Raw genomic sequence first — 57,671 nt, forward strand, 5'->3', positions numbered from 1 at the left:
TTTTAGTCGTTTTGTTACTGCCAAGTATTACGATCTCTATTTCTTCGTATCAGAGTTCGCAAAATAATTTGGATCAACAAATGATGGAGACGGCGCAAAAGGATGTAGGAATCATTAATCATTCAGTAGAGCAATTTATTCGTTCGCATATAGATAATGTCAATTATTTAGCGAATTCAGTTGTCGCTTCTAATATTGTCGAAGATGATGATGTTCAAATAAGAAGATTGCTAGATACAATACAGAGCGACAAAGCAGATGTTGAACAAACATTTATAGCAACAGAGAAAGGGCAATTTATTAATTCGCCGTCTACAGTAAAAAATCCACCTGGTTATGACCCAAGAGTGCGACCTTGGTATCAGGATGCGATGGCTAATAAGGGTCAGATACTTATTACAGATCCACGCGTATCGCTAGCGACTAAACAAGTCGTCATTACGATAGCCAAAGCAACAACCGATGGAAAAGGGGTTGTTGCGGTTGATCTTAAGTTGGAGAGTTTTATCAATTTAGTCAATCAAATCAAAATTGGCAAACAAGGTTATTTATATGTAATCGATAAGAATAATCATTATATTACCCACCCGACGATTGAGGTCGGCACAAAAGTAGAAGACGATTTGTCCAAAAAATTGCAAGCGGCCCAAACAGGCAAGTTTAATTATATAGCAAATGGGGAGCCGAGGAAATTAGCGTTTTCTACGAGTGAATTAACAGGTTGGAAAATTGTCGGCAGTATGAATCAAGGTGAAGTAGCTGATGCAGTTAAACCCATTTTAAAAACAACATTAATCGTCATAAGTATTTCGATTATACTTGGGGGCTTATTGATTTTATTCATCATTCGCTCAATGATTCGTCCAATTACGGAGCTAGTCGGGGCGGCGAATAATTTGAGTCAAGGTGATCTAAGTGTTCGTGTTAATTTAACAAGTAAAGATGAGCTTGGTCAGTTGGCCCAAGCATTTGATCAAATGCGAAAAAGTCTTAGTGAGATTATTCTCGAAGTTCGGGAAAAGTCGAGTAGCTTAGCAGCATCTTCTGAGCAATTAAATGCAAGTACAGAGCAGAACACGTCTGCAACAGAACAAATTTCTTCATCGATTCAGGAAGTGGCTGCAGGTATGGAGAGTCAGTCTACTCAGATTGAACAAAGCTCAAGAATGGCTGGGGAAATGTCAGCATCGATTCAATATATTGCAAAAAGTTCACAAGAAGTTTCGCAAACGGCAACCAATGCATCATCAGCTGTAGAAGTAGGAAATAAAGCGATCGAAACAACGGTTGGACAAATGGAATACATTAAGAAAACGGTGAATGAAATATCAAGCAGCATCCAAGTTTTAAATAGTCACTCACAAGAAATTAGTAAGATTGTAGACGTGATTACAAATATAGCCGACCAAACAAATTTACTTGCACTTAATGCAGCGATTGAAGCGGCTAGAGCAGGTGAGCATGGCAAAGGCTTTGCTGTTGTTGCAGATGAAGTACGTAAGCTTGCCGAACAATCGGCACAATCAACCGATCAAATTAGACAAATGATTGGATCGATTCAGAGTGAAACATCCAATGCAGTGAAATCTATGGAATCAGGAACAACAGAAGTAGACAAAGGAATTGAAGTAGTCAGTGATGCAGGTGCATCCTTTGCGGCTATTACAGGTTACTTTACGACAATAACCGAACAAATTGAACAAGTAACATCCAAAGTCCAAGATATTTCCATTGGAACAAAACAGTTTGCTAACACTTTTGAAGAAGTTGCAAAAGTAGCAGACTCTACAGCAGGTGGCGCTCAAAATGTTTCTGCTTCTACACAGGAACAATTAGCTTCTATGGAAGAAATCAGAAGTTCGGCAACTTCTTTATCACAAATCGCCGAGGAATTGCAGGATATCGTGGAGCAATTTAAACTGTAACATTGGGAAACACATAACAAGTCTTTAAAAAGGTAGCTCTAAAAAGGTCTGACCTCACGTTCTATACACCGTTTATTACGAAATTATACTAATAAACGATATATAGCAGATGTGAGGTTCTAGACCTTTTTGTTATGGGGTTGCCTCTTTATGTATAAACTAATAACACCATGTCGTTTCCCTACTTTTTAGCCGTTTTGTCCGAATAATATTGATGGTTAAAAAAAGTAATTAAAACAGATTGCCTTAAATGAAAAAAGACTACGTGATTCAAGCAGAAACGATTCAAAATGTAATCTCAAATAAGGACAGTACCTTCTCAACGAAAGGCACTTAAAAAGAAATAGAAAAAGAAATTATCCAAATGGTTTGAAAGGAAGAGAACAATAATCAAATAAAAGCGGCTGAAAGTTTAGGAATAAATAGGGAAACTTTCTGCTTTTTTACGATGATTAGTTGCAAAATTAAACAATTTAATAACATTAGGGAAATGTAAACGAAAACTGTTGCAATTGGAAACGTTTTATCTTAATATAATGAATGCAACCGATATTTTCATATAAATGATTTTTCTAATAGGGTATTAAAGTTGGAAATTAAAGCAACGTTAGTTCGTATTCCAGGAGGAATGATGGTAGTTCCACTTCTTCTGGCAGCATTAATTAACACATTCGCACCCGGCTTTCTAGGGATTGGGAATTTCATACAAGCATTATTTGTTGATGGTGCTAGTACTTTAATTGCGTTATTCTTATATTTCTGTATTATTACCGATTGTCATTGGTATGGTATTAGGGAATTTGGATCCTGAAATGGAGAAGTTCCTTCCAAAAGGTAGTGATATGTTAATTCCGTTCTTCGCATTTGCTTTAGGTATGGGAATTGACCTTGAAAAAATTAATGAAGGCGGATTATCAGGTATTTTACTTGGCGTGTTAACAGTGGTATTAACAGGCGGAGCTGGTTATTTAACATTCAAATTCCTAAAGTGGAATCCAATTGTGGGTGCTACTGAAGGTTCAACAGCAGGAAATGAAGTTGCAACTCCTGCAGCAAGCGTTGTTACAACCGCTATTTCGTTTCCGATTTTTGTATGATTCCTAGCTGGACAACTTACGAAAAAAGGAAAACAAAAGAAATAAACCTTCTATAATTTATGTTCAAAAGAGGTGTAAGTATGAAATTAGCTATTATAGCCGATGATTTGACTGGTGCCAATGATAGTGGAGTTCAATTAGCTCGTCACGGTTTAAAAACGACTGTTTTATTTGATATGGATGAAACAAGCGTTAAACAATATGAAGCTGTTGTTTTTGATACGGATAGCCGTTCTATCGATCGAAAAGAAGCTTATGAAAAAGTAAAACAAATAGCAGAATATCTCAAAGATGCAGGATTTAAAAATATTTTCAAAAAACTCGATTCAACAATGAGGGGAAATATTGGAGCAGAAATCGATGCGGTATATGATGTTGTAAAACCGGATTTTGTTATGATCGCACCTGGCTATCCTAAAAACAATCGAACGATTCTCCAATCTACACACTATTTAAAGGGTGTTCCGTTAGGAGAAACAGAGATTGCAAAAGACCCTAAAACACCTATAACACAATCATATTTACCCGAACTTTTAAAAGAACAAACGAAACATACAATTGGTACGATTACAGTTGATGACTTAGAACATGGGGAACAATTTGTTCAAGAAAAAATTAAGGGTTATTTCCAAAAAGAGATAACATACCTTATCATTGATTCAACAGAAGAGTATCACCTTAAACAAATTTTGGACTACACCCAAAAATTAACCTATCAATTTACTTGGGTTGGGTCTGCTGGGATTGCCAATTATCTTCCTGACTACTATGCCATTCCAAAAGGAAATAGCGTATTGGCTATTCCTAAAAATACAAATCCAACACTTACGGTTATTGGGAGTGTGAATAAAAATTCTAGAGCACAGATGAAGGTGCTGTTAGAAAAAACAAATGTCTACGCAATCCCATTTGAATCTTACAAAGCCGTCGCCGATAATATGGAAAGAACAAGTGAAATCAGAAGAGTCTATCATGAAGCTATGCAAAAAGCAGAAGAGGGCTTAGATGTTTTGATCTATTCCACAGGGGAAAAAGAAGATATTGAAAAAGCATGGAGTACAGGTGAAGCAAAAGGGCTTAGCCATACTGAAATTAGTAATGAAATTGTAAAAGCAATTGGTGCGGTTTGCTCTGTACTCTTAGAATCAGGAATTTTCACAGGTGTTTCCATGACTGGTGGAGATACGGCTAAACAAATTTGTACTTTATGGGATGTTAAAGGTTTTGAATTACTAGACGAACTAGAAATCGGTGTACCTATTTCTAAGTTTTTAGGAAATGATAACATTTATGTGGTCACTAAAGCTGGTGGCTTTGGTGCAGAAGATGTTTTCATACATGCAATAACAAAATTAAAGGGGGAAAAATGAATTATGAAACCAATTATCGGAATTACTATGGGAGATGCTGCAGGTATTGGACCTGAAATCATCGTTAAATCTCTTAATCACAAAGAAGTATATGAAAAATGTAACCCATTGGTTATTGGGGATGCAAAAATTTTAGAAAAGGTAAGTCCAATTGTCCAATCAACAGCAACAATCAATATGATTAAAGACCCTTCTGAAGCTAAATATGAATATGGAACAATTGATGTAATCGATTTAGATCTTTTACCTGCTGACTTACCTTTCGGAGAAGTTTCAGCTGCTGCAGGAGACGCAGCGTTCCAATATTTAGCTAAATCGATTGAATTAGCTAAAGAAAAGAAAATTGACTCGATCTGTACAGCTCCTTTGAATAAAGAAGCATTGCATAAAGGTGGTCATATCTATCCAGGGCACACTGAAATTCTTGCTGATTTAACAGATACAGAAGACTTTTCAATGATGTTAACGACTCCTAACTTAAGAGTGATTCATTTAACGACTCACATGGGATTAATAGAAGCGATTGCAAGTATTAACCCAGAAAGAACGTATACAGTTGTCAAATTAGCACATGATACCCTTGCAAAAGCGGGCTTTGACAACCCTAGAATCGCCGTTTGTGGAATTAATCCACATGCTGGAGAAAATGGTTTGTTTGGTAATGGAGAAGAAGAAGAAAAATTAATGCCTGGTATTGAGAAAGCGAAATCCGAAGGCATCGATGTAACAGGTCCACTACCAGCTGATACATTATTCTTCAGAGCTGGCAGAGGCGATTTTGATGTTGTCGTTGCATGTTATCATGACCAAGGACATGCGCCTGTAAAAGTAATGGGTATTGAAGAAGGTGTTAATATAACAGTTGGCTTAAAAGGCGGCATCATTAGAACGTCTGTCGATCACGGTACAGCATTTGATATCGCTGGTAAAAATATCGCTGATGACAAAAGTATGTTAGCGGCTATAAATTCAGCGATTGAATTAGCACCTAAAAGATAAGATCAACTTCAAACGGTGGAGCCTCATCTTCCACTGATTGTGATTAAATGTATTGTAAACTCTAAAACGTGTAGGTATTCTACTCGTTTTAGAGTTTTTTTGTTTTTGACAGATTACTTCATTCGTCTGTCGTTATCTAGCAAAAGCGGTTTACCTATTAAAGATGAGTTAGGGTGATATGGTAGTTTGGGGTGATATGAGGAAAGGGGAAACAGAAATGCCGTGATCGGATCACACAAATCCCCAAAAAAGAACCTCACTAGTAAGTAAGGTCGAATGATAACTAAAGAGATTATAACAAGGTGGATAGAAGAGATACTTTTTTATATAACGTTAATATCTCTTTACTGTACGGTTCCCCAGCCTCATTGATTTGCCCTTCCATATCGGTCAGGAGATCAGCTAATTTTAGTGCTTTTTGTCTGTCTGAAATATAACTGTTGCGAAGGATCGATTCGTACTTTTCGTTGTACTCAGCAAGCGTCATTTTATAAGTCCTCCTTAAAGTGCAAAGTAATTTAAGTCGTCTATTATTTCTTCATCCGTTATTTCGATGTATGTTAACGTTACTCCTGTACGGCTACCGTTGTTTCTTTTTTACGATGCTACTTGTCATGACAGTACCCGTGTTTTCAACTAGTGAAATCAACGGATTGAACGAACTATATTTAACCTAAGTATAGCATGATTCCCCAGTATGTTCAGTAATTAGGAAAAATGAATGGAACGAATCATACCAATTCAAATAATTGAAAAATCCGATTAGTTATTACAAAAACGATTATAATGATAGTGTTAGGGATTGTATAAAAGGAGATTTGACATGCCTGTTATCCGTTATCAACAATTGATTAAAGCACCAATTGAAGTATGTTTTGACTTAGCGAGGAACGTGGATATTCATACTCAAACAACATTGCAATCAAAGGAAGGAATCAAAGATGACGTTACAACAATTAAAATATGTGATTGAAGTGGCAAGAAGTCGTTCGATTAGCAAAGCAGCACAGAATTTGTTTATTAGTCAGCCAAGCTTATCAAACGCACTAAAAGAGCTGGAGAAAGAAATGGGGATTACGATTTTTTCGCGAACCAATAAGGGAATTATGATTACTCCTGAAGGCTCGGAGTTTTTAGGTTACGCAAGGCAGGTGGTTGAACAGGCAGAGCTTCTTGAAAATCGCTATTCCAATACGCAAGCACCTCAACAGAATTTTTCTGTATCAGCTCAACACTATGCATTTGCGGTGAGTGCCTTTGTACAACTACTAAAAGATTATGATCGAAAGGAATATGAGTTCACTTTACGAGAAACGAAGACATATGAAATCATTGATGATGTGAAAAACCTACGTAGTGAAATTGGCGTTTTATATGTAAATGAGTTCAACAAAAAGGTGATTTATAAATTTCTTAGAGAAGGAAATTTAATATTTCATGAGCTATTTGAAGCGAAACCACATGTCTTTATTAGTTCAAAGAACCCACTTGTGAAGCAGGAATATGTGACATTATCTGATTTACGCCCGTTTCCATATCTCTCTTTTGAACAAGGAGATTATAATTCCTTTTATTTTTCTGAGGAGATTTTAAGCACTCTTTCTAGACCAAAAAATATTCGGGTTAGTGACCGGGCCACTTTATTTAACTTACTGATTGGATTAAATGGCTATACGATTTCGACAGGTGTCATTAGTCATGAATTAAACGATGAAGACATTATTGCGGTTCCCTTGAAGGTGGATGAACGGATTACCGTTGGATATATTACTCACAAAAATGTAACGAACAGTACACTGGCCAATATCTATATTCAATATTTACAAGAAGCAATCGCAAAAGAACAATCATAGCTATAGTTAAAAGCTATGGCAAGAGATAGATTTTACGTGTTACGTTATACTGATTTTTCCGTGCTATACTTACCTCATATCAAATAAGAAGACAACTAGTTACGGTAATTACCCCTCTTCCTATTTATGAGAAGAAGGTTTTTTTATATTAAAGAAAGAAGGGCATCATGTATGATAAACACAACAGTTAAAGCGCCATTTAGGGCCGATCATGTAGGTAGTTTTCTAAGAACAGAACCGATTAAAGAAGCAAGAAAGGCTTATGTGAATGGGGAAATTGATAAAGATGCTTTAAAGGCTATAGAGGATCAAGAGATCGAGAAACTTGTACAAAACCAAATTAAGGTAGGGCTTAAAGCAATAACGGATGGTGAGTTTAGACGTTCTTGGTGGCACTTAGATTTCCTATCAGGTTTAGAAGGGGTAGAACTGTTTGAAACGGAATATGTAAGTAACTTCAAAGGTGCTAGAACAAGAAATAATGCTATTAAAGTGGTTGATAAAGTAGGCTTTGATAATCATTATATGGTAGAACACTTTAAGTTCTTACAAGAGGCAGTGGACAAATATGGTGATGGAAGTCAAGTTGCTAAGTTTGCCATTCCAAGTCCCAATATGTTATTCACTAGGATTCAGGGTGATGAGTATTATAACGGGAATAGAGAGCAATTCTATAACGATACCGTAACAGCGTACCAAACAGCCATTCAAGCTTTCTATGATGCAGGCTGTCGCTATTTACAATTAGATGATACTTCTTGGATTGATTTTGTTTCGGAAGAACGCATAAAAGCAGTCGTTGAAAGACTGAACATGGAAGTTAGTGACATCATCGATACTAGAGTAAGTTGTTTAAATGATGCTATTGCTAAGAAACCTGATGATATGGTCATTACCATGCATATTTGTCGTGGAAACTTCAAGTCTACCTATATTACAAGTGGTGGATACGATAATATATCTGATGCGATATTTGCTAACTTAAATGTAGATGGACTCTTCCTAGAATATGATGATAACCGTTCAGGCGATTTTGAACCATTAAAAAACTTTAAACGTGATGACCAAACAGTCGTACTAGGATTGATAACATCTAAATTCCCAGAACTAGAAGATCCAGAAAGTATCAAAGGTAGAATAAAAGAAGCAAGTCAATATATTCCTTTAGAAAACCTAGCATTAAGCCCGCAATGCGGATTCTCTAGCACGGAAGAAGGAAATATATTAACAGAAGAAGAACAGTGGAATAAAATAAGTCACATGATTAAAATTGCTGAGAGTGTGTGGGTAACAACTGAAAGTGTTTCGAACTAAATAATAGATTTGTAGAACCTCTCCCTCCTATTAGTAGGTAGGGGAGAGGTTTACTTAAAAAACGTATCATGCCAAATTTAATGTTGGATTATATATATCTTGTTATAGTTTAAAGCTATAACAAGATATAGTTTTAAACTATATGGTTTGCTCCGCGCTACACTTACTTGCATAACAAGCGATCATGCTGGCATCATCATATAGTCATTTTATTGGGGGTATATTATGAATCCTATTTCTTTCTTTGAGCAAAGTAAATTAAAACCGTTCCACATTCTGTTAGTTTTTTGGTTATTTATCATTCTGATGTTTGAAGGATATGATGTCGTAATCTACGGCGCTACCATTCCCTTCTTAAAAGAATCATGGGGGATTTCAAATATGGTAGCCGGTTCCATCGGTAGCTATACAACCATAGGCACAGCTGCTGGTGCGGTACTGTTCGGTCTCTATTCGGATCGATTTGGTCGTAGGCGTATTATTATTTTAACGACACTGCTGTTTAGTATTTTTACCATGCTTTCAGGTTTTGCACCGAATGCCATCATCTTTACGATTTGTCGCGTGATTGCCGGCTTTGGGTTTGGTGGGGTTATGCCGAATATCGCTTCACTTATTTCTGAATATGCACCATTAAAATATCGTGCTGCTATCATTTCTTTTATTTTTTGTGGCTATTCAGTTGGTGCGATGGGTGCGTCCTTCATCGGTCAAGCGTTACTGGCTGATTTCGGATGGCAACCAGTTTACTGGATTGGCGCTATTCCTTTAATTTTTATTCCATTCATGTTAAAAGCGATTCCAGAATCACTTGACTACTTGCTTAATAACAAACAACATGACCGCATTGCGATGATTGTCGATAAAATTCAACCAAGCGCTGCTACAACACTCGATTTTACGTATAAAAAGGTAGTACAAACACAAAAATCACCCGTTAGTGCTCTTTTCACCAAAAAGTTCGCTGTTACAACGATGATGTTTTGGTTAGCCTGCTTCTGTACATTCATTTTAATGTATTCACTTAATACTTGGTTACCTACATTAATGCTGCAGGCTGGTTATAACTTATCTTCAAGTTTAATGTTTGTTGCTGTATTACAAATCGGTTCCATTGTTGGCACATTAATACTTGGTAATGTCATTCAAAAAATAGGATTTAAAAATGTGTTAATTCCGCTTTATTTGGTTGGTGCTATTTCTTTAACACTAATTGGCTTTTCTACGAATCTATATGTCGCGTACTTTTTAATTTTTCTCATCGGTGCTGCAACAGTTGGTCTGCAAAATATGTCAAATGCATTTGTTGCTTCGTATTATCCTGTCAACATTCGATCGGCAGCACTTGGAAGTACAATGGCCTTTGGTCGCATCGGCTCCATTGTGGCTCCGACTTATGTGGCGGTGTTACTGACCATGAACCTACAGCCACAATTTAACTTTATCGCCATTGGAATTGCTGCTATATTCGGTATGATTGCATTGTTATTTGTTAATGACAAACACGCCGATTATCAAACTGTCCATGAATCAGAGGTAAACAACACGAAAATAGTTCAGTCATTATAAAGCGAAAGGAGGTCGGGGGAAATTCGGACCTCCTTTTTGCATTCGATTTTATCCCGCATTAACGGAAAGTCAAAACCCCCACTGATTGAAGTTTCACTTTATATGTATGCGCCAAATAACAGACTTAAAGAATTTACCAAACCTCCTGTTAAAATCATATCTAGTCACTAAGCTCAATATATGAGATTTTGTTACTTATACAATAGGTGGAGACGCTTTTTGACCTAACCAGCTAATAGAGACTCCTCTGTTATTCAACCGAAGGGCGCTTTAATGAAGTAGCTAAAGTCTAATTTCTCACTTGCAACACCGAGAAATTAGGCTTTTTTATTTGGATTTCCTTAACATTAACATTTTAAATCCGCATTATCCTGACCCTACTCCTAAATCGCTTTTTACTTATTTTGATCTTACCTCGATCGTCATTTTTCTATTTATGTAGGATTTTTAAAGTGTTATAGAACAATCGATTGTTTTTTATCGATATATCGATTATAATTACCGATATAATTAGAGATGGAGGGATATGATGAAAAAGCGGAGAGGGTTTGTACAATTAGCCATCTTACATTTACTCAGAGATGATTCGATGCATGGTTATCAAATCATGAAGGAATTGGAGGATCGTTCGGATGGCCATTATTTGGCTAGTGCGGGTACAGTTTATCCTGCACTTCAAGAATTACAAAATCAGGAAATGATCGATCTTGAGCCTGAAACAGACAAAAAAGTCTATTTTATTAATCAAAAAGGAAAAGATCGTTTGGAGGAGTTTGCGAAGAGTGGAAAAGGAGATTTCTGGGTGGATTGGAAAGAGTGGTCGATTTGGCGGAATTCAACAGAGTCCGTTCAGCTAAAGGAGGCTATCGATCTGTGGGAAGTCGAGATGCGAAAAGCAATGAAGGGAGCAAGAATGAATGCAGAAAAATCTGTAGAATTAATCGCCTTTTTAAAAGAAATAACCGAGCGTCTAAAGAAAGAAAACAGGTAGGGAGGGGGAACTTAAATGAAGTCCTTGAGGAAATTACTTCAATATGTAAAACCCTATACACTTTTCGCCATTTTGGGGCCGTTCTTGATGTGCATTGAAGTAGCGATGGATTTGCTACAGCCGACTATCATGCAGCATATCATTGATGTGGGAATCGCTAATCAAGACAATGCTTATGTCATAAAGCTCGGGCTGCTCATGTTATTGACAGCTTTTGTAGGGTTAATAGGAGGAGCTGGCAGTTCCATTTACAGTACGAAAGCGGCTGTCCATTTTGCAACAGATATTCGTCGTGACGTGTTCAGGAAGACGGAGCAATTTTCCAATCAAAATACCGATTCATTTGGTACTGGAAAATTAATAACCATTGTGACGAATGATATTGCGGCAGTTCAGCAGGCACTTATGATGACATTGCGTGTTTTTGTACGTGGACCGTTGCTATTTATTGGCTCAGTGGTCATTGTCTGGTTTACAGCACGTGAATTGTTTCCTGTGTTATTCGTTGCCATTCCGGTTTTAATTGCTTTTATCTATTATTTTTCTGCTAAATCAGGCAAATTGTTTGCAAGAGTGCAAAAAGCGATGGATCAGGTTAATACAAAACTTCAGGAAACTTTGGCAGGTATCCGTGTTATCAAAGCGTTCGATCGTCAAGATTATGAGAAGGAAAATTTCAAAACGGTAAATGATTCGTTAATGAAGCGGAATATGTCGGCCGAGCAAGTCATTCTTACGCTCATGCCTATTATGTTGTTCGTAGTGAATATTGGTGTTGTTGCGGGTCTATGGATGGGGGCGATAAAAGTGAATGAAGGCACACTTCAAGTCGGCGTCATCTTAGCTTTCATTAATTATTTGAACATTATTATGAATGGATTAATGACGAGCAGCCATGTGTTGATGCAGATTACTCGTTCCTTTACTTCAGCAGATCGGATTCACCAGGTACTTGATACGGAAATTGATATTACTGAACCTGAAAGTCTAGCTCTTCTTCCAGCAATACGCGGTGAAGTGGAGTTTAGACAGGTGAATTTTAGTTATAGTAAAAATGGAGAATATGTGTTAAAAAATATTTCTTTTCAGGCTAAAGCAGGTGAGACGATTGGAATTATCGGTTCGACTGGTAGTGGGAAATCGACGCTCGTAAAATTGCTTCCACGCCTATACGATCCAGATTCGGGAGCTATCTTGATCGATGGGGTCAACATAAAAGAATATCCTCTGGAAAAACTGCGAACAGCGATTGGTTTTGTTCCGCAAAAAGCCACGCTGTTTTCCGGTACGATTGAGGAGAATTTACGCTTCGGCAAAGAGGAAGCAACAACGCTTGAGATGGAAAGCGTGGCTCAGTCTGCAGCTGCAAGTGAGTTTATAAATAGATTTGACGGAAAATTTGCCCATGAGCTCATGCAAGGAGCGACGAATTTGTCCGGTGGCCAAAAACAACGTCTATCGATGGCGCGTGCATTCATCCGGGAACCGAAATTTTTAATCCTAGATGACTCAACTTCGGCCATTGACGCTTTATCGGAAACAGCGGTGCAACAGGCATTAAAACAAGATTATTCAGATACAACTGTGTTCATCATCTCTGCAAAAATTTCATCGATTATGGATGCCGACCAGATTCTCGTCGTGGATGATGGAAGGATCGAAGCAAGTGGAACACATGAAGAATTACTTGCGAAAAGCCGCGTCTATCACGATATCTATATTACGCAAAGCGGGAAGGAGGTCCATTCCTATGAGTAAAACTTCCTCACAGCCTGTCCCGAATGTAATGGGTCGCGCCCGTGGACCAAGAGGGTTTTCCGGACCGGTTGTTAAAGCGAAGGATAAAAAAGGAACGGTTAAACGAATTTGGCGATATATGGAAGTGCAAAAAGTAGCGCTGATCACAGCGATTATTTTTGTTATCTTTTCTACACTATTAGGCTTATTAGGTCCCTATTTGATTGGGGTCATCATTGATGACTACATCATTCCAAAGGATATTGATGGGACTCTTCGGCTTTTGGTATTATTAGCTTCTGTTTATACGGCTATCTCAATATTCACCTGGTTGCAAACGTTTTTGATGGTCCGCGTATCATTACAGACGATTCGGATATTACGTCAGGATTTATTTAATAAATTTCAGGTATTATCCTTAAGGTTTTTCGATAAACGTACACATGGAGATTTGATGAGCCGAGTGACAAATGATATTGAGAGCTTGAATAATGCGCTCAGTCAAAGCGTTATTCAAATTTTTTCATCCATCTTAATGGTATCGGGTGTTACGATTGCGATGTTTTCACTTAATTGGGTGCTTGCCATTGTGACGCTGTTGATCATTCCAGTGATGATCTTTACGACTAAAAAAATCATCACATACAGCAGCAGTAATTTCATCAAAAGACAGCGAGACTTGGGAGAGTTGAACGGATTTATCGAGGAGTCCATTTCAGGAAACGAAGTGATTACACTCTTTGGGAAAGAGGAAAAGACGATTGCGAAATTCTCGGTGGTTAATGAAAGACTGCGCCATTCGGCAATGGCGGCAGATACGGTATCAGGCTTTCTTGGACCGATTAATAACTTCATTAACAATGCGGGACTAGGATTAGTGATTGGGTTTGGCGCGATTATGACGGTTCAAGGGATGACATCTGTCGGGATCATTGCCGCCTTCGTCACGTATTCCCGCCAATTCTTCCGGCCTATTAACCAACTATCCAGTCTATTGAATACGTTTCAGTCCGCGATAGCTGGCGCTGAGAGGGTGTTTGAAATCATGGATGAAACTCCAGATTTGAAGGATAAAGAGAATCCGATTGCAATCGATTCCTTTCATGGTGATGTCGAATTTTCCAATGTTCACTTTTGCTATGAGGATGAAAAGCCAATCTTGAAAAATATTAATTTTAAAGTAAGGGCAGGCGAGAAAATTGCCTTGGTAGGTCCAACTGGTTCGGGTAAAACGACCATCATCAATCTGTTAATGAGGTTCTATGACATTCATTCTGGTGAAATAAAAATCGATGGTCAGGACATTAGAGATTATAAAATTAGTAAGTTGCGCAAAAAAATTGGTATTGTGCTTCAGGATACCTTTCTATTTTCCGGGACCATCATGGAAAATATCCGTTATGGACGTTTGGAAGCAACCGATGATGAAGTCATTGCTGCGGCAAAAATGGCTTCTGCTCATGGATACATCAAGCATTTACCCGAAAAATATCAAACGTCAATCACATCTGGTGGCTCCAACATAAGTCAGGGACAACGCCAATTGCTTGCGATTGCCAGGGCCATTTTAGCGGATTCAGATATATTGATTCTTGATGAAGCAACATCTAGCATTGATACCAGAACCGAAATTGAAATCCAAGAAGGATTGAATCGCTTAACTGAGGGACGGACAAGCTTTGTAATTGCCCACCGCTTAAAAACAATTGAGAATGCCGACCGGATTTTGGTTATCCATCATGGCGAGATCATTGAATCGGGTACCCATCAGGAACTGTTGCAGGAGAAAGGCTTTTATTTTGACATGTATGATAGTCAGTTTAATATTTGAGGATGAATACTCCCGCCACTTAACTTTCTAACAAAAGTTTGAAGTGGGGGGAAGAACCCCCCACTGATTGAAGTTTCACTTTATTGTTGTATTAAAGTGTTCATTAATCTTTTGACAAGTTTCGAGAAGGGCAGTTGCTAGCCTTTCCTCATTACCATAAAAACGAGTTGCTGGGAGTGGTATAGAGACAGCACTTAGATTTTTCATACTATCAACAACAACTGCGCCTACCGCACAAATTCCATGAATGTGCTCTTCTTTGGTAAAAGCAACACCTTCTTTACGAACTACTTCTAACTCTTTTAACAGTTCATCCCGATTCGTCATCGTTTTATCTGTGTACTTTGTTAATTGATTGGGTAGGAGCTTTTCAACCTCGGTTGTAGGTAGTGAGGCGAGTATAGCCTTTCCATTTGCCGTGCAATGTAATGGAAAAGATGCTCCGGGTTGTGAAGTCGCTTGTAGTGGATGTGAAGCGATAATTTGATCTACAAAAAGTACCTTTCCGTTATCTAAAACTGAGAGGTCGACGGTTTCATTTACTTCATTTGATAGTTGAATTAAAAATGGCCTAATTTCTTCTCTAAGGTCACTATGGACAGCAGCAGCAAGCATTGCAATCTCAGGACCAAGACGGATACCGCCGTAAGCAGAGGCTTGTGCGACAAAATTTTCATGTTCTAGAGTTTGAACAATTCTTTGCACTGTTGATCGTGCTAATCCCACTTCTTTTGCAATCTGAGATAGGCTTAATCCTTTTGGATGATCCCTAAGAGTCCTCAGTATGTTAGCCGCCCGAGAAATAACTTGAACGTTAGATGTCTTATTTTGATCTTGTTTATCGTTACTCAAACGTATGTACTCCTTCCATCTTATCTCCCCATTCAATTATATCTGAAATTTTGATCTTTCATATAGAATTTCTGTCATTGATCAAATATGTAGAAGTTAGCTTTCAAGTTTTTTGTATGAAGGACATGGGGACATGGCTTCGCAACTTACTCATAAGCCCGTCTCTTAGCAGGTATACTGATTTTACTTTAGAAAGCATCCACAGTTCCGGCTCCAAAACGCCACCATTTACCACATGTAGCTTGTTACATGTGGTAAATGGTGGCGTTTTGTATCATAACTGATGATTGTATGAAGAAAAACAATCTGATTGACAAAGGTGTTATACATTCATTATACTCAAGTTAACCAAATAACGATACAAGTGTACCACATAGTGGTTCGTAATTCATTTAGTTTGTTGCATACTAGTGATTTGTTAACGAAATTTTTTAAATATTTAAGAATTAGAGGTGGATAGATATGGGTTTGGTAAAAGTCGGCGTAATTGGAGTAGGGAATATAGGCAGCTCACATGTTCAATTACTGGATAAAGGACAAATCGAAGGGGCAACATTAACAGCCATTTGTAGTCGTAATGAAAGTCGAATTGAATGGGTGAAAAATAATACACAAGGAGATGTGCAAATTTTCCGGGATGAAGAGACCTTTTTTAGTGAATCAGGAATTGATGCCGTTCTAATTGCGACGCCCCATTACAGTCATCCAGACCTAGCAAAAACAGCCTTTACGAATGGGATACATGTCCTCATTGAGAAACCAGCAGGGGTTTATACAAAAAATGTGTTGGAAATGAATGGAGCAGCTAAAGCTAGTGGTAAAGTATTTGGTATCATGTATAACCAAAGGGCGAATCCCCTTTATCAAAAGTTACGGGATCTTATTCGTTCAGGAGAACTTGGTGAGATTAAACGAACCAATTTGATTGTGACGGATATTTACCGTTCACAAAGTTATTATGATTCAAGTAAATGGAGAGCCACATGGAAAGGTGAAGGTGGAGGTGTTCTATTAAATCAGGCACTTCACCAATTAGATATTTGGCAGTGGACGACAGGGGATATGCCCAAACGGATTCGTGCAGTGTCTAGTGTAGGAAAGTACCATGATATTGAGGTTGAAGATGATGTAACAGCATATGTCGAATATGATAATGGGGCGACGGGTGTATTTATTACTTCAACAGGAGAAGTTCCGGGAACGAATCGCTTTGAGATCATTGGAGATCGCGGGAAAATCGTTGTTGAAAATGAAGAACTTACCTTCTACCAATTACCACAATCAGAACGTGAATTTAATAAGACCTACAAAGGTGGTTTCGGTCATCCAGAATGGAAGGAAATTGATGTTTCTGTAAAAAGTGAAAATGCAAATCATGTAAGGATTATTCAAAACTGGATTGATTCGATTCGTAAAGGTTCACCTTTACTTGCACCAGGTGAAGACGGGGTAAAGGCATTAGAAATTGCCAATGCCATGTACTTATCTTCTTGGTTAAATGAAACAGTAGAATTACCTGTCGACCCCAACTATTATTTTGAAAAATTACAAGAGAAAATTAGTACTTCTACATTCGAGAAAAAGAATGTAACAAACGCAACATTAGATGTAAAGGGGACTCATTAATATTTTTAACTAGTGGTTTGTTAGAATCGGAAACGAGGCTTTTGTAAATACAAAATAATCAGTTTAGAAAAATATTGGACAATATACTTTATTGTTTTGGAAATAGGAGGAATAGAGGTGAATACATCGAAATTATGGACAAAAGATTTTATCATCATGTCCGTATCCACTTTTTTTGGGAGTTTGACCTTTTATTTATTAATAACGACTTTAACTGTTTATGCGATTGAAGAATTTAACGCTTCACAAAGCATGGCGGGTCTTGCGTCTAGTATATTTGTCGTGGGTGCACTAGTTTCACGTATTTTTGTTGGAAAATATATTGAGATTGTTGGACGTAAAAAGATGCTTTATGGCGGATTATTTTTATTTTTGATTATGATGTTGTTATATTTTATTGTAGAAAACATGAACGTATTATTATTTATTCGTTTTATTCATGGAGCAGCGTTTGGGGTGTTTACCACAGTTATAGCAACCGTTATCATGGATATTATTCCGAATGAACGTCGTGGAGAAGGAATAAGCTATTTTTCATTAAGTATAACCCTTGCAATGGCGGTTGGCCCCTTCTTAGGTCTTTATATCAGTGAACAAGGAAGTTTTACGATAATATTTGTAGCTTGTACACTTTTCTCTCTCATAAGTACTATTATCTTATTATTTGTGCATATCCCTGAAGGAAACATCACAAAAGAACAGCTTGATGCGATGAAAGGTTTTAAGTTGAAAGATTTTTTCGAAATAAAGGCTGTTCCTATCGCTATCATTATGGCAATTATGGGTTTTGCTTACTCAGGTATCCTGTCATTTATGACTTCTTATGCAAAAGAAATTAATTTAATGGAGGCTGCAAGTTTCTTCTTTCTTGTATATGCTGTTTTCATCTTGATTTCAAGACCATTTACTGGACGGCTATTAGATAAAAGAGGGGATAACATTGTGATGTATCCAGCGTTACTATTATTTGTGATCGGATTAGTTACTCTTAGTCAAGCCAACCAAGGATTCATTCTCCTTTTAGCAGGAGCGCTAATTGGACTTGGATTTGGAACGATGACTTCTTGCTGTCAAGCTATTGCCATAAAGGAATCACCGCGGCACCGAGTGGGGCTTGCAACCTCGACCTTTTACGTGTTTATAGATTCAGGAGTAGGAATTGGCCCTTTTCTATTAGGGTTTATCATTCCAGTCGTTGGTTTTCGTGGCGTGTATTTAACCTTGGCAGTGGTCGTATTTGCGAGTATTTTTTTGTATTATGTACTCCATGGAAAAAGGAAACTTACAGAAAACAAGATCCTACAAGCGAGCTAGTATTTACGGGGATTTGAGGACAGTGACTTATAAAAAAACAATCTGGCCCCTTTCTTAAATAAGAAGGGTGTCATTATATATAACAATCTAACTATTAAAAGTATTGCCTTATAGAGTGGACTTGTATTGTTTGGATGACCATTAACTGGCTTTTACAAGTAGAGACATGGGGATTTATAGAAAATATAGAATGAAGATACATACGATATGGGGTGGGATTGAATATGATTAAAGGGATTAATCACGTAGGATTAAAAGTAGTAGATATGGAACGTTCATTGGATTTTTATTGTAATAAACTTGGTTTTAAGAAAGCGTTTAAATTGAATCAGCCAAATGGTGAACCGTGGATTGAATACGTGAAAGTTGCTGAAGGGTGCTTTATTGAATTATTTTACCATGGTAACAAAAGCGTTAAAGAAAGAGAAAATCATATTTGTTTTGAAGTTGAAGATATCCACGGAACAGCGGAAAATTTAAAGAAAAAAGGAGTAACACTAGCAGTAGACATTACTCAAGGGATGAGTTTAAACTACCAGTTCTGGGTAGTAGATCCCGATGGGAATTGGATTGAGTTTATGGAGATGCATCCAGATTCATTACATATGAGAAGTTGATGAAGAAGAAAAGGAACTTAATATAATACGACAATTATAAAGAGAGAGGGAGTTAATAAAGTGATTAGAGTTGTTTCTGACCACTCCCAGGGCTAAAGCTGATGGGGTTCTTTCTCACAAACATCCCACTTACTATCTTCCATAAGAAGTGGGCTTTTTCATTAGGGGGAATTCTGTAAAATGATTTTCATAATCAGTTGTTTCTATTTATAAAAGAAGGGGGACTATTATCGTGAAATTTGAAAAAGTTCGTTGGGGCATTATTGGATGCGGTGATGTGACGGAAGTGAAAAGTGGACCAGCATTCCAAAAAAGTAAAAATTCAGAGTTGGTTGCCGTTATGCGGAGAACCGGTGAACTAGCAAAAGACTATGCGCAAAGACATAATGTTCCGAAATGGTATGATGATGCCGACGCACTTATTAACGATCCAGATGTCGATGCTGTCTATATTGCAACACCACCTAGTTCACATAAAGAATATACAATTAAAGTTGCAAAGGCTGGAAAACCTGTTTATGTAGAAAAGCCAATGGCACTCAATTTTGCTGAATGCAATGAAATGGTAGCTGCTTGCAAGGAGGCTCGCGTTCCTTTATATGTTGCTTACTACCGTAGGGCGCTGCCTCGATTTGTAAAAATAAAAGAGTTGCTAGAAAATAAAGCGATCGGAGACGTTCGTTTCGTATCAATAACACAGTATCAAAAAGCTTCAGAAGATGTGTTGGACTCACAAAATCTCCCGTGGAGGGTTCAACCTGAATTGTCCGGAGGAGGACTGTTTTTTGATTTAGCCAGTCATACGCTCGATTTATTAGATTTTTTACTGGGACCTATTAAAGATGTTCAAGGTTTTACTTCAAATCAAGCAGGCTATTATAGTGCGGAAGATATCGTTACAAGTACCTATCGATTTGAATCTGGAATTCATGGTGTAGGAAATTGGTGTTTTTCTGCTTTTGAAGATGTGGATGTGAATGAAATCGTCGGCAGTAAAGGGAAAATTACCTTTTCCACCTTCGGAAATGATCCCATCGTTTTGACTACTATTAGCGGAACAGAGCAGTGGAATTTTGAAGCGCCACAGCACGTTCATCAACCCCTTGTAGAAACGATTGTAGCTGACTTAACAGGGGATAGCGGTCAGTGCCCAAGTACTGGAGTGACCGGTGCGAGAACAAACTGGGTCATGGGTGAAATAAGCTAGGTAGAGAATTTTTTGATTAGGGATGGGAAAAGGAAGGTAAGATCTGAAAAAGAAGGAAGCTAACATTAAAGTTAATGATTTCTCAAAAAGATTGGGTGCTTAAATGGCATCCAATCTTTTTTGGAAAAAGCTATCAAAAACCATCAAATAATATTCATTAATATCCTTAGCATACAATATTTAAAGATTAAACTTCTATCCGGACTGGCGAACAAGATGATCGGCAAGTCTTATAGCCAAAGCAGTACCGGAAAGAGTTGGACCAGCTGCTGTCAGGGTAGGGAGAACACTATTATCTGCTACATACAAACCTTGAACCCCATGTATTTGACCGTGACGATTTGTCGCTGAAGTTGCGGGATCATCCCCCATTCTGCAAGTACTAGCTTCATGCATATCTGAGCCAGGCGGTCGTAGAACTAAAGTAGACTCATCAAGAGTCACTCCCATTGCTGTGGCGGATTGCCTAATTCCTTGCTCAACTAGGCTGGCTGTCTGACGGTCTTGATTACTTAAAGAATATTGAACTTGTTGTAAGGGTACACCGAATTCATCCTTTGCGGACGGATCAATGTACACTCTGTTCTCAGCACGGGGTTCAACTCTTCCAAAGGAAGCATAGACAACCATGAGCTGATCTTTAAGTGCCTTATCTTCAAATTGCTGATATGAAAAATATTGATCAGGCCCAAGAATCTGAATTTGATAAGGAGACTCTTTCGTCTCAAATTTCAAAACAGCTAGGTTGCCAAGTTTATCAGAGAACTCCCATCTACTGATGGTTCCGATGGCAATGATGGACACATGGCCTGTTAAATAACGGCCGATAGCAGGCCCCTGGATCCCAGAATTAAGCAATAGACGTGGAGTCTCTAAAGTACTCGCAGATACTACCACATTTTTTGCTCGAATTGTGTGAGCCTTCTTGTCTTCAGAAAAAACCTCGACACCAGAAACTCTCCCATTCCCTGTCAATACTCTTGAGACATAAGCATTTACTGCGAGATCATATGGCCGGTCAAACTTGGCAGCGGCCAGAGCATTGATCGAACTATACCAAGGATTTGAATGAACTTCTCCTTGCCGGGAAGGTGTCATATCAAAAGCAAGTGGCATATCATCTGCTTCCAAAATACCACCTGCATGGAGTTGTTTTAACATCCTATTTTGCATCGATGAACCTTTAGCAAAATCCGTTGTGACATGCAATAATTTCTCAGCCATCCCATAATACACATTCAATTCCCCAGGATGGATCGGCCATTTATTAAGCTCAGATCGAATAGGTCTCGGAGTAGCTGCATTCCAAAACAAAGACCTCCCCCCAAGCGCGTATATCATTCTGGCTCCTGAAAATTGGGGTAAACGATCTTCGAAAATCGTTGAATTGTCTGGAAGGAGCTCGTCTCGGGCTGTATTTACATTCTGTGTGGGAATGTTAAGGGCGTGAGAATGAAATAACTTATCTCCCTTTTCTACTATTCCGATCTTTTTAGCCCCTTGATTTTTCCAAAGTTCACAGAGCCTCTGTAAAGTTGCTCCCCCACCAGGACCGCTTCCCACAATAAGGACGTCGTAATTTGTCTTTGACATTTCTTCAAGTGACTTTGTAGGAATCCAATTATTTTTATATTTCACCACCATAGCCATCACTCCCTTTAGAAACATTTCTTTTAAAGGTATGCTCGACTGTTTATCAATATGAAATGTAAAAAAAACAAGAAATAGTTAAAAACTATTCCTTGTTTTACTCTCTCTTTAATCTTCAATAGGAAACCATCCAGGTGTGTTCACAATCACTTGCCAAAGAGGATCTGGCACGATAAGACGAGATTGAGCATCTTTTTTTAGTTTTGTCTCAATTTCAGACTCTCTTCCTTGCTTAACTTTCTCAACCCAATCAGGGTCGATGATGAGTCCTCGACCGATTGCAATCATTGAAACACCACTTTGGATAGCTTTTAAAGCATCTTCTGCTGTGTAGATTGATCCTACACCAATCACAGGAACTCTTTTTCCAACTCTCTCCTGAATAATTTCAAGGCGAGATCGGGAATCTTCAACACCCCGTCGTGGAGATGACCAGAACTCCCCTAAGGAGACATGGAGGTAATCAAGCTCTTTACTAGCCAAAACATCCACTAATGCAAGAGTGTCTGCCATTGTAATTCCTGGTGTTTCAGGTTCCTCTGGTGAGAATCTATATCCAACGAGAAATGGTTCTTTCGCATGTTTGGCAACTACCTTTTTCACTTCATCTACAACAGCAATTGGAAATGTTAATCTTTTTTCAAAACTGCCGCCGTACTGATCTTCACGTCGGTTGGAATGTGGTGAAAAGAACTGCTGAATTAAATATCCATTAGCTCCATGTAATTCAACCCCATCAAATCCAGCTTCGATCGCTCTCCGGGTAGACTCGCCAAAATCACGAATAATGGATTGAATTTCTATCTCAGTCAAAGCGCGAGGAATTTGATCTGACACTACGCCTTGTTCTGCCGGAACAGCACTAGCGCTTACAATTTCTCCATCTGGAACTAAATCTGGCGGACACATCCGACCACCATGGAAAATTTGCAGGACTGCTTTTGCTCCTTGTTCTTTAATAGCAGAAGCTAGTCTGCGTAAACTTGGAATCAAGTCATCACGATCGCTTCCAAATTCACCCTGAAATCCTTTTCCGTTAGCTGTGACATATGCACAAGCTGTGACAACCATTCCGACTCCATTTGAACGGCGACTATAATACGCTATTTCCTCATCTGAGACTGTACCGTCTTGATTTGAAGAAAAATTGGTCATCGGTGCCATAATGATACGATTATCTAATAGAATTCCACTTCGCAAGGTAATTGGTTGGAATAGTGTTTCATATTTTGGATTCATAATTCTCGACCTCCGTATATTAGTGAACCTCTTTATTATACTTTTACGATATAAAAGATACAGTAAATATGCTTAAGTATTATTCAGTAAATTATTCATGGGAAAAGAGAGAACCAGGTTACTCCACAAGGACGCATTTCTATAATTGTGAAGTATTACACAAAATAAAACCCGCTTTTATTTTGTGCTACAGAATGAAATATAACGTATCATCACCCTAAATTTGTAGAGTTAACTTTGCAGAAGCTTTGTATAATCCTGCAATAATATACTATATGCTATTTAATTTAAGATGTATCATTCTATGAAGATACCTCGAAAGGAGTTACCCTCATGGATATTACATCATTATTATTTTACAGTTTTATTGTTACATTTACACCAGGACCTACTAACCTCGTCATATTATCGACAGTGCATAATTTTGGGCCAAAAAAGGCAGTGGAATATACGTATGGAGCAACGATTGCTTTTGGTTCATTACTTGGTATTTCTGCTATGTTGAATACGGTGCTTATAACGGTCATACCAAAAATTTTAATTGGTATGCAGATTATCGGAACCATTTATATGTTATATCTCGCCTATCAAATTTACAAAATGGATACATCAGCACCAACTGACAACAAAGCTGGCACTTTTATCTCAGGCTTTCTTATGCAGTTTTTAAATCCAAAGGTAGTACTATTTACGCTGACTGTCATTCCTAGCTTTGTTTTGCCTTATTATACCGACATATCAGCTGTGACAATAAGTGTTATAGTTATAACGATCATTGGATTTTTAGCATTTATTACATGGGTTCTTTTCGGTGCAATCTTCAAGCAGTTTTTACAGAAGTATAAAAGAACAGTTAATGTAATAATGGCATTATGTTTAGTTTATGCTACAATCATGATCTGGATGTAGGGTAGCATTTAAGAGGTGAATTAAGTGGAGAAATTTATCTATAAAAAGTCGGCAGATATTACTGCGTTGTCAGCGAGTATTACTGATTTTTCATATAAAAAGCACTCTCACAAGGAGTATGCAATAGGTGTAACATTGCGTGGTATTCAACATTATAACTTGGATGGCAGTTTACAATTATCCTATCAAAATGGTGTTATGCTTTTTAATCCAGAACAGGCACATGACGGAATGGCACATGATGAGGCAGGCCTTGATTATGTGATGCTATATATTGAGCCACAATTGTTTTTAGAGGCTACTCGGAAAAAGGATATCGTACGTTTTTCAACCCCTATTGTGTATGATTATAGACTTGAACAAAGAATATTAAGTCTTTCTCATGCAATATTAAGCGAAAAAGATGAGGCTTTTTGCAGTGAATTATTCTTATCCCTTACAGATAGCCTTATTCAAACGAATCTTTCTACAGGCCTTAAGAAAGATAACGTTCTAATTGGAAAAGCAAAGGATATGCTTCATGCCAACTTAGAAAATGTACTTAAACTTGACAAGATATGTAAAGAACTTGATTTATCAAAATTTCAGTTTATCAGGTTATTCAAGGCTCAGACTGGAATTACACCATACCAATACTTTCTTAACTGCAAGATAGAACGTGCCAAGCAGTTAATAGAAAGAAATAGAGATATTTATTCTGCCGTAGCTGAATGTGGTTTTGTTGATTTAACCCATTTAAATAAACACTTTAAAAGCGTATATGGAACAACAGCATTTGAATATATGTCACATTTAAATTAAGAGGGGAATAAAATTGTCTTTAAAAGTAGGCGATATTATTAGATGTTTGCCAAAAAGAGTCCCACTGCTTTAGCTGTGGGATTGGTCAATCTTAAAATGAGTATGTTTCGCCGTCATCTGGCACTAAAACATTAGAGGAGATTCCTTTTTCGTTAACAAAGCTTTTTAATTCTACTCTGGATAATGTCCAATGATTGACAGCTTCCATATGGCTAGCAATAATTTTTGCGTATGGGGCAGCCTTATGCACTTCATGGACATCATCTTTCCCCATTACTAGAGAACCGCCTTCTAGGAATTGATTATCTCCAGCGTTTACAACAATGATTTCTGGTTTGTGTGTTTCGATTACTTGTTGAATCGCTTCATACCAAACCGTATCTCCAGCTACATATAAAGTTTTTTCATTTGGGTGTTTGAAGACAACGCCACACACTAGACCAGCAACTTTCAGTATTTCTCCTCTTCCATGCTCACCTTTTGTTTTAGTCAATTGGATACCCTTAAAAACTGTATCTTCATGTAAAACTTCTACATTTTGAAAACCAGCGTTTCGAATTTCAGTAGCATCTTCTTCATTTTGTACAAACATTTTTATATCTTTTGACAATACATCTATGGCAACATCATCCCAATGGTCTAAATGTAGATGCGTTACAATGACAGCATCTACATGATTAATGATATTATCAATTGATGTTGGTAAGCTAACTAAAGGATTATTTTGATCTTGTCTTAATGAATTGGGGAAAGGCGGGTAAGTGCCCTTATCTGCTAAAAATGGATCAATTAAAAACTTTTTCCCTGCATATTCGACAACTAGTGTAGCATTTCGAATTTGTTCTATATTCATATTTATAACTCCTTTTTTTGATTTACGTATAGTTTATACTATGACTAACTAGCAGATACATAGATAAAATCAAGTCTTTTTGCTGTTTGACTTGATAAATGAAAGGATTTGAATAAATGTTAGATAGCACGGATATGCGTATCTTAGACGAACTATCCAAGAACAGTCGGATCACTATGAAAGAATTGGGGGAGAGAGTCCATTTGACTGGGCAAGCTGCTTCAGCAAGAGTTGCGAAATTAGAGGATAATGGGATTATTGAGGGATATACAATTAAAGTGAATCAAGTTAAATTAGGGTGTTTTATACATGCTTTTATTACGATCATTACACAAAGTATGTATCATCAACCTTATCTCTCATTTATAAAAATACAAGAACAATACATAATAAATAACTATAAAATCAGTGGGGATGGTTGTTACCTTCTCGAATGCAAATTTCCATCTAATGAATTATTAGACCAATTTTTAGAGGACTTAAACGAGCATGCAAACTATAAATTATCGATTGTTATTAAGAAATAGCGCAGTAATAAAACTGACGAATGCTTGATCTGGGGTTTGATAATCCGGGATTTTCCGCAGCAACTCATTCATCCATGTTTCCACATCATTCAAAGTGAGGAGAACATAGTATCAACATACATGAAGTGGATTCCTGCATAACACTCATGCGCTTAGACGGTAGTTTTGCTGACAAATGGTAGTTTGTTATAGGATAATGGTGATGTATTTGATGGGGAAAATATTAGGGGGGAACTCCAAAAAGAAGGAAGTGCTAAACGATGAATTTAGAAATGGTTATGCAGGAGCTTGAAGCCCTTGGCAAGGAACGAACTAAAAAAATGTACATATCCAATGGTGCGCATGAGCCGCTTTTTGGCGTGGCAACAGGTGCAATGAAGCCAATAGCTAAGAAAATAAAAATCAATCAAACATTAGCTGAAGAGCTTTATGCCACAGGGAACTACGACGCAATGTACTTTGCAGGCATTATTGCAGATCCAAAAGCAATGACAGAGTCGGATTTTGATCGTTGGATGGATTTGGCCTATTTTTATATGCTGTCCGATTATGTGGTAGCAGTAACTTTAGCGGAAGCAGATATTGCACAAGAAGTTGCTGATAAATGGATCGCAAGCGGTAAAGAGCTGAGAATGTCAGCGGGCTGGAGTTGTTACTGTTGGCTTTTAGGGAATCGCTCAGACGTTGAATTTTCCGAGAGCAAGATTGCCAACATGATTGAAATTGTGAAAAATACGATTCACGATTCGCCAGAACGAACGAAATCTGCTATGAATAATTTTCTATACACTGTTGGGATATCATATTTGCCGCTCCATGAAAAGGCGGTCGAAACTGCAAAGGTAGTAGGTCCAGTAGAAGTCAAACGGGACAAGAAAAAAAGTAGTTTCCCACATGCTTACGAAAGTATTCAAAAGGAAGTAGATAAAGGGAAGCTTGGTTTCAAACGCAAATATGTAAGATGTTAAACAGTAGACTCTCATCAGGAACAATATTTAAATATCGAGGGCGTTGATCCAAGATGGATGGATGCCCTTTTTTTGTTGTAGTTATTTAACAATAGGAGCAGATTCGTGTAACAAGTTATTAATGGAATAGTTTAAAGGTATAGAATGTCAGCCCAGAGATATTTTAGAATACAAAAGTAATGAAGACAATCAAGAATAATAGACAACAAATTTCTTCAAAAAATGCAGAGTTCCATGTTAAAGTGAAATAAATGAAAGGTGTTCACAATTCATCTTTGTGAACGCCTATTTTTTATCAAAGATACAGATTCTTTTTGAAAAATATTACAATTATTCAGAAAATTATATTATACTATAATAGACCCGAAAAAATGATAGCGATTACAACTTGGCGAGAGGAGACTTTTTATGTCTATTTCCAAAAGTGCATTACAGGATCCATACACAAACGAAACACATCAACAAATGGTAGGAAAGAACCCTGCTCAAAAAGCAAAAAAACCAAGTGAAATTTTGCTAATTACGGTTTTAATGTTTGGTTATTCCTTGCTTTACATGGACAAAAATATGATTTCGACAGCGATTATCCCTATTGCAGAGCAGTACAATTTCACAACAAGTCAGACAGGATTAATAATGAGTTTGTTTTTCTTAGGCTACTCCTTAATGCAAATTCCAGGTGGATGGTTAGCAGATAAAATTGGCTATAAAAAGGTATTAATTATATCTCTTTCACTGATTACTGTATTTACATTTGCATTTGGTTTTGTAGGAAGTCTTCTTTTATTTATTTTGATTCGTTTCGCAGCAGGTGTTGGACATGCAGGCTATCCATCAAGTACGTCAAAAAGTATTGCAGTGAATTTCTCGAAAGATAGGCGGACTTTTATCCAATCTCTAATATTATCTACAAGCGGAATTGGAGGAATCCTAGCTTTCCTATTTGGAGCAAGACTAATAGATTTGGACTGGCACTATGCTTATTATGTATTAGGTACATTATTTTTCATTTCGTTAATATTGGTTATTTTCTTTGTGCCTAACGGTACTACAATAGAGAAAAGGAAGGTTGAACCAAAACAAACTAGTTTTAAATCAGTCATTTTGAATCGAAATGTAATCACTCTATTTATGGTTATGGTTTTAGTCAATCTGGCTTTTTACGGAAATATGTCTTGGCTGCCATCTTTCTTAAAAGCAAAATTCGCATTATCGATAAGTACAGTTGGAACGATCCTGGCTATCAACGCAGTTGGGGGAACAATCGCTTCCTTATTAGCAGGCATTTTATTGACAAAATTTTTTGTTGATAAAGAAAAAGTATTATTTTTAAGTAGTTCGATCCTATCAGCTGCAGCGTTTGCAGGTTTGGTGCTTTCTGATTCATTGGCAGTATCTATTGGCTTGTTATATGTACTTACATTTTTATTAACCATTATCTTTGTTGGGGTATTCTCTTGGCCACACAAAATCCTGCCTGAAAAAGTAATTGGTTCATCCGTTGGGATTATCAATACGGGTTCGACACTTGGTGGCTTTGTTGCCCCAATGACTTTTGGCGCTTTAATTACTCTATTTGGCGGATCTTTCTCAATCGTGTTTATTAGTTTGTCAGTAGTGATGGTTATCGCCGGGTTTATTGTTCTTGCGGTTAAAACAAAATAACGGGAGGATCGATCCATTATAAAAAAAGAAAAGTGGAAATGGATATTCTAGTACTGAAAAAAGTGAAAAATATAGGTACATAAACACGCTTTTTATTTGCTCTCGTATCAAGATTTATAGAGTTCATTCAATCAAACTTTATTTCAAAGCTACATGTACAGCTTCAAGTGTGGGACAGCATTTGTTCCATTCTAAAGAACGTAGAAAGAAATAGTATGAATAAACTATAAAAAATAAGAAGACCAGAGATATTACTCCATCAAAAATGAACATTTTAATGGAATAACATCTCTGGTCTTTTATAAAACTCCTTTAATTGCGATTATAAACTCATATAAGAAGTATCCCGCAAAACCTATTAAAATAAATCCAGCGATGATGGATACCCATTTTATCATCGTTCGATTCATAATTTTTCTTGTTATCGTAACGATTAATAGGAGACCAATATCATGGACTAGGATACCAGCTAATAAACCTGCCCCAACGATTAAAAATTTTGTCGGTTGTATAGACTCATAGGAATCGGCAAGTACAGCTCCAAAAACGGAAATCCAAAACACGAGATTTCCTGGTGAAATGGCTACTAGTAGTCCATTACGATATGAGCTAAAAAATGATTGATTCGGTCTATCACCAGTTAATGTAATATCCTGATCCGAGTTTTTGATAGAGTCATAACCTAAAAATGCTAAGAAACAGGCCCCAATTAGCCACATAGGTATTTGAATGAAAGGGGTAGAAAGTATAGATGCCAATCCTAAATATAAGGAAATAATTAATAAGAGATCGACCGTCATTCCACCTAATCCTACAGCCCAACCATGTAAAAAACCCTTTTTTAGACCTTGCTTCGTCATTTCAACAGTCATTGCTCCTACAGGCATGGCAATTGCCAGACCAGCTAGAAGATACGTAAAAAATAAACTCAAAAAGAACACATCTTTCAAATTTGATTCCTTCATACGTCCGTTTATATACATAATATTAGCATAAAAATACAAATGAAACATAAATAATTATGCAAAAATAAGTAATTTTATTCAATCTCATGTACACATACAATGCTTGACCCTATTCTATTTGTATACGGGATATGAAACTAGGCTCTAGACTCGTTGATTGTTTTCCTAATACCTTTACTCATAAACGACTTTTTAAAATCTACCTTTGCAGTTAAGACACCGAATAAAACAAGAGCTGCCCCTAAATAACCCCTTGCTGGGAGTACTTCTTCTACGAAAATAAAAGCAAGGAATGCGGCAAAAATGGGTTCTAATGAAAAGATAAGCCCCGTGTGTGTGGGTGTCGTATATTTTTGGGCTGCAGTTTGACCGATAAATCCAATGGCGCTACATAGTATGCTTAATGCCAAAATCGAAAACCATGATGTAGAAGTGCTAGGAAGATGTGGCTGTTCCCACCATAAAGAAAATAGTAGCCCCCATGCTCCGGTAAAGCCAAGTTGGAAAACTCCAAGAGTAATGGAATCCACATTCTTCGTCAATTTATCTGTAGCAATAATGTGGATGGCATAAAAAAGGGCACCTAAAATGATGAGGAAATCTCCAGAACTAATTTGGAAATCATGATTTAACGTTAACAGAGCAATTCCTACTATCGAGAAGACTACGCCAAAAGCAATTCTTTTTTCAGGTTTTTTTCTAAAAAAGAGGGCTAATAATAACGGGACAAATACGACTGTAAGACTAAATAAAAAGCCTGCATTGGAAATGGAGGTGGATGTTAATCCGATCGTGACAACAGAAATTGCCAAAAATAAGATGGACCCTAATATAAATCCAGATTTAATCGTTTGAAAATCAAGATGCATGAAGCGTTTGTAAAAAACGACCCCAGCTAAAATAAAGGCGATACCAAAGCGTAAGGCTATCAAGTTAAATTCCTGGATAGAATCAAGCCCCATCTTCATAAATAAATAGGATGAACCCCAAAACATCGTAACCATAATCATCATAAAATCTGCTTTCAATTGAGTGTTCATACCAATCCTTTTTAATTTCTCTAACTTTTTAATCCCATTCATTTTTCATCACCTAACCTATCACAAATTGATCCCGGTTTAACAGGCTGTAATACCCCCACCTCAATTTTTGTGAGAGAATCAAGAAATTAATAGGTGGGGGATAAACAGCCTATAAATCCCCGATTGGTTCAACTAACCATCAGTGGAAAAAAACCACTGATGGAAGTTTCACTTTATTAATTTTTAGTATAATTGTAAAATTCAAATAAGAAAAATGAATGTTTTTAAGTGATTAGATGAAAAAAATTCATGTAAATGGAGTGATGAAATTGTCGCTTGCGAAGTTTGAGATATTTAATACCGTTGTAGAATTAGGGAGCCTTACTAAAGCGGGAGAAACACTCGGTCTAACTCAATCCGCTGTTAGTCATGCCATTGCTAGCCTTGAATCAGAATGGGGATTTTCTATCCTTACTAGAGGGCGTGCAGGTGTTAATTTGACTAGTAACGGAGAGCATGTCTTACGATACATACGTGAAATTCTAAAATGGAATGAAGAAATGGTTCAAGAAATAGCTAATATTAATGGTCTAGAAATTGGTGTAGTACGTATTGGCACATTTTCAAGTGTTTCGGCCCAATGGCTGCCTGAAATCTTGGGGAATTTTAGTGAGTTGTATCCTTCCATCGAAATTAAGCTGCTAGAAGGGGATTATGATGACATTGAGTATTGGATATCGAATGGAATTGTTGATTTTGGTTTTGTCTCGATCCCGACCTCCTATGCTTTTGAAGTGATTTCCTTAAAAAAAGATCCAATGCTTTGTATCCTCTCTGATGATCATCCCCTTGCTCACCAAAGTGAGATAAGCTTTGAAAAAATCCAAGAGGAGCAGCTAATTATGTCGAAGAAAGGGAGCGATAATGACTTAAGGCGGATCTTAGCAGAAAACAATGTAACACCTAAAATTAAATTTGAACTTGCCGATGATCAAGCCATATTTTCAATGGTTCAACATGGGATGGGAATCAGTATCCTCCCTGAAATGGCTTTATATCGAATTCCCAATAATGTTCGCATCCTTAACTTAGAACAAGAGAATTATCGCACAATTGGTATCGCTGCTACATCTTTTAAAACCCTTGCTCCAGCCACGAAAAAGTTCATTGAATATCTGAAATCATGGGCAAGTGATCCTACACACTTTCATTCGATATGACATACCACAAGTTTTATTGAAGGAATTGTAGCGTTCAAAATATAAATCGCAAAAATGAAAGCAAAAGCTAAATTAGGTCAAAATATCATCCTGTGAAACGACAAGAGTTAATTATTAAGCAGCTTGAAAACACTTTGAAGGAAGAAAAAAATAAGTAGCCTCGCTCATGAAAGGGGAATTTTCAAAAAATGTAATTGAATGTTATTAAACTTTGTAGTGCTTTCCTATAGAAAGGAGAAAATTAATAAAAGTACATTGCTGTGAAACCATGACAAAACAGGTCAACTTTAAATGCGAGGAACATTCTAATCCATTTGATTGTCCAGATAATCAAAGTGTTGGTTTGAAATAAAGTCACGATGTTTATAAAAAAGATGAGATATTTTGAATAAAGTCGCGACGATTTTAAAAAAAGTTGCGAAGCTTTACCCCTTTGAATTTTTATCTAAAGGGGTGTTTCGTTGTAAAAGTACTAACTTAATTAAGTAGTTCAGTGTAAACTGAATTTATAGAAATAATTGAATGATATATGGAAGTTTGTGAACAAATGTACTTAAACTAAGAAGCAGAATAGTTGAAGAAAATATTGGGATATTCCGGTAAAATATCATTAGAGGGAGGGATGGTTTTGAAAGAAAATAAACAGGCTCTGTATTTCAATATGATTTGGGTACAATCGGACCTGTACTCATTCTTTTAGCTGCAACGAGGTATATGATTAAAGAAAATGATTATATCGGATACATAAGTATATATATTGGCTTTCTATTAACGATTATCTATATCAATTACTTAGAAAAGAGAGCAGGAATAAGTAAAAAATTGACTTGGATTAGAGTTATTGTATCTATGATTTTATTTCTTTCTTTTTCATATTTCTTATTCAAGTAACGGGAAGCTATAGCGCCATAAAAAGGCCGCCAATTGGCGGCCTTTTTTACAATTTTTTGAATGTATGAAAATATGCAAAATCATACATTCAGAAAAAACCCTTATTAAACTAACTAGCAGTTTAGTTTAATAAGGGTTCCATTTAAAAAGGAACCGCGATTGGCGATTCCTAAGATTATTATTTATTTGCTGCGTTTATGGTACTAAGTGAATTGTTAAGTGCTGTTTTACACTTGTTTACATCAGGATTCGATGAACGAACTGCTGCTAATACAACATCAATTGTTCCATCAATTTTCGTCCATGTAGCGCCATCGATTTTTCGAAGCTTAGGTTCCTGTGTGTCCCATTGATGTTCTAATTCATCTGCCCTTTTTTTCGCTGAAGCAAAGTCATTTTTGTTTACAGTGTTTAGTATATCATTTTCGATTTTTGCAAAATCGTTTAACTGTCCAGATAATGTAGTTTGTGAGGCACCAGATTTTGATGTTGATTTATTTGCACCTTTTAAGACACTAAGTGAATTAGTAAGTGCTGTTTTGCTTTGATTAATATCAGGTTTTGAAGAACGAACCGCTGCTAGCACAGAGTCAATTGTTCCATCAATTTTTATCCATGTAGTGCTATCAATTTTTCGAAGCTTAGGTTCTTGTGTATCCCACTGATGTTCCAAATTATCAGCGCCTTTTTTTGCTGAAGCAAAGTCGTTTTTATTTACAGCGTTTAGCATATCATTTTCAATTTTAACAAAATCATTTAATTGACCCGCTAATGTAGCTTGCTCTGCAGCACCTTGTGATGCAATATTATTACTGCGCCAGTTATAACCACCTATACCAACAACTAAGAAAATCACGAGTACAACAATCGTTTGTGTTAGCACATGTTTCTTATTTGCATTACTTTGGTTTGTTTCCGCTATATCACTTTTAGCATTTGTATCAATTTTTGAAACGGCAAGGAAAACGATGATTGCTAAAATAGCGATAAGAAAAATCACACTCGTAACGGTTGTCCCGAGTCCTAATCCGCCATTTACTTTTGGTTGAGATAGGTAATCTCCAATTGACGCTCCAAGCGGACGAGTTAAAATATACGCAATCCAGAAAGCTAATACTCCGTCAAGTTTCAAAAATTTATAAGCTAAGAACACAAGAGCAATAATAATAACAACGCCTATTCCTGTGTTAAGATAACCAAAACCAAGTTGTTCGGAATATAAATCGCCGACCGCTGTTCCAAGTGCAAAGGTGAAAAGGACCGTAAGCCAGTAGAAAACTTCTCTTTTTCTAGTAAAAATCGAGTGGATCGATAGTGTTTTTTCACTAAGATACCAAAATAGAAAAGTCAGTCCTAGTAACACCGAGAATACAGCTGTACTAACCTCAAGTGGTACGCCCATATTATCTGTCAAATTATCCGTTACAAGTGTTCCAAATACGCTTATAAGAACAACTGTTACCCAGTAAATGGCTGGAGCATATTTGTTTGCTTTAAATTGAAAAAACAATGCAATAAAAAACGCAACTCCCATAATAATGGTAGTAAGAGTTAAACCAAGTCCAATGTTGAAATTGATGTAATCAGCAAATGTTTCACCAACAGTTGTACACAAAACTTTGATGATCCAAAAGAAAACCGTCACTTGTGGCACTTTGTTAAGTAAAATTTTCATTTTATTTTGGTTTTCTTGCATATATAATTTCCTTTCTTTAAAGTGGTTTCCCACAACTTAATTTTATTTCTCTCTCTAAATAAGGATACCCATCCAAATCCAAATTAATCATTAAGGAAGCCTGCGCTGTTTCTCCCACAGTGGTTGCCATAATCTTGACGATTCCAAAAAATATGGTGACTTGTGATTCTTTGCTTATCATTTACCGACCTGAAGGTTGGACCATTTCAGTTTGTTCAGAAAATGCTAAGTTTTCTTTAAAGGAACTCATCTCCTTTTTGGAAGTAGTCATTGTTACAAAGCAATTTCCATCTCTTATTTTCATTTGAAATGATGTTAGTCTCTATTATATTAGAAATGGGGGGGCTATTTATTAAAAACTGATTAAAATTAACTTAAGTGTCTATTAAGTATAAGCGGCATTTTCTTATTGTACATACGGTCCAGGAGTGTTGAAGAAGGGAAAGTAATTTTTCATACTGGGAGGAGAAAAGGATGAGAAGGGATTACTTGAAGTTATTTTACCAGAAAGGGTAAATATTAAGCTTTCAAGTCTATCCCAATTTCATTGTTGATGGTATCTCAATCTTTTCCTTATATTATCCATTCATCAGGTTTTACAATATTGTAAAACCTCCTTTCGGAAAGTTTGTGAAGAAATATACTTAAAGTAACGGGGGGGGGGCTTTAGTTGAATAAGTATTACTGAAATGATCAAACTTTTTTATAAAATCCAAACTTAAATCTGCTGAATAAGAATCCAGTTTGATCAATCTTTTTTCAAAATGGATTCTTTTTATTTATTGTAAAATGTGGGTTTCGGAGATGTTTATAATCAAACTTTATTTTAAAGCTAAACAAATATATTACAACGACAAGTTTGGTGAGTATGGGTTAATAATTCATGATGGTGGGACATCTAGTTTAATTATAGACGATTGCCCGTGGTGTGGCACAAAATTGCCAGACTCAAAAAGTGATTTGTGGTTTGATACTCTTGAACAATTAGGTTTTGATGATCCGTTTGAACTAGACATTCCTAAGAAGTCTAAATATGCTGAATGGTACAGAATGTAATAGAGGTTGTTCAAAAAGTCTGATAAAAAAGCTTGCGAATTGCAACAAAGCGCATCTTTGACCTTCTGTTAAAATCGTGCACGTCCGTTCCTCGCGTATTACTGCATCGATCACACCTCGAACTTCTCGACTCTTTTTAATCTCCTTTTTGAACACGTACATTAAGTCTGATTTGTGGCCGACTATTTGCAGGGAAATTATGATCACCGCTTCGGGTACTTACGAACACGATGAGGAAAATTGAAGATGACCAACTCGAAGAATGTGTGCCAGTGATGGACACAAAGGATGAATTCTTACAGCCGAGTTTAATTTATTAATAGATAAATTTCTGTATTTGGCTATGTTTAATCCAATACGGTTTTCTTTCTTGTTTTTGCTTCCAGTAAGGTGATTTATGTAAACTAGCTTGTTATATTCTTCAATAAAATAGGAATTATAGTTGAAATACCTAGTACAATCTGTTGTGTGCAACGGGCTTCCTTCTTAGAGTGTTGTTTGTGTTAAATCCAATTTTAGCAGAATCATTAAGTAATTTAATCTAATATTCATTAAATTTTCATGTAAATAATGTATTGTTTGAATTGTATTTTACGAAATATTAGAGAGGAAGTAACAAGGCTTATGATGGGGTTCATTACAGCATTTTAAAGAGGACTTTTGGTGTCATTGATTACCGATGTTGAGTAAAACAAAAAAGGGGATGAAATCATTGGTGAAAACTCCATCTATTACTAAAGCAACCGCATCACGAGGCCGGCAAATGTTGAACAAGGTTCCAGAAGTCACGCTCTACTTCTGGATTATCAAGATTATGGCAACGACCGTAGGAGAGACGGCTGCAGACTTCCTAAACTTTAACCTGCACTGGGGATTGACTAATACAACCTATCTTATGGCTATCCTCTTTCTTATCACACTGTTTTTCCAGTTCAGGGCGAGAAAGTATGTGCCAGGGATCTATTGGCTCGCAGTCGTGCTTATAAGTGTTGTCGGCACACTAGTCACGGACAATCTCGTGGACAACTATGGGGTCGCACTAGAGACGACCACCGTTGTCTTCGGTCTTGCGCTACTAGCAACTTTTGCGGTTTGGTACGCGAGTGAGAAGACCCTGTCTATTCACTCAATCTATACGACAAGGCGGGAAGCGTTCTACTGGTTGGCCATTCTATTCACCTTTGCCTTGGGGACTGCAGCTGGTGACCTCATAGCAGAGGGACTCAACTTAGGCTATTGGATTTCAGCTCTACTGTTCGCTATAGTAATCGGGGTGGTGACCCTCGCCTACTACTTTTTCAAGATGAATGCAGTGCTGGCCTTCTGGATTGCCTACATCTTGACCCGTCCTTTCGGCGCCTCTCTTGGCGACTATTTGTCACAATCTCGTCATGCTGGTGGTCTTGGACTGGGTACGATGGGTACTAGCGCAATTTTCCTCGTAATCATCTTAATCTTGGTCATCTACTTGACCAAGACGAGAATAGACGAGAACCCGCGATTGAGCTCAGAAGACTAAAGAACGAGCTGATTTTTGTTTCGTACATTTTTTAATAGGAAAAAAAAGAGAGCTTTCGTTGAAGTGGATAGAAGGGTGTCTCATAAGGGTCTGACCTCGCACTCTAAATCAGTATGTAATGTTTCATACGCGTATCTTGTACTGTATTTAGTTGTTGCGGGGTCTGACCCTTTACTTCAAAACACTCCCCATTTCAATTAGTTTCTGGTATACTTCCTAACCTATTAGCTAATAACTTATAAATAGGCACTTTGTAACAGTTGTTTGTTAGACTGAATCTGGGTTATATAACCGTCTTTCTTATATTGGGATTTTGGTCTCCATGATAGAAAAAGTCTATTCCTACACGAATATTTGTGTACGCATCGATACAAATTGTAGCGTACATTACTATTTTTACATCGGAGAATAGTAGCATGTCTTGTACTTACATAAGATATAGATAGCCATGGAAGGCAAGCGAGGAGAAACATATGAGGTGAATAAGTATGAAAAGTTTAAATAAAGCAAAGATATTTCAATTAATAAAAGTTATTTTTCCATTGATTTTATTAGTCCTGGCGGTCTTTGAAATGAAAAAATTTACAGGAAACATAGACGTTCAATTGGTACGTCATGAAGTAAGCCAATTGCATTTTGCTATGACGCTTTTCGTTCTTTTACTTGCATTTTGCTCCATTTTTCCTATGGTTTTTTATGATGTATTTTTAGTGAAAATATTAGGGATTAAAGTTCCTTTGAAAGAATTGGTAAAAAAATCTCTTGTTGCGAATACCTTTTCAAACTTAATTGGTTTTGGAGGTCTTGTTGGAGTTGCGTTGAGAACCTATTTCTATAATGAATACGAAGATGATAGGAAAAGACTGGTGACGAAAATTGCTTTTGTTTCACTTTTTACCCTTACAGGTATCTCTTTGCTTTCCTGGATTGTACTTGTCGCTTATAGGAATTCCCCTTTTATTCAAGATACAAGATGGCTTTTTTGGGCCGTTGTAGCCGTAGGTATGTATTTGCCGATTTTTATCATTGTCCATATTATCCAACGCAAAAAGGCAACTGGTTCAGCTACTGATTTTGGAGTTGTAATAAAACTACTCCTTGTTTCTTTGCTTGAGTGGATAAGCGCCTTCCTTGTTATTTGGTTATTAAGTTTTATTTTGAAGCTACCCCTTTATTTTAACGATCTTATTCCTGTTTTTATCGTTGCTTCATGTGCTGGTATTATCAGTATGATTCCTGGGGGCTTTGGATCCTTTGACTTAGTCTTTATTTGGGGAACTCATGCATTGGGTGTTCCGGATGAGAAGGTGCTAGTCCTCCTGCTATTTTATCGTATTGGCTATTTTATCCTTCCTTTTTTCGTAGGAGTTTTTCTTTTTATCAAAGATTTTTGGAACAAGTGGAATAAATCATGGAACAATCTTCCCAATGTGATCATAGTGAGGATAAGCCATGTACTATTAACCTTATTGGTCTTTTTTTCAGGAATTATTTTGCTTCTGTCAGCTGCAGTACCAGGAATTGTTGAAAGATTACAAATTACTCAAGAGTTTTTATCCTTTCCAATCATGAATATCTCTCATCAGCTCTCCGTTGCAACTGGTTTTATTCTGCTCGGTTTATCCCGAGGTATTCAGTATAAGGTGAAACGGTCATATCCGCTAACGATGGGTGTCTTATTTTTGGCTGCCTTATTTTCATTCTTTAAAGGATTTGATTATGAAGAAGCATTGTTCCTTTTGATTGTTATCGTGCTCCTGAGAATGTCCAAAAAACGTTTTTACAGGGAAAAATTGATATTAAGCTGGGGGAAAATGATTTTTGATATAGCGGTGTTTGTCATGATTACCTTCATGTATGTTTTAATTGGATATCTAAATTTACCTTCCGCCAAAATGAAAGTGAATCCAAAGCTGTCGCCTTTTGTGATTCAAGATTCTCATGATCTATTTACTAGTGCTTTAATTGGCTTGCTTATCGCCTTATCTATTTTTATCGCAGGTTATTTGTTAAGTCGGGATAAAAAATGGAGTATGGAAACATCCCTTGTTCAGGAAGAGAAAATTACGGAACACTTAGAAAAATTTAATGGAACGGTTCTAACCCATTTAATTTTTTTACATGATAAATATATTTATTGGAATAAAAAGAACAACGTCATGTTTTCGTATCAGATATATTCTGACAAGCTTGTGGTTCTTGGAGACCCTATTGGTGACCGTGATGAAATGCTTCTTGCAATAGAAGAATTCCGAGAAACGTCGGATCTTTATGGATTTACACCTGTTTTTTATGAGGTCAGCAATACGATGCTCCCTTATCTTCATGAAAATGGGTATGACTTTTTTAAACTCGGTGAGGAAGCTTATGTTGATTTAGACAGTTTTTCATATAGTGGGAAAAAGATGAAAGGAGCCAGGGCAGTAAAAAACAAGTTTGAACGAGAGAATTATCATTTTGAGATTGTTGCCCCTCCTTTTGATGAAGATTTCATGAAGAAACTTAGGGGAATATCAAATGAATGGCTCAAAGGAAGAACGGAAAAAGGTTTTTCCCTCGGTTTTTTTGATGAGGATTACCTTAATAAAGCTGAGATTGCCGTTGTAAAAGATGAAGGAAAGAGGATCCTTGGATTTGTAAACATTATGCCAGTTTATGATAAAAAACATACGGTCTCTTTGGATTTGATGCGATTTGGTAAGGATGCACCCTCTGGGACAATGGACTTTGTTTTTCTATCATTATTTGAATGGGCAAAAGAACAAGGATATAAATCCTTTAATATCGGGATGGCCCCATTATCGAATGTTGGGATTTCAAAGTATTCATTTTTAAGTGAAAAAATAGCTTCTCAAATATTTATGCATGGTCAATTTCTCTATTCTTTTCATGGTTTAAGAAAATTTAAAGAAAAATATGCCGATACATGGCAACCTAAATATTTAGCTTACCGTAAAAAAACGTCATTACCTTTTACTATGACACAAATTACCTTATTGATTGGAAAGAAAAGAAAAAATTGAGACACTAGTTATTAGAAATACTAATGTTTGGCATGATTTGAAGTATGAGGTGTATGAATCGATTGTGCAATTGTCGGCTTCTTTTCAAATAGGATGTTTGCTTTTTAGCGTGTTACTTCCCGAAATGATGTTGAAAACTTTAGATGGAGCATTTAGGATGTAGTTGTTAAGTGAATAGACGATGATTTTAGTTAGATGAGGCTCCTATGCTGGAGATATGCTGCTATTAGAAACGTCCAAAGACGCCAATGGTCAACAGGAACATCGACCTAAGGTGTTTTTTTATGCAGCTAGAACATCCTGGTGCATAGTGCAAAGCGTAACGATTGATGGATTGTATGGACGTTTATATACTCTAACTTTAGCATTATGGACTATATTAATTTTTATGATATGGCATCAAATCTATGTAGAAAAAATATATGAATTTGGGTACACGCAACAAAGAGTAGAGAAAATTGGGGTAAATTAAGGAACGGTAGCGTACCATTTTGTTTTTTTCACCGGTTAGTTGACCGGTGAAAAAACAAAGTCTGACTTTATCTCTTTATTTCAAAGATGGGAAACTCTAAACATTGTAAATCAAAATAAAGAAACGCCCTGTAGTGATCAACAGAGCTTTCCAACGGTTAACATATCTAACTAAACTATAACTCTCTACTAGTGAGGAGTGACAATGGCATCTTATCCTATCTAATGTTTATTTAAAGATAACAGCCATTATTTCGTCTATCGTCATTCCACTATCTACTTCATAAGTACCTGGACGTAACTTGTTAGATAAGCCACGATTTTCCACTTCTTTCGAGAAATTAATCTCAGGACCAATGCTTTTTGTTGATTTAAGGATCTTTTCAATATCAATGCTAGTCATCCCTTTAGATACTGACAAAATGGTACGATACACGACCTTTTCCTCGGCTGTTTCTGCCTCAGTTGGTTCTTCTTTTATCTGCTCTTTAGGTGTTTCGTTGGCAGTAATTTGCTTTTTCCACTCTTCTTCTGTTTGAACGATATAGCCATCAGCGGTTAATGAGTTGATCATTTCGTCTTCTGATGGTATTTTAGCGGATTGTACATTGTTCGAACCAAGGAGGTACACAATCCCGCATATACTGGTTGAAAGTATAAGTCCACCGGCAAAGCTACGCATTAATTGTGCTTTCATCGACAACATCGCTCCTCTCATCCTTTGATTTTATGTAGGGAGCTAGTAATCTTTTAATCTCATTCTCATTCAGTTGGCTTTTTTCGGCAATGCTTTCCAATGAATATCCGCGCCTATGTAAGTCGATAACCTCACGCAATACAAGCCGCTGTTTTGAAGCTCCTGTTTTTTGAGCAATTATTTCAGTATCTATCTCGACGTTTTGAACTTTCTGTTGTAACTGATTTAATTCTTTCAAAAGTGAAATCGTAAATTGTTCCATTTTTTGTTCTGCCTCTTGTTCCGCTTGCTTTGATTTAATAAACGACAAGATAAGTAGAACAACTGCTGCCCCAAATAAAAGGGCTAACGTCCATACCATCATTATGTGACACTCCTTAACTAGAATCTATTTTTCTGCATTGTCTTATTATACATCGCTATAAATAACAATTCGAATTAATAGTAGAAAATAAAGCAATAGTCTTAAAAAAAGTGGTTAGATCGTGCTAGTTCGCTCCAAAATATTGTAAAAATGATTATTTATTGAAAACGGTCAGTAAAAGCTACCGATCGAAGAATGAATTAAAGGAAGAGATAGATACTAAAAATGATTGGAGGTGTAAACATGGAGCAAAAGCCTAATCATTATGATGGTAGCGTTTCTTTTGACTATGCTGTAAACAATGAGTCTCATTCAAATGAACCTTATCAAATAACAGATGAAATGCGATTAAACATTGGCGGTAACCCATATTTCTTTGAAATTAAATAAATAAGAAATCATCTTTCTTAGCATTGGTAAAGTCTATAGGGTACTTTTCTAACTGCCTTTACTTGTTTTGAGAAGTTCTTTTAGATGAAATCATGCAAATCTTGGTTCATTTTTTGTTTTTTGCTCAAACATACGATAATAAATCTAAAAAGTAGAAGGTGAAGGCAGCATGGTAAAATTATTATACATCACAGCTCATCCTAATGATGATACTCAATCTGTCAGTATGGCAGCGGGTAAAGCATTCATTGAGACATACAAGGAAGTACATCCAAATGATGAAATCGTTCATCTTGATTTATATCAAGAACATATCCCTCATCTCGATACGGATGTTTTCAGTGGCTGGGGGAAACTCCAATCTGGTAAAGGATTTGAAGAGCTCTCAGCAGAAGAAAAATCCAAAGTGGGACGTCTGAATGAACTGAGTGAACAGTTTATGTCCGGGGATAAATATGTATTTGTAACCCCCTTATGGAATTTCTCATTCCCTCCAGTAATGAAAGCGTATATTGACTCTGTTGCCGTAGCGGGAAAAACATTTAAATATACGGCTCAAGGTCCAATTGGTCTTTTAACAAATAAGAAGGCCCTTCATATTCAGGCGCGTGGCGGTGTATATTCAGAAGGTCCAGCAGCTGAAGTAGAAATGGGTCATCGCTTCTTAAGTGTAATTATGAATTTCTTTGGTGTGCCTTCTTTTGAAGGATTATTTATTGAAGGTCATAATGCTATGCCCGATAAAGCACAAAAAATTAAAGAAAATGGCATTGCTCGTGCTAAGGATTTAGCGCATACTTTTTAATTAAATGGAAGAACGAGAGGCTAATTCAAAGATGGGTGTCAAAACGTTTTGATCCTTGTTTTAGATTAGCCTCTTTTGTATAAAGGACATGGAGCGGGGCTTCGCAACTTATTAATATGACTAATCTACTTAGCAAGTATCCTTTTTTAATATAGAAAGTCTTTAATTCCGGCTTCGCACTGGCACCATTGTGATGAGGTGAGTGCAACGTGACACTTGATTAATCCTTCATGGTACATGGTGGCGTTTTGTAAACAACTTAAATAACCGAATAAAAATAAAAATAATTTTCTTCTCTTTTAAAACCAATTTTTTCGTACAGACTTTGTGCGGGAATATTTTCTACATTTGTCTCAAGTAAAACTCCTTTTGAACCTGTTTCCTTAGCAAAGTTAATTGCTTCTTTTAATAATTTCTCACCAAACCCTTTTTTTCTCGCAGTTTCTTTCACATATAAATCGTTTAACACCCATGACTTTTTCATACTTAATGAAGAAAATGATGGATATAACTGAACAAAACCAATCGGATGATTCTCATCAAAGGCTATAAAAACGACGGATTCTTCGTTCATTAATCTTGCTTTTAAAAACTCCTTTGCCCCTTCAATATTAGACTTTTGTTCATAGAACTCTCTGTATAAATCAAACAGTTCTGTTAGCGGATCAAGCTCATTTAATGTTGCTTTTTTAATGCACATGTATGGTTCCTCCTAATATCGTTATAAGAGTAATCTTAATTTACAAACGATTCAAAAACAATGGAATAGTAAGAAAAATAGTAATGATGCACGCTATCATCCTAGTTGTTTCCGTTTACATAGGCGATGTTTCCGTTTTCAGCGGCTTTGTCAAAAGGGCTTCCATACACGATAATAAAAGCATACCATATAAGAAAGGGGATCATTTAAATGAAGAAATATGTAAAATCAGTAACAGATGCAATGAAGGTTTATGGGGAAAAATATACTAAAGTTTGGAATTATGGCGTGAAAATGGACGAAGCAAAGAAAAAGAAATAAAACGTAATGAGAAAAAATCATATTCATAAAAAGACTAATAAAGTAAGGATGGATATAGTGAATTTATCTGGTCAAAATTATCAAACTACTTCATATGATTAACCGATTCTCAATAATAAAATTGAGAATTTTTTTATGCCCCCAAAAATGGCCTTCGTAAATACATAAACAAATAACATTACTAGTATATCGAGCAAATAGCTCCGATTTTAAGTTTGATCACATTACATAAAGGTAATTATTATCAAAACTACATCTTTAGTTTAAAGACTACCAACACAGGATAATTAAGTAATGTAAGCAAGATAAAAATCTATTATAGGAGTGATTAATATGGCTAACAACGATAACAAAATGAGTCGAGAAGAAGCTGGTCGCAAAGGCGGAGAAGCCAAGAGAAATAACAATTAATTTGTTTATAGACTGAGGAGTTGTCTATTGAGATGACTCCTCGGTCTTTTTTTATTCTGTCATTTTTCTCGTTCTTGTCACAATATCTTTGGACTGTGTAGTAATAAAGTCAATTTATGGTGTTAAAAACTGTCTTATTATGTTACCCTTTTTTATAAAAATGGTTACATAAAGTAAAAGTAGAGTCTTATTTACTCATTTAACGGGTGCGATTAAGTACACCGTGTTCTAAGGGTGTAATAATTTAAAAAGGAAGTATTGCTTTCACTTGGAATAAGGAAAGGCAAAGTTTAAGAGGGCACTTATACTGAGGAAATTTTCATAAAATCAATTAGTATCATTAGAAATGAGGAGTGAAGTGAATGGTGAAATATATAATTTTTGATTTTGATGGAACACTCGCCGATTCAAAAATGGCTTTCATCTCAAGTTGGAATATTCTTGCTGGAAAATATCGCTTTAAAGAAATAAAGTTTGATGATATCGAGACTTTGAAAAAACTTTCGATAAAAGAAAGATGTAAATTGTTAAATTTTCAAATGTATAAGCTGCCAATCATCATTCCTCAATTTTATAAATTATACCGAAAATCAATAAATGATATTAATTTGTTTGATGGAATTAAGGACATGTTATCCGGCTTAGAGAAAAAAGGATATAAAACAGCGATCATCTCTTCTAACTCAAAGGAGAATATATTATTTTTTTTAAAACGCAATCAAATAGACTGTGTAACAAATGTGCTTTGTTCTAGCAGTTTATTTTCAAAAGATAAACTAATTGAAAAGTTTTTAAGAGAGAATCAATTGGAGTCTTCTGAAGTGATTTATGTAGGTGATGAGAAACGAGATCTAGTTGCTTGTAAAAAAGCAGGAATTAAGATGATCTGGGTAAGTTGGGGGTATGATTCAATAGAAGCGATTCAAGGGGAGAATCCCGACTATAAGGTGCATAAACCTTCAGAAATATTGACAGTTATGTAAGTAATCTGTGTGTAGTATATGGGGGCGCTGCTTGATCGGAAGGTCGTAAAGATTGAACCGTGTAGTGATATTTGTGTCCGGAGTTAACCGATATAGAAGGAGAGTGATTGCGTTGGATGCGAAATATATTACATTTTATGAGTTCGGTCAACCAGAAGCAGTATTAAAAGTGGAACATAAAAAAATTCAGCGCCCTAAAGAAGATGAAGTGCTTGTGCGAATGTTAGCACGGCCTATTAATCCCTCAGACTTAATTCCGATTAGAGGAGCGTATTCCCAGCGTATTGCACTACCTGTTATTCCTGGTTATGAAGGAGTGGGGATCGTAGAAGAGGTGGGTTCTTTAGTATCGAATCATCTTGTTGGGAAGCGGGTTTTACCTTTAAGAGGAGAAGGTACTTGGCAAGAGTTTGTCAAAACATCCGCACAGTTTGCCGTTCCAATCCCTGATACGATGGATGATTTTATCGCTTCTCAGATGTATATAAATCCAATTACAGCATGGGTAATTTGTACAGAAGAGTTGAGATTGCAACGAAATGATATTTTAGTCGTAAATGCTTGTAGTTCTTCAATCGGCCGAATCTTTGCCCAATTATCGAAAATACTTGGCTTTCGGTTAATTGCGGTAACGAGAAATCATACATATACAAAAGAATTACTGAACCTTGGCGCGAGTTATGTCATCAATACATCTGAAACACCATTGCGTGTAGCGATGATGGAGATTACCAATGGACGTGGTGCTGATGCAGCGATTGATTCTATAGGTGGTTTCTCTGGTACTGATTTAGCTTATTGTGTACACCCCGATGGGATCTTTTTATCGATCGGTCTTTTATCGGGCGTTCAAGTAAATTGGGCAGAAATTGTCCATCAGGCAAAAGTAAAAGCGAAAATCTTTCATTTACGGCATTGGAATAACAGAGTATCTACGGAAGCTTGGCAAGAAGCCTTTCAACAGATCATCACATTCATACAAGACCATAAATTAAAATTAATGATGACAGATTCTCAATATGATTTAGTAAACGTAAAAGAAGCGATTACCGTTGTTGAAACTTCTAAAGCTCGCAAAGGGAAAGTGTTTTTAACAAGCTGATAGGAGAGCATTGAATGAGGAAATAAGAATTTCGAAGTGATTCATGCGTGCGATCCAAAACTGTAGACCCATCCCATCATGATTGTCCAAGTAAGAGGATGAACCGATTTACAGGGTCATTTGATAAAGGGATATGCTATGAGTGGTGTTCATTTTTGCACGATATTCATTGGAGCGGATCTGGGAGACACCTTGTGCAAAAGAGAGCGCCAAGGAGACTCCCGTATTGACCGCAGAAAGAGAATGCTTTTCGCTCCAATCAACAGGCAAGTTTTAAGATAAATACTTAGCTTGATTTAATTTTGGTGCTTCTCTATTACAAACGTTTTGAAATGGACACGTTGGGCATTCATTTTCGTTATAGATTTCACTATAAATAGCTGAATCTTCTAGAAAATGCTTCATTAACAGTAAATAACTTGTTCCTTCATCAAGCGTTTCTTGTGTCGGACGAAAGATATGTTTCTTTTGGTCAATTAAAGTGATCACTTCAACCCGTGTTGGACGTATTTGAAAAACTTTTTCCGAAAATACTTGAATTAAGAAATAATAAAGCTTTAACATTTCTTGATCAGCTTGAACTACATACTTCTTCACAACAAATGAGGAGTTAGAAAAATTAACTACATCAAAGGTTAAAGCGAGATCAACGTCTAGTTCTTGAATATGAGTTTTATACTTTTCAAATAACAGTAGAGGTGGATCTAGATTTGATACTTCTGTTAAATCTTGTAATAAATAATCCGTTACTTTAGCCACTACTTGATAATATTGAATGTTGGATTCAAAAAATTGTGGAGAAATCTTCAGCCAATGTTGTTCTATTAACTCAAGCACTTTTGTTGCATGCCGGTGTTCAATTGGGAGTTGATAATAGGCGTACACAATCCGGTGAACGACTTGTTGAACGACCTTCCTCCAATCTAAAGGAGACTTCTTCTTTTCTATATATTCGTAATAAAACTTATATGGGCAAAGAATGAAATCTTTTAAGTTTTGTTCTGTTATCGTACGGATTGAGATCATATGATTTTTCATTTCAAGATGCCTCCTAAGAAGTTGCAGTGATATTTAATCTGTACATTTCTTGAGAAAAACCTTACCAAATTGTTTGCAGCGTTCAACATCTTCACCGATAGGATCGAGCTGAACCTTTAAACCTTCAAGTACTACATCAGCTCCACATTCTTGCAATTTATTCATCAATGTATCAACAGCTGCCCCAAATTCGGGATAGAATGAATCACATGAACCAAAAACAGCTGCCTTTCTACCAGCTAAATTTAGTTGATCCATCTCGTCATAAAAATCTAAAAACTCATATGGGAGATCGCCGTTTCCCCAGGTATAAGCACCAAGTAAGATTCCGTCATATTGTTCAAGCTCAGAAGGGTCAGCTTCAAGCACATCTTTTACAAGGATATCGCCACCCTCTTCTGTTATCGCTTCTGAAATAATCTCCGCCATTTCCTCTGTATTTCCTGACATACTAGTAAAAATTAAAATATATTTTTTCATTCTTATGCTCCTCGTTGAAGTTATTTATCGTTTTAAAGTTAAGATTCTAAGCAGGGGATAAGTAAATAGAAGACGATGAATGTTTACTGTGATGGCATACGCAATAAAATTTTTTGATGAATTGGAATTCGACTGAATGCTGAATACATACATAAATACATGTACCTATTACTCTACGTTTATCCCGCATTAACGGAAAGTCAAGCCCCCTACCTCAAGGCTTAGAGAAATCGAAGAAGCGTAGGTGGGGGACAACAGCCTTTACTCTAGTTGCGGCTCCTAGCCCCTCGAGGTCATAAGCTGTAATACTCTGTGATTCATTGAATCGGGTTCGTAGTGTCGCTTTATCGAAGATTTAGCGACACTAGAACGGGACTAACAATCAGTGGGGGATGAAGAAAACCCCACTGATTGAAGTTTCACTTTATATAGTTATACTTGTCTAAACCTTCATCTTCCCCACAACATGGACATAAATCATCATAAATCGCACATTTCTCTATATAACCGCAATCATTACAAATCAAGACAAACACGAAGTCATTAATAGGAAATGATTTTATTGGAAGCCACCTCCTTGCTGAAAACGATTATCAATTACCTTCATTCTAATTGATAATGATTATCAAAATCAACAATTTATTATTTTTTTTGCAGTTTTTGACGCATAGTAACAATCGTTTAGATGTTTGTATGGAGGAATTTACATAGAAATTGGCAGTTGCTGTAGTTTTTATTAGTCATGATACATGATTTAAATTTCAATGAGGTGTTATAAAAATACAATTGTATTTTTCAGATTTACAGTTGTTTTTTGATATGGTAGTATATCAATATCGATTTAGAATTTTCTAATTTAAAGGTTTTTTCTGTAAATTTAGTTTTTTTATTATAATGAAAATTTTATTATTAAATATTAGTGTTTTTTGCACTTATACTTCTTTAGGGGATGAACGCTCATGAGTATCCAAAAAAATACAAATTCGTTAAAGGCAGCTGAAATAGTAGAGCAAGCAGTTGGAATATATGAAGAAGCTGTGAGATTAAGAAGAAAAATCCATGAAAATCCTGAGCTTGGATTTGAAGAGTATCAAACGGCTGAAATGATCGCGACTTATTTACAAGAGCTCGGAATTGAAGTGACAAGAGGAGTCGCTAAGACAGGTGTTGTTGGAATTCTACGTGGAGTGAATGAAGGACCGATACTTGCTTTGCGAGCGGATATTGATGCTTTACCTATTCAAGAGAAAACAGATGTAAGCTACAAATCAAAAAAATCAGGGATTATGCATGCTTGCGGACATGATATGCATACCGCAATGTTACTTTCTGCCGCTAATATTTTATCTCAAAATAAGCAACATATTTCGGGCACAATCAAATTTATTTTTCAACCTGCTGAAGAGATGAAGGGCGGAGGAATCATGATGGTTGATGAAGGGGTATTAAGTAATCCTCCCGTTGACCATGCTTTTGCATTTCATGTTTGGCCTGAGTTACCAACTGGAAAATATGGATTTAGAAACGGTGCGATTATGGCAAGTATGGATACTTTTGATGTTGTTTTAAAAGGTAAACAAGGTCATGGGGCAGCACCTCATCAAGGAGTAGATGCAATTGTAGGTGCAGCTCATGTTGTAACTGCTCTACAAACAATTGTTAGTCGGGAAACAGATCCAGTAGATTCGGTCGTTATTACAATCGGAACAATTGAAGCGGGGGATGGCTATAATATCATTCCTGAAAAAGCTAGTTTTAAAGGAACTGTACGAACACTTAATGAAAACACTCGTAAGGAAGTAGCGGAAAGTATTCAACGAATTATTGAAGGAGTGGCTTCTGCTCTTAAATTAGAAGTTGAAATAAACTATAACTTTACAGTTGGGTATCCTGTTACTATGAATGATCCAAAATTTAATGAACATACTTGTGCTATTGCTACTGATTTATTTGGAGAACATTCAGTGCAGTGGCTGAGTAAACCAAGTATGGCTAGTGAAGATTTTGCTTTCTATTTAGAGAAAGTCCCTGGCACATTTGTCTTCCTGGGCGTAGGAGAAAATTCAGAGAATCCTATGAAGTTGCATAGTGACGTATTTTTACCAGATGAAAAGGCGATGATCCAAGGAATTTCCCTTATCGTTGGACTAGCAATAAATACTACTGAAAAAATTCAATAAGATAAAAAAACATCTATGAAAATGATGTAAAAGGTTAAAGTTCTAAACATTCAATCACCAAATGAAGGTGGCGGTGCTGAGCAGATTTTGAAAAGGTACCGCCCTTTTGCACCGGAAATAATCATCGTTTTTTTCTGAGTTAGCACAATTTACAGAAATGGAGTGAAAAAAATGCAAGACAATTCTTTACGTAATTGGAAAATTCATTTATTTGTTTTGATATTAGTATGTTTGACAGAATTTATCGGCGTAAAAACGCTTAACATAGGAATTGGAGCAATTGCGTTATTTCCAATGTTGTATGCATTAATTATCGGAGCAATTATTAGTTTACCGTCTTTAAAAATTTTAAAATTGAAAGAAATGAATATAGCCGCCAATATTTTAGGGATTTCATTCATGCTTTTTGTAGCCAAATTAGGCATGTTAATGGGACCATCATTACCAAAGATATTTGAGGCGGGACTTTCTTTAGGATTACAAGAAGTAGGACATTTTGCAGGGACAATCTTATTGGGGCTACCAATTGCTTTACTACTTGGGATGAAAAGAGAAGCAGTCGGTGCCACTTTTTCAATTGATCGAGAACCTAATTTAGCCATTATTGCTGAAAAATACGGCTCTGATTCACCAGAAGGACGGGGAGCACTAGGAGTATATGTTTGTGGTACTTTATTTGGGGCTTTATATCTGTCAGTGTTAGCGAGTTTTATGGCCCAAACTGGTTGGTTTCACCCTATTTCACTAGCCATGGGTGCTGGTGTCGGTTCAGGGAGTATGATGGCTGCTATGTCTGGTGCATTAGCCGTTATATTCCCGGAATCGGCAAAGGATATCGCTATTTTTGCTGGTGCCGCTAACTTAATTACAACCATTTTAGGGACGTATATTTGTGTATTCTTTTCTCTGCCATTTACAAACTATTTATACAAAAAACTTGAACCTATTTTGGGGAGAAAATCAAAACAAGATCAAATGAAAAATATTTGAGTGTAGGACATAAAAGAGGAGATTTTATATGAAAGATAAAATATTGACTTTTGTAATGATTGGAATAATAGCCCTTATGGGAAATTGGATTGGATACAATGTTTCTCCTATTGATGCATTACCAGGTATGATGATTATTGTTGCGGTTACGATATTAGGGTTCTTTTTCGCTAAAATATTCCCCATTAAATTACCAACCGTTATTTGGGTGTCTATGTTAGCATTATTGATTACAACTCCCATTTTCCCTGGAAACGAATCAATCGTTAAAGTAACAGAACAAGTGAATTTTATGGCCTTAGCAACACCTATTTTGGCGTATGCTGGCCTTTCTTTCGGGAAAGATTTGAAAGAGTTTAAAAAATTAGGATGGCGTATTGTTGTCATCTCACTAGTTGTATATACAGGGACGTTTTTATTATCTACTCTAGTAGCCGAAATTGGTTTTAGATTAACGGGTAAATTTCATTAATTTTTCGAGATCGTGTAACAAGTGGATTTTGTAGGGGAAACGGAACTTACTGGGAAAAAATCGTAACACCTGATAATTCAGGTTATGAAAAAGCGAGTGAAATGCATGACTATTTCACTCGCTTTTTCTGTAGTTAATTATGGCTGCTCTTCAATCAAAGGTTTTACTTGAAATTCTTGTTCAACGTGGTTCGTCATTAAGTCATACACTTTAGATTCCAATTCTTCAAGATCATCTTCTTCAAGATTGCCATGTGGTTGAGGATGGAACCATTGAATTTCTTCATTATGGAAAATGCCTTGATAATTATCGCCTTCATGATTCAGTTCAAATTGATGACGCTCATGAACTTGATCTTCAAACAAAGGTTTCACTTTAAAATCTTGATATACATGGTTTGTCATTAAGTCATGTACCTTGGCTTCCAAATCAAGCAGATTATTTTTTTCAAGTTGTTGTTTAGGTTGAGGATGTAACCATTGAATTTCTTCATTGTGGAAAATCCCTTGATAATTAACGCCTTCAAAATTAAGTGCAAACTGATGACGTTCAGGAACTTGACCTTCAAGCATTGGGTTTACCGTGAAGTCTTGATCCGTGTGGCTTGTTAACAAGTCATACACTCTGGATTCCAAATTTTGAATGGAAACTTCTTCTAGTTTAGTATTCGGTTTGGGGTGAAGCCAATGTATTTCTTCATCGTGAAAAATCCCTTGATACGTATCTCCTTCAAAACTAAGGGTAAAGTGTTGGCGTTCATGAACTTGATCTTCAAATAATGGTTTCACTTTAAAATCTTGAATCATTATCAAAACCTCCTGTAATAGTTACTTTTACTATTTTTCCCTAAATGGTTTTAAATTAATCGATATCTGTTTGGCTATATGCATGAAATAGGAATGAAAGCTTAAAATTACTTACTCAACATCATGGTTAGTACAAACTTTCCTACATTGGTCAATTTTTAAAACTTTTCCGGTTGATGCATCAATATCCATATCATATCCTGTATCTTGCTTTTCAATAGAAATCTCGTATTTAATAATTCCATGATCGAAAATGGTGTGAGTGTTCGTTACTAGACCACCTTTTGAGGTGTCTAAGGCGATCATCTTTGCTGATAATTCATTGATCGTTTGTACTTGTGCATTTGTTGGTTTCGTTATTGGTTGGTTATCAATTATTGTATGAGCTCCTAGACCAACTGCGATTAAGGAACCTTTTATTAGTATTTTCATTGGGTCCATTCTTGATAACCGCCTTGTTTTGTTGATATTTGTATCATACCCAAATGAGTTTAAAGAAAAAGAAGAAGAACCTTAAAATTTCCTTAGAAAAGTAAAAGAATATAAAAAGTTTATTTAGATGGGGTATTTATCCTGTATTAACAGAAAATCAAGACCCCCACCTCAAGGCTTAGAGGAATCGAAGAAGCGTAGGTGGGGGACAACTGCCCGTAAAATCCCGATTGGTGAGATACAGTGAAACTTACCTTGAATCAGGTTAGTAGTGTCGCTTTCCCGAAGCGAAGTGGGGTATTAGCGACAGTAGAACGGGATTAACAATCCGTGGGGGATGAGGAAAACCCCACGGATTGAAGTTTTACTTTATTTATTGCCTGAATATCAAGGGAAAGGAATAGGTACAGCTACGTAAAAAGAGGGCATAAAAAACTTAGAAGGTGTCAAAGTCGTCTTTATCAACGTAGAAAAAGAGAATAAAATTGGCACAATCCTTTACAAGGCTAAAGGGTTTGAAGTTGTCTCAGAATTTGATGGTCATCTATTAAAAACAGTTAGAATGGTCTTAAACGCTGCCAATAACTATAGGCTGTCAACTCTCAGGCAGCCTATAGTTATTGGCAGCGTTTATATATTATACAATGTTGGTTTTCTACAATGAGGGCGTTCTGAAATCGACCCGTGTTTTCTCGTATTTGTCGCGTCGCGGTTTCGGTTGCATAGGTCATGACAAATAAGCTCCACTTTAATAGATGTTGTTTTCTTATCAAAGAGCATTCATGTTATAAATGTATACATCAAACAAGCTTCTTTTTAAGCGGGATAGTAGATCGTCATGCTTAATCGTGTTAATGTTTCCCCGGAATTATGGTAGCTATGAGGTCTATCAGCTTTGAACCTGATAGAATCACCACTACTTACTGTATATTCAATGTTATTGACATTGATAGTTAATTCTCCATCAAAGACGGTTAAAAATTCCTCCGTTCCCCCTCCATGTGAATCCGCACTTAGAAACCCACCTTTATCTATCTCGACTGCATAAACTTCGAAGCGTCTATCTTCTTGAAAGGGAAAATAGGAATAAATTCGATACTTCCCGTTATCTTCAGATAATGTTTGAACTTCATTTTTTACAATAACTTTTGTATCTGGTTGCGGATTATTGATTAGAGATGTAAATGAGATCTTCAAACCATTTGCAATTTTCCAGATCGTTGTTATCGTCGGACTTGACTCGCCTCTTTCGATTTGACCAATCATCGTTTTACTTACGCCAGTTAACTCTGCGACTTTCTCAAGGCTTAATTTTTTCTCTTCTCTCAAAGCTTTTAAGTTTTTTGCAATAATAAGATTTATTTCCTCCATGAAGTACACCTCCTATATTTACAATATAACGACTATAACGTACAATAAAAAGTAAATCTTTATAAGGTCCATTTCAGTCATTATAACATACGTTTAGAAGGGGGCAAGATTATGCCATTATTATCATTTTTGCTTTATGTTTTTATTTCGAGTTTTACACCAGGTCCTAATAATATTATGGCGATGTTATTTGCTAATAAATCCGGGTTTAAAAAGACACTTAGGTTTTGTTTAGGAGTTGGTACAGGTTTCTTCGTTATTATGTTATTGAGTAGTTATTTTAATCTTTTGCTTAAAAATTTCATACCGAAAATCGAATTTGCGATGACGATTCTAGCCGCCGTTTATATGGTCTATCTGGCTATAAAAATTGTAATGAGTAAAAATCATGATAACGACAATGAGGACGATAAGCATAACCGTTTTTTCTCAGGTATGGTTTTACAATTCGTAAACCCGAAAGGTATTTTATACGGTATAACGGTCATATCAACTTTTATTCTTCCTTATCACAGTTCTAATTTCAGCTTACTAGCTTTTTCAATATTCCTGGCTTTTGTTGGTTTTCTTAGTACGATGTGTTGGAGTATGTTCGGTTCCTTATTTCAAATGTTCTTAACTAAGTATAGAAGTCAGTTTAATCTGGTAATGGCTTTGTTATTGGTTTATAGTGCAGTCTCGATCCTTGTTGAATAATAAAGGGGGATTTATAAGGAGTTTTAACGACCAAGGGGTTGCTAGCGCAGCTCTTTTTTTTATCCCGCATTAACGGAAAGTCAAGATCCCCACCTCAAGGCTTAGAGGAATCGAAGAAGCGTAGGTGGGGGATAACAATCGGTGGAGGATGAAGAATCCCCCACTGATTGAAGTTTCACTTTATTGAACGATTATCGATTATTTATCTTCTTTAATTCATGTAAATGGCCTGAAATCGTGAATGATGAAAAAGAGATTGTAGGTCGTGTTTGGAAATATATAGTATGATTAGGGTAGAGAGAAAGCATTGGTAAAGGGGAAAGGACTTGTGATGTATAAAGATAGGAATTTAATGATCAGACCAATTAAAGAAGAAGATTTATATTCTCTTTGGGAAATCAAATACAAAGAGGAGTCACCTGAATGGAAGAAATGGGATGCACCTTATTTCGAACATAAGGCTCTTTCGTATCACGATTTCATAAATGACAAAGCAAAACTTATTGATCAGGAACATTATTGGGGAATAGAAGTGGAAGGGAAAATGATCGGTACAGTTAGTTATTATTGGGAACATCAACCTTCAAATTGGCTTGAAATGGGAATAGGTATTTATCATCCTCATTATTGGAGTGGAGGGTTTGGGACAAGAGCGCTCAAGCTATGGATTACCCATTTGTTTACCACTTTGCCATTAGTACGAGTAGGGTTTACAACTTGGTCAGGAAATTATAGGATGATCAAAGTTGGCGAAAAACTGGGGCTGACAATGGAAGCAAGACTTAGAAAATGCCGGTACTATAATGGAGAATATTATGATTCGATCAGGATGGGCCTTTTACGAGAAGAGTGGGAAGCAAATCCTGTATACACGGGTAACTAGGCTTTTTATGGCACCCATTTTTTCCTGATATAATGAAAAGTTACAAAAAAATAGTTTTAAAAAAGATAAAGGGAAGGAAAGAATGAAAAAACATTCGTTGTGGGGAAAACGATTATTTGGGGCAGGGTATTTATTTTTTATGTTTGGCGTTGCGCCTATAACCGGTGTATTAAAATATTCTGCATGAACGCCAAGTCAAGCAACAGCAATTGTCTATATCGGAATCGGAGTAGTGATGATTTTATCAGCTAATTTTCTGAAAAAATAAGAGTGCTTGATATGGGGGGTTAAGGCATGAAGACCTCACTAGACAATGAATGATTAACATAAATAGCGAATCTAGCTTCTTTACCTGTAGAAATAGAAAAGAAATATTGGGAATCTGTAATTTTGAGGAGATGCTTACATATGGAAAGCGGTTCTGTGCTAAAAGAGTTGTTATACGATTTAGAAGTACAATTACTAACACCAGAAATTCGTCAATCTAAAATAGAACTTGAGAAGTTATTGGCAGATGATTTTATTGAGTTTACAAGCTCTGGTAAGAAGAAAAATAAACAGGATTGTCTCGATGGTCTTGCCACACCACTGATGTATGTATTGAACTTTGAGATCAAACTATTATCGTCAGATTCAGTGTTAACCATGTATGATTTGAAAGATGAAACGAGAATGAAAGAAAGTTTAAGGAGCTCGGTATGGAAACAGATAGATGGTAGATGGCAGATGGTTTTTCATCAAGGTACGATAAAAAGTTCGGAATGATAAATTAGGTAATCGTGTATACAATTTCTCAAAATACATATGAATATAAACAAAAATAAGAGGTTGCCCCATAAAGAAAGGATCAGCCCCCACATTTACTACATCATTCACTTGATACAATAAATAATGTTTAGCGTGTGAAATCAGATCCTTTTTTGGTACAACCACTTATATGTTTGTTTTAATCAGCTTAACGGCTGTTTCGACAATGCTTTCGCATGAAGAGACCGCTTTTGCCAAGCCATCGTTATGAATAATGTAATGACCAAGAGAACAAGTCCTAAAATGAACGGATACGTAATGCGCACATCATACATCAATCCGGCAAGAGTTGGTCCAAGCACATTCCCAATGCTCATATATGCGTTATTCATTCCCATCGCAAAGCCTTGTTCGTTCCCTGCCATCTTAGAAATCAGTGTGTTTAGGACTGGTCTGAGGATGGAGGTAGAAAGGAAGATGATGAGAGAAATTCCAAAGAAAAGCGCATAACTAGAAGCAAAGAGTGAAAGTAGAAATCCGATGGCTGCGATGCCGATAAAAATATTTAATACAGAAACTTCTCCAAAACGACGAACTACCCGATCCACGACAAAAAGCTGAACGATTACGCTAACGATTCCAGTAGCTGTAATCATCGTGGCAATTTCCTGAGGTGTCGCACTAAATTGATTGTCGAGATAAAGACCAATTATGGATTCATAGGCCATTAACCCAAAGCTCAGTACGAGGGTAATAATAAGCGGAATAAAATATGGCTTCTTAACAGACGTGGCAATTTGGCGAAGCATTGATTCTTCTTCTGCCATTTCCGTAGCTTGTGCTACTTCTTTCGTTTCACTTTCCTTTAAAACAAAAATTGAAAACACGACAGCAGCAAGTGACACAAGTGCAGAAATTAAAAACGGAACCTTTAAACCAAAGTCAGCTAAAAATCCACCAATCCCTGGTCCAACGACAATTCCTAGTGACATGGCCGCAGATACTAAACTATTGCCCTTTGCTCGC

Annotated in this window: 53 protein-coding genes, 2 pseudogenes and 1 riboswitch (2 of these 56 only partly in view); of the genes and pseudogenes, 38 read left to right on the plus strand and 17 right to left on the minus strand. The window is 36.5% G+C overall.

Annotation, left to right across the window (positions count from 1 at the left end; genetic code table 11):
* From ACIQZI_RS01220 to pdxA, 4 genes and pseudogenes are all read left to right on the plus strand, one after another.
* Nucleotides 1–1,925 carry the 3' portion of a methyl-accepting chemotaxis protein gene (locus ACIQZI_RS01220; protein WP_403068355.1) on the plus strand. The gene continues 61 nt to the left of window position 1, outside the view, so only the last 1,925 of its 1,986 coding nucleotides appear in the window; its start codon lies beyond the left edge, outside the window; the stop codon is at nucleotides 1,923–1,925.
* Nucleotides 1,926–2,514: 589 nt separating this feature from the next.
* Nucleotides 2,515–3,022 (plus strand): annotated as a pseudogene (locus tag ACIQZI_RS01225) (2-keto-3-deoxygluconate permease).
* Nucleotides 3,023–3,102: 80 nt separating this feature from the next.
* A complete protein-coding gene (locus tag ACIQZI_RS01230; protein ID WP_403068358.1) occupies nucleotides 3,103–4,392 on the plus strand; it encodes a four-carbon acid sugar kinase family protein in 1,290 nt (429 codons plus the stop codon).
* Between the two features lie 3 nt (nucleotides 4,393–4,395).
* On the plus strand, nucleotides 4,396–5,391 hold the full coding sequence (gene pdxA, locus ACIQZI_RS01235) for a 4-hydroxythreonine-4-phosphate dehydrogenase PdxA (protein ID WP_062176120.1): 996 nt from the start codon (nucleotides 4,396–4,398) through the stop codon (nucleotides 5,389–5,391).
* Between the two features lie 292 nt (nucleotides 5,392–5,683).
* On the opposite strand, the gene ACIQZI_RS01240 is transcribed toward pdxA, so the two are convergent.
* Entirely contained in the window at nucleotides 5,684–5,878 is a 195-nt protein-coding gene (locus ACIQZI_RS01240; protein WP_062176123.1) for a hypothetical protein, read from the minus strand.
* 336 nt (nucleotides 5,879–6,214) lie between these two features.
* Between ACIQZI_RS01240 and ACIQZI_RS01245 the strand changes: the two genes are divergently transcribed.
* The 7 genes from ACIQZI_RS01245 (at nucleotide 6,215) to ACIQZI_RS01275 (ending at nucleotide 14,686) form a co-directional block, all read left to right on the plus strand.
* Nucleotides 6,215–6,364 (plus strand): hypothetical protein, encoded by a 150-nt coding sequence (locus ACIQZI_RS01245; RefSeq protein WP_403068363.1) that lies wholly within the window; start codon nucleotides 6,215–6,217, stop codon nucleotides 6,362–6,364.
* Nucleotides 6,333–7,244 (plus strand): LysR family transcriptional regulator, encoded by a 912-nt coding sequence (locus tag ACIQZI_RS01250; RefSeq protein WP_403068366.1) that lies wholly within the window; start codon nucleotides 6,333–6,335, stop codon nucleotides 7,242–7,244. The genes ACIQZI_RS01245 and ACIQZI_RS01250 overlap by 32 nt, the downstream gene beginning before the upstream one ends.
* Nucleotides 7,245–7,415: 171 nt before the next feature.
* On the plus strand, nucleotides 7,416–8,558 hold the full coding sequence (locus ACIQZI_RS01255) for a 5-methyltetrahydropteroyltriglutamate--homocysteine S-methyltransferase (RefSeq protein ID WP_403068369.1): 1,143 nt from the start codon (nucleotides 7,416–7,418) through the stop codon (nucleotides 8,556–8,558).
* A gap of 225 nt (nucleotides 8,559–8,783) precedes the next feature.
* Complete coding sequence (locus tag ACIQZI_RS01260) at nucleotides 8,784–10,127, plus strand: MFS transporter (RefSeq protein WP_403068372.1); 1,344 nt, start codon at nucleotides 8,784–8,786, stop codon at nucleotides 10,125–10,127.
* 526 nt (nucleotides 10,128–10,653) lie between these two features.
* Nucleotides 10,654–11,118 carry a PadR family transcriptional regulator gene (locus ACIQZI_RS01265; protein ID WP_403068375.1) on the plus strand — a complete coding sequence of 155 codons (465 nt, stop codon included), beginning with the start codon at nucleotides 10,654–10,656 and terminating at the stop codon, nucleotides 11,116–11,118.
* A 15-nt stretch (nucleotides 11,119–11,133) separates the two neighbouring features.
* The gene (locus ACIQZI_RS01270; protein WP_403068378.1) at nucleotides 11,134–12,876 is read left to right on the plus strand and encodes an ABC transporter ATP-binding protein; all 1,743 of its coding nucleotides are present in this window, start codon (nucleotides 11,134–11,136) and stop codon (nucleotides 12,874–12,876) included.
* A complete protein-coding gene (locus ACIQZI_RS01275; protein WP_403068381.1) occupies nucleotides 12,869–14,686 on the plus strand; it encodes an ABC transporter ATP-binding protein in 1,818 nt (605 codons plus the stop codon). The genes ACIQZI_RS01270 and ACIQZI_RS01275 overlap by 8 nt, the downstream gene beginning before the upstream one ends.
* Nucleotides 14,687–14,761: 75 nt before the next feature.
* Here ACIQZI_RS01275 and ACIQZI_RS01280 read toward each other — a convergent pair whose 3' ends face one another.
* Nucleotides 14,762–15,538 carry an IclR family transcriptional regulator gene (locus ACIQZI_RS01280; RefSeq protein WP_403068384.1) on the minus strand — a complete coding sequence of 259 codons (777 nt, stop codon included), beginning with the start codon at nucleotides 15,536–15,538 and terminating at the stop codon, nucleotides 14,762–14,764.
* 462 nt (nucleotides 15,539–16,000) lie between these two features.
* Between ACIQZI_RS01280 and ACIQZI_RS01285 the strand changes: the two genes are divergently transcribed.
* From ACIQZI_RS01285 to ACIQZI_RS01300, 4 genes are all read left to right on the plus strand, one after another.
* On the plus strand, nucleotides 16,001–17,164 hold the full coding sequence (locus ACIQZI_RS01285) for a Gfo/Idh/MocA family protein (protein WP_403068387.1): 1,164 nt from the start codon (nucleotides 16,001–16,003) through the stop codon (nucleotides 17,162–17,164).
* Nucleotides 17,165–17,281: 117 nt separating this feature from the next.
* Complete coding sequence (locus tag ACIQZI_RS01290) at nucleotides 17,282–18,478, plus strand: MFS transporter (protein WP_403068390.1); 1,197 nt, start codon at nucleotides 17,282–17,284, stop codon at nucleotides 18,476–18,478.
* Between the two features lie 224 nt (nucleotides 18,479–18,702).
* Nucleotides 18,703–19,095, plus strand: a complete 393-nt coding sequence (locus ACIQZI_RS01295) for a VOC family protein (RefSeq protein WP_403068393.1) — start codon at nucleotides 18,703–18,705, stop codon at nucleotides 19,093–19,095.
* 232 nt (nucleotides 19,096–19,327) lie between these two features.
* Entirely contained in the window at nucleotides 19,328–20,302 is a 975-nt protein-coding gene (locus ACIQZI_RS01300) for a Gfo/Idh/MocA family protein (protein WP_403068396.1), read from the plus strand.
* A 195-nt stretch (nucleotides 20,303–20,497) separates the two neighbouring features.
* Here the strand turns inward: ACIQZI_RS01300 and ACIQZI_RS01305 are convergent, their stop codons facing one another.
* Together ACIQZI_RS01305 and ACIQZI_RS01310 are read right to left on the minus strand one after the other, a co-directional pair.
* Nucleotides 20,498–21,946 carry a GMC oxidoreductase gene (locus tag ACIQZI_RS01305; RefSeq protein ID WP_403068399.1) on the minus strand — a complete coding sequence of 483 codons (1,449 nt, stop codon included), beginning with the start codon at nucleotides 21,944–21,946 and terminating at the stop codon, nucleotides 20,498–20,500.
* A gap of 114 nt (nucleotides 21,947–22,060) precedes the next feature.
* On the minus strand, nucleotides 22,061–23,191 hold the full coding sequence (locus ACIQZI_RS01310; protein WP_403068402.1) for an NADH-dependent flavin oxidoreductase: 1,131 nt from the start codon (nucleotides 23,189–23,191) through the stop codon (nucleotides 22,061–22,063).
* Nucleotides 23,192–23,524: 333 nt separating this feature from the next.
* Here ACIQZI_RS01310 and ACIQZI_RS01315 point away from each other — a divergent pair, with 333 nt between their 5' ends.
* Nucleotides 23,525–24,100, plus strand: a complete 576-nt coding sequence (locus ACIQZI_RS01315; protein ID WP_403068406.1) for a LysE family translocator — start codon at nucleotides 23,525–23,527, stop codon at nucleotides 24,098–24,100.
* Between the two features lie 24 nt (nucleotides 24,101–24,124).
* Nucleotides 24,125–24,901, plus strand: coding sequence for an AraC family transcriptional regulator (locus ACIQZI_RS01320; RefSeq protein WP_403068409.1), 777 nt, complete (start codon nucleotides 24,125–24,127; stop codon nucleotides 24,899–24,901).
* Nucleotides 24,902–24,992: 91 nt separating this feature from the next.
* On the opposite strand, the gene ACIQZI_RS01325 is transcribed toward ACIQZI_RS01320, so the two are convergent.
* Entirely contained in the window at nucleotides 24,993–25,754 is a 762-nt protein-coding gene (locus ACIQZI_RS01325) for an MBL fold metallo-hydrolase (protein ID WP_403068412.1), read from the minus strand.
* Nucleotides 25,755–25,870: 116 nt separating this feature from the next.
* On the opposite strand from ACIQZI_RS01325, the gene ACIQZI_RS01330 reads away from it, so the two are divergent.
* The 3 genes from ACIQZI_RS01330 (at nucleotide 25,871) to ACIQZI_RS01340 (ending at nucleotide 28,914) form a co-directional block, all read left to right on the plus strand.
* Nucleotides 25,871–26,281, plus strand: coding sequence for an Lrp/AsnC family transcriptional regulator (locus ACIQZI_RS01330; protein WP_062176170.1), 411 nt, complete (start codon nucleotides 25,871–25,873; stop codon nucleotides 26,279–26,281).
* 260 nt (nucleotides 26,282–26,541) lie between these two features.
* Nucleotides 26,542–27,249 carry a DNA alkylation repair protein gene (locus ACIQZI_RS01335; protein ID WP_403068416.1) on the plus strand — a complete coding sequence of 236 codons (708 nt, stop codon included), beginning with the start codon at nucleotides 26,542–26,544 and terminating at the stop codon, nucleotides 27,247–27,249.
* 408 nt (nucleotides 27,250–27,657) lie between these two features.
* On the plus strand, nucleotides 27,658–28,914 hold the full coding sequence (locus ACIQZI_RS01340) for an MFS transporter (protein ID WP_403068419.1): 1,257 nt from the start codon (nucleotides 27,658–27,660) through the stop codon (nucleotides 28,912–28,914).
* 299 nt (nucleotides 28,915–29,213) lie between these two features.
* On the opposite strand, the gene ACIQZI_RS01345 is transcribed toward ACIQZI_RS01340, so the two are convergent.
* A complete protein-coding gene (locus ACIQZI_RS01345) occupies nucleotides 29,214–29,846 on the minus strand; it encodes a LysE family translocator (protein WP_403071953.1) in 633 nt (210 codons plus the stop codon).
* A 170-nt stretch (nucleotides 29,847–30,016) separates the two neighbouring features.
* A complete protein-coding gene (locus ACIQZI_RS01350) occupies nucleotides 30,017–30,919 on the minus strand; it encodes a DMT family transporter (protein ID WP_403071956.1) in 903 nt (300 codons plus the stop codon).
* A gap of 311 nt (nucleotides 30,920–31,230) precedes the next feature.
* On the opposite strand from ACIQZI_RS01350, the gene ACIQZI_RS01355 reads away from it, so the two are divergent.
* The 3 genes from ACIQZI_RS01355 (at nucleotide 31,231) to ACIQZI_RS01365 (ending at nucleotide 33,012) form a co-directional block, all read left to right on the plus strand.
* Nucleotides 31,231–32,121 (plus strand): LysR family transcriptional regulator, encoded by an 891-nt coding sequence (locus tag ACIQZI_RS01355; RefSeq protein WP_062182951.1) that lies wholly within the window; start codon nucleotides 31,231–31,233, stop codon nucleotides 32,119–32,121.
* Nucleotides 32,122–32,365: 244 nt separating this feature from the next.
* Nucleotides 32,366–32,473, plus strand: coding sequence for a DUF6980 family protein (locus ACIQZI_RS01360; RefSeq protein ID WP_403071959.1), 108 nt, complete (start codon nucleotides 32,366–32,368; stop codon nucleotides 32,471–32,473).
* Nucleotides 32,474–32,787: 314 nt separating this feature from the next.
* Entirely contained in the window at nucleotides 32,788–33,012 is a 225-nt protein-coding gene (locus ACIQZI_RS01365) for a hypothetical protein (protein WP_403068422.1), read from the plus strand.
* A gap of 178 nt (nucleotides 33,013–33,190) precedes the next feature.
* Here ACIQZI_RS01365 and ACIQZI_RS01370 read toward each other — a convergent pair whose 3' ends face one another.
* On the minus strand, nucleotides 33,191–34,708 hold the full coding sequence (locus ACIQZI_RS01370; RefSeq protein ID WP_403068425.1) for a COG4705 family protein: 1,518 nt from the start codon (nucleotides 34,706–34,708) through the stop codon (nucleotides 33,191–33,193).
* A gap of 119 nt (nucleotides 34,709–34,827) precedes the next feature.
* Between ACIQZI_RS01370 and ACIQZI_RS01375 the strand changes: the two genes are divergently transcribed.
* The 4 genes from ACIQZI_RS01375 (at nucleotide 34,828) to mprF (ending at nucleotide 40,306) form a co-directional block, all read left to right on the plus strand.
* Nucleotides 34,828–35,016, plus strand: a complete 189-nt coding sequence (locus ACIQZI_RS01375; RefSeq protein WP_403068428.1) for a hypothetical protein — start codon at nucleotides 34,828–34,830, stop codon at nucleotides 35,014–35,016.
* A 496-nt stretch (nucleotides 35,017–35,512) separates the two neighbouring features.
* The gene (locus ACIQZI_RS01380) at nucleotides 35,513–35,764 is read left to right on the plus strand and encodes a DUF6980 family protein (protein ID WP_403068431.1); all 252 of its coding nucleotides are present in this window, start codon (nucleotides 35,513–35,515) and stop codon (nucleotides 35,762–35,764) included.
* 703 nt (nucleotides 35,765–36,467) lie between these two features.
* Nucleotides 36,468–37,283 (plus strand): COG4705 family protein, encoded by an 816-nt coding sequence (locus ACIQZI_RS01385; protein WP_403071962.1) that lies wholly within the window; start codon nucleotides 36,468–36,470, stop codon nucleotides 37,281–37,283.
* 488 nt (nucleotides 37,284–37,771) lie between these two features.
* Nucleotides 37,772–40,306 (plus strand): bifunctional lysylphosphatidylglycerol flippase/synthetase MprF, encoded by a 2,535-nt coding sequence (gene mprF, locus ACIQZI_RS01390; protein WP_403068434.1) that lies wholly within the window; start codon nucleotides 37,772–37,774, stop codon nucleotides 40,304–40,306.
* A 180-nt stretch (nucleotides 40,307–40,486) separates the two neighbouring features.
* Nucleotides 40,487–40,643, plus strand: a riboswitch (M-box (ykoK) riboswitch).
* Between the two features lie 363 nt (nucleotides 40,644–41,006).
* Here the strand turns inward: mprF and ACIQZI_RS01395 are convergent.
* Together ACIQZI_RS01395 and ACIQZI_RS01400 are read right to left on the minus strand one after the other, a co-directional pair.
* The gene (locus ACIQZI_RS01395; protein ID WP_062176179.1) at nucleotides 41,007–41,474 is read right to left on the minus strand and encodes a hypothetical protein; all 468 of its coding nucleotides are present in this window, start codon (nucleotides 41,472–41,474) and stop codon (nucleotides 41,007–41,009) included.
* Nucleotides 41,452–41,838, minus strand: coding sequence for a hypothetical protein (locus ACIQZI_RS01400; protein ID WP_253722323.1), 387 nt, complete (start codon nucleotides 41,836–41,838; stop codon nucleotides 41,452–41,454). Before ACIQZI_RS01400 ends, ACIQZI_RS01395 begins: the two co-directional genes overlap by 23 nt.
* 243 nt (nucleotides 41,839–42,081) lie before the next feature.
* Here ACIQZI_RS01400 and ACIQZI_RS01405 point away from each other — a divergent pair, with 243 nt between their 5' ends.
* Nucleotides 42,082–42,228 (plus strand): hypothetical protein, encoded by a 147-nt coding sequence (locus ACIQZI_RS01405; protein ID WP_172796808.1) that lies wholly within the window; start codon nucleotides 42,082–42,084, stop codon nucleotides 42,226–42,228.
* A 169-nt stretch (nucleotides 42,229–42,397) separates the two neighbouring features.
* Entirely contained in the window at nucleotides 42,398–43,033 is a 636-nt protein-coding gene (locus ACIQZI_RS01410; protein WP_403068439.1) for an FMN-dependent NADH-azoreductase, read from the plus strand.
* Between the two features lie 259 nt (nucleotides 43,034–43,292).
* Here the strand turns inward: ACIQZI_RS01410 and ACIQZI_RS01415 are convergent, their stop codons facing one another.
* Entirely contained in the window at nucleotides 43,293–43,733 is a 441-nt protein-coding gene (locus tag ACIQZI_RS01415) for a GNAT family N-acetyltransferase (protein ID WP_062176184.1), read from the minus strand.
* 1,094 nt (nucleotides 43,734–44,827) lie between these two features.
* On the opposite strand from ACIQZI_RS01415, the gene ACIQZI_RS01420 reads away from it, so the two are divergent.
* Together ACIQZI_RS01420 and ACIQZI_RS01425 are read left to right on the plus strand one after the other, a co-directional pair.
* Nucleotides 44,828–45,448 (plus strand): HAD-IA family hydrolase, encoded by a 621-nt coding sequence (locus ACIQZI_RS01420; RefSeq protein WP_403068443.1) that lies wholly within the window; start codon nucleotides 44,828–44,830, stop codon nucleotides 45,446–45,448.
* Nucleotides 45,449–45,560: 112 nt separating this feature from the next.
* Entirely contained in the window at nucleotides 45,561–46,550 is a 990-nt protein-coding gene (locus ACIQZI_RS01425) for a zinc-dependent alcohol dehydrogenase family protein (RefSeq protein WP_403068446.1), read from the plus strand.
* Between the two features lie 273 nt (nucleotides 46,551–46,823).
* Here ACIQZI_RS01425 and ACIQZI_RS01430 read toward each other — a convergent pair whose 3' ends face one another.
* On the minus strand, nucleotides 46,824–47,588 hold the full coding sequence (locus ACIQZI_RS01430) for a PD-(D/E)XK nuclease family protein (protein WP_403068449.1): 765 nt from the start codon (nucleotides 47,586–47,588) through the stop codon (nucleotides 46,824–46,826).
* Nucleotides 47,589–47,621: 33 nt separating this feature from the next.
* A complete protein-coding gene (locus ACIQZI_RS01435) occupies nucleotides 47,622–48,068 on the minus strand; it encodes a flavodoxin (RefSeq protein ID WP_403068452.1) in 447 nt (148 codons plus the stop codon).
* Between the two features lie 959 nt (nucleotides 48,069–49,027).
* On the opposite strand from ACIQZI_RS01435, the gene ACIQZI_RS01440 reads away from it, so the two are divergent.
* The 3 genes from ACIQZI_RS01440 (at nucleotide 49,028) to ACIQZI_RS01450 (ending at nucleotide 51,710) form a co-directional block, all read left to right on the plus strand.
* Nucleotides 49,028–50,248 carry a M20 metallopeptidase family protein gene (locus ACIQZI_RS01440; protein WP_062176201.1) on the plus strand — a complete coding sequence of 407 codons (1,221 nt, stop codon included), beginning with the start codon at nucleotides 49,028–49,030 and terminating at the stop codon, nucleotides 50,246–50,248.
* Nucleotides 50,249–50,419: 171 nt separating this feature from the next.
* Nucleotides 50,420–51,238, plus strand: coding sequence for a DUF3100 domain-containing protein (locus ACIQZI_RS01445; RefSeq protein WP_403068454.1), 819 nt, complete (start codon nucleotides 50,420–50,422; stop codon nucleotides 51,236–51,238).
* A gap of 28 nt (nucleotides 51,239–51,266) precedes the next feature.
* On the plus strand, nucleotides 51,267–51,710 hold the full coding sequence (locus tag ACIQZI_RS01450; RefSeq protein WP_062176207.1) for a hypothetical protein: 444 nt from the start codon (nucleotides 51,267–51,269) through the stop codon (nucleotides 51,708–51,710).
* Between the two features lie 137 nt (nucleotides 51,711–51,847).
* Here the strand turns inward: ACIQZI_RS01450 and ACIQZI_RS01455 are convergent, their stop codons facing one another.
* Complete coding sequence (locus ACIQZI_RS01455; protein ID WP_403068457.1) at nucleotides 51,848–52,516, minus strand: DUF5342 family protein; 669 nt, start codon at nucleotides 52,514–52,516, stop codon at nucleotides 51,848–51,850.
* Between the two features lie 111 nt (nucleotides 52,517–52,627).
* Entirely contained in the window at nucleotides 52,628–52,957 is a 330-nt protein-coding gene (locus ACIQZI_RS01460) for a PepSY domain-containing protein (RefSeq protein ID WP_403068460.1), read from the minus strand.
* Nucleotides 52,958–53,315: 358 nt separating this feature from the next.
* On the opposite strand from ACIQZI_RS01460, the pseudogene ACIQZI_RS01465 reads away from it, so the two are divergent.
* A pseudogene (locus ACIQZI_RS01465) lies at nucleotides 53,316–53,525 on the plus strand (GNAT family N-acetyltransferase); the annotation flags it as partial.
* 239 nt (nucleotides 53,526–53,764) lie between these two features.
* On the opposite strand, the gene ACIQZI_RS01470 reads toward ACIQZI_RS01465, so the two are convergent.
* A complete protein-coding gene (locus ACIQZI_RS01470) occupies nucleotides 53,765–54,319 on the minus strand; it encodes a helix-turn-helix domain-containing protein (RefSeq protein ID WP_403068463.1) in 555 nt (184 codons plus the stop codon).
* 111 nt (nucleotides 54,320–54,430) lie between these two features.
* Here ACIQZI_RS01470 and ACIQZI_RS01475 point away from each other — a divergent pair, with 111 nt between their 5' ends.
* The 3 genes from ACIQZI_RS01475 (at nucleotide 54,431) to ACIQZI_RS01485 (ending at nucleotide 56,663) form a co-directional block, all read left to right on the plus strand.
* Nucleotides 54,431–55,015 carry a LysE family transporter gene (locus ACIQZI_RS01475; protein WP_403068466.1) on the plus strand — a complete coding sequence of 195 codons (585 nt, stop codon included), beginning with the start codon at nucleotides 54,431–54,433 and terminating at the stop codon, nucleotides 55,013–55,015.
* A gap of 331 nt (nucleotides 55,016–55,346) precedes the next feature.
* Nucleotides 55,347–55,898, plus strand: a complete 552-nt coding sequence (locus tag ACIQZI_RS01480) for a GNAT family N-acetyltransferase (protein WP_403071965.1) — start codon at nucleotides 55,347–55,349, stop codon at nucleotides 55,896–55,898.
* Nucleotides 55,899–56,306: 408 nt separating this feature from the next.
* Nucleotides 56,307–56,663, plus strand: coding sequence for a nuclear transport factor 2 family protein (locus tag ACIQZI_RS01485; RefSeq protein WP_403068469.1), 357 nt, complete (start codon nucleotides 56,307–56,309; stop codon nucleotides 56,661–56,663).
* Between the two features lie 185 nt (nucleotides 56,664–56,848).
* Here ACIQZI_RS01485 and ACIQZI_RS01490 read toward each other — a convergent pair whose 3' ends face one another.
* Nucleotides 56,849–57,671, minus strand: the 3' portion of a protein-coding gene (locus ACIQZI_RS01490; RefSeq protein ID WP_062176220.1) for an MFS transporter. 383 nt of this gene lie beyond the right edge of the window; the window shows 823 of its 1,206 coding nt (coding positions 384–1,206); its start codon lies off the right edge, out of view; its stop codon occupies nucleotides 56,849–56,851.

It is taken from the genome of Peribacillus sp. NPDC096379, assembly GCF_044762875.1.
Classification (GTDB): Bacteria; Bacillota; Bacilli; order Bacillales; family DSM-1321; genus Peribacillus.

Coding starts and splice junctions, on each gene's coding strand:
- ACIQZI_RS01230 (WP_403068358.1), top strand. CDS start 3,103: ATGAAATTAGCTATTATAGCCGATGATTTGACTGGTGCCAATGATAGT.
- pdxA (WP_062176120.1), top strand. CDS start 4,396: ATGAAACCAATTATCGGAATTACTATGGGAGATGCTGCAGGTATTGGA.
- ACIQZI_RS01240 (WP_062176123.1), bottom strand. CDS start 5,878: ATGACGCTTGCTGAGTACAACGAAAAGTACGAATCGATCCTTCGCAAC.
- ACIQZI_RS01245 (WP_403068363.1), top strand. CDS start 6,215: ATGCCTGTTATCCGTTATCAACAATTGATTAAAGCACCAATTGAAGTA.
- ACIQZI_RS01250 (WP_403068366.1), top strand. CDS start 6,333: ATGACGTTACAACAATTAAAATATGTGATTGAAGTGGCAAGAAGTCGT.
- ACIQZI_RS01255 (WP_403068369.1), top strand. CDS start 7,416: ATGATAAACACAACAGTTAAAGCGCCATTTAGGGCCGATCATGTAGGT.
- ACIQZI_RS01260 (WP_403068372.1), top strand. CDS start 8,784: ATGAATCCTATTTCTTTCTTTGAGCAAAGTAAATTAAAACCGTTCCAC.
- ACIQZI_RS01265 (WP_403068375.1), top strand. CDS start 10,654: ATGATGAAAAAGCGGAGAGGGTTTGTACAATTAGCCATCTTACATTTA.
- ACIQZI_RS01270 (WP_403068378.1), top strand. CDS start 11,134: ATGAAGTCCTTGAGGAAATTACTTCAATATGTAAAACCCTATACACTT.
- ACIQZI_RS01275 (WP_403068381.1), top strand. CDS start 12,869: ATGAGTAAAACTTCCTCACAGCCTGTCCCGAATGTAATGGGTCGCGCC.
- ACIQZI_RS01285 (WP_403068387.1), top strand. CDS start 16,001: ATGGGTTTGGTAAAAGTCGGCGTAATTGGAGTAGGGAATATAGGCAGC.
- ACIQZI_RS01295 (WP_403068393.1), top strand. CDS start 18,703: ATGATTAAAGGGATTAATCACGTAGGATTAAAAGTAGTAGATATGGAA.
- ACIQZI_RS01305 (WP_403068399.1), bottom strand. CDS start 21,946: ATGGTGGTGAAATATAAAAATAATTGGATTCCTACAAAGTCACTTGAA.
- ACIQZI_RS01310 (WP_403068402.1), bottom strand. CDS start 23,191: ATGAATCCAAAATATGAAACACTATTCCAACCAATTACCTTGCGAAGT.
- ACIQZI_RS01315 (WP_403068406.1), top strand. CDS start 23,525: ATGGATATTACATCATTATTATTTTACAGTTTTATTGTTACATTTACA.
- ACIQZI_RS01325 (WP_403068412.1), bottom strand. CDS start 25,754: ATGAATATAGAACAAATTCGAAATGCTACACTAGTTGTCGAATATGCA.
- ACIQZI_RS01330 (WP_062176170.1), top strand. CDS start 25,871: ATGTTAGATAGCACGGATATGCGTATCTTAGACGAACTATCCAAGAAC.
- ACIQZI_RS01335 (WP_403068416.1), top strand. CDS start 26,542: ATGAATTTAGAAATGGTTATGCAGGAGCTTGAAGCCCTTGGCAAGGAA.
- ACIQZI_RS01340 (WP_403068419.1), top strand. CDS start 27,658: ATGTCTATTTCCAAAAGTGCATTACAGGATCCATACACAAACGAAACA.
- ACIQZI_RS01350 (WP_403071956.1), bottom strand. CDS start 30,919: ATGAACACTCAATTGAAAGCAGATTTTATGATGATTATGGTTACGATG.
- ACIQZI_RS01370 (WP_403068425.1), bottom strand. CDS start 34,708: ATGCAAGAAAACCAAAATAAAATGAAAATTTTACTTAACAAAGTGCCA.
- ACIQZI_RS01380 (WP_403068431.1), top strand. CDS start 35,513: ATGTTTATAATCAAACTTTATTTTAAAGCTAAACAAATATATTACAAC.
- ACIQZI_RS01385 (WP_403071962.1), top strand. CDS start 36,468: ATGAAATCATTGGTGAAAACTCCATCTATTACTAAAGCAACCGCATCA.
- mprF (WP_403068434.1), top strand. CDS start 37,772: ATGAAAAGTTTAAATAAAGCAAAGATATTTCAATTAATAAAAGTTATT.
- ACIQZI_RS01395 (WP_062176179.1), bottom strand. CDS start 41,474: ATGAAAGCACAATTAATGCGTAGCTTTGCCGGTGGACTTATACTTTCA.
- ACIQZI_RS01400 (WP_253722323.1), bottom strand. CDS start 41,838: ATGATGGTATGGACGTTAGCCCTTTTATTTGGGGCAGCAGTTGTTCTA.
- ACIQZI_RS01405 (WP_172796808.1), top strand. CDS start 42,082: ATGGAGCAAAAGCCTAATCATTATGATGGTAGCGTTTCTTTTGACTAT.
- ACIQZI_RS01410 (WP_403068439.1), top strand. CDS start 42,398: ATGGTAAAATTATTATACATCACAGCTCATCCTAATGATGATACTCAA.
- ACIQZI_RS01415 (WP_062176184.1), bottom strand. CDS start 43,733: ATGTGCATTAAAAAAGCAACATTAAATGAGCTTGATCCGCTAACAGAA.
- ACIQZI_RS01420 (WP_403068443.1), top strand. CDS start 44,828: ATGGTGAAATATATAATTTTTGATTTTGATGGAACACTCGCCGATTCA.
- ACIQZI_RS01430 (WP_403068449.1), bottom strand. CDS start 47,588: ATGAAAAATCATATGATCTCAATCCGTACGATAACAGAACAAAACTTA.
- ACIQZI_RS01435 (WP_403068452.1), bottom strand. CDS start 48,068: ATGAAAAAATATATTTTAATTTTTACTAGTATGTCAGGAAATACAGAG.
- ACIQZI_RS01440 (WP_062176201.1), top strand. CDS start 49,028: ATGAGTATCCAAAAAAATACAAATTCGTTAAAGGCAGCTGAAATAGTA.
- ACIQZI_RS01445 (WP_403068454.1), top strand. CDS start 50,420: ATGCAAGACAATTCTTTACGTAATTGGAAAATTCATTTATTTGTTTTG.
- ACIQZI_RS01450 (WP_062176207.1), top strand. CDS start 51,267: ATGAAAGATAAAATATTGACTTTTGTAATGATTGGAATAATAGCCCTT.
- ACIQZI_RS01455 (WP_403068457.1), bottom strand. CDS start 52,516: ATGATTCAAGATTTTAAAGTGAAACCATTATTTGAAGATCAAGTTCAT.
- ACIQZI_RS01460 (WP_403068460.1), bottom strand. CDS start 52,957: ATGGACCCAATGAAAATACTAATAAAAGGTTCCTTAATCGCAGTTGGT.
- ACIQZI_RS01470 (WP_403068463.1), bottom strand. CDS start 54,319: ATGGAGGAAATAAATCTTATTATTGCAAAAAACTTAAAAGCTTTGAGA.
- ACIQZI_RS01475 (WP_403068466.1), top strand. CDS start 54,431: ATGCCATTATTATCATTTTTGCTTTATGTTTTTATTTCGAGTTTTACA.
- ACIQZI_RS01480 (WP_403071965.1), top strand. CDS start 55,347: ATGTATAAAGATAGGAATTTAATGATCAGACCAATTAAAGAAGAAGAT.
- ACIQZI_RS01485 (WP_403068469.1), top strand. CDS start 56,307: ATGGAAAGCGGTTCTGTGCTAAAAGAGTTGTTATACGATTTAGAAGTA.